We start from the raw sequence: 57,671 nt of genomic DNA on the forward strand, positions 1-57,671 counted from the left end.
GTGTCACTTTCGCTTTGGCAGCAGTGTCTTGCCCGATTGCAGGATGAGTTACCTGCCACAGAATTTAGTATGTGGATACGCCCCCTACAGGCGGAACTGAGTGACAATACTCTGGCGCTTTACGCCCCTAATCGTTTTGTACTGGACTGGGTCCGTGATAAGTACTTAAACAATATCAATGGCTTACTTAATGACTTTTGTGGTTCCGAGGTTCCTTTACTGCGTTTTGAAGTAGGGAGTAAACCGGCGGTAAGAACACACAGCCATCCAGTAACCGCCAGTGTTAGTGCACCTGTCGCTCCGGTTACCCGCAGCGCCCCTGTACGCCCGAGTTGGGACAGTTCGCCCGCTCAACCTGAACATTCTTACCGTTCGAATGTGAACCCGAAGCACACATTTGATAACTTCGTTGAAGGTAAATCCAACCAACTGGCTCGTGCTGCGGCACGTCAGGTTGCTGATAATCCGGGTGGCGCATATAACCCGTTATTCCTCTATGGCGGTACAGGTTTGGGTAAGACTCACCTGTTACATGCAGTAGGGAATGGCATCATGGCGCGTAAAGCCAATGCCAAAGTGGTTTACATGCATTCGGAGCGTTTTGTGCAGGACATGGTTAAGGCCTTGCAGAACAACGCGATAGAAGAATTTAAACGCTATTATCGTTCCGTTGATGCATTATTAATCGATGATATTCAGTTCTTTGCCAATAAAGAGCGTTCCCAGGAAGAGTTTTTCCACACCTTTAATGCCTTGTTGGAAGGTAATCAGCAGATCATTTTGACCTCAGATCGCTATCCAAAAGAGATCAATGGCGTCGAAGATCGTTTGAAATCGCGTTTTGGCTGGGGTTTAACGGTTGCCATTGAGCCGCCGGAACTAGAAACCCGAGTCGCGATCCTGATGAAGAAAGCGGATGAAAATGATATTCGCTTGCCCGGTGAGGTTGCGTTCTTTATTGCCAAGCGTCTGCGTTCCAATGTGCGTGAGCTGGAAGGGGCATTGAACCGTGTGATAGCTAATGCCAACTTTACCGGTCGGGCAATCACCATTGATTTCGTGCGCGAAGCTCTGCGTGACTTGCTGGCATTGCAGGAAAAGCTGGTTACCATCGATAATATTCAAAAGACTGTCGCAGAATATTATAAAATTAAGGTCGCTGACCTGCTCTCCAAACGGCGTTCTCGTTCGGTGGCCCGCCCGCGCCAAATGGCGATGGCGCTGGCAAAAGAGTTAACCAACCACAGCCTGCCTGAAATCGGCGATGCGTTTGGTGGCCGCGACCATACCACGGTGTTGCATGCTTGCCGCAAGATTGAGCAATTGCGTGAAGAAAGCCACGACATCAAAGAAGATTTCTCTAACTTAATCAGAACATTATCCTCCTAGCGCTATGAAATTTATCATTGAACGTGAGCATCTGCTAAAACCGCTGCAACAGGTCAGTAGCCCGCTGGGTGGACGTCCTACGTTGCCAATTTTAGGTAACTTGTTGTTGCAAGTGACCGAAGGCTCTTTGTTGCTGACGGGGACCGATCTGGAAATGGAGATGGTCGCGCGCGTGGCGCTGTCTAATCCCCATACCCAGGGAGCAACCACCGTACCGGCCCGGAAGTTTTTTGATATCTGGCGCGGTTTGCCAGAAGGGGCAGAAATCACGGTGGCGCTGGATGGTGATCGTCTACTGGTGCGCTCTGGCCGTAGCCGCTTCTCGCTGTCTACCCTGCCCGCGGCGGACTTCCCTAATCTGGATGATTGGCAGAGTGAGGTGGAGTTCACCTTACCGCAAGCCACACTGAAACGTCTGATTGAGTCCACTCAGTTCTCGATGGCTCATCAGGATGTGCGCTATTACTTGAACGGTATGCTGTTTGAGACTGAAGGTGAAGAGCTGCGCACTGTGGCGACCGATGGCCACCGTTTGGCGGTATGTTCCATGCCAATCGGGCAGACATTACCTTCACATTCGGTGATCGTGCCGCGTAAAGGTGTGATGGAGCTGGTCAGGTTATTGGATGGGGGTGATACACCACTGCGCCTGCAAATCGGCAGCAACAACATCCGCGCGCATGTGGGGGATTTTATTTTCACCTCTAAGCTGGTTGATGGCCGTTTCCCTGATTATCGCCGGGTATTGCCGAAGAACCCTGACAAAACGCTAGAAGCGGGTTGTGACTTGCTGAAACAGGCTTTTGCCCGAGCAGCAATTTTGTCAAATGAGAAGTTCCGCGGCGTTCGGCTCTATGTCAGTCACAATCAGCTCAAAATCACCGCCAATAACCCTGAACAGGAAGAGGCGGAAGAAATCCTCGATGTTAGCTACGAGGGAACGGAAATGGAGATCGGTTTCAACGTCAGCTATGTACTTGATGTGCTGAATGCACTGAAATGCGAAGATGTGCGCCTGTTATTGACCGATTCGGTCTCCAGTGTGCAGATTGAAGACGGTGCTAGTCAGGCTGCGGCCTATGTTGTCATGCCAATGCGTCTTTGAACTATAGCGGGCTATCTTACTTGCCAGCTTGGGATTGGGCAGTGCTCACCATCCTCACGTACATTAAGTACGCTCCGGTGGTTGTGCGCTGTCCGCACCCAATCTGTCTGCGACAATTACGCCCTCTTTCAGAGGTAATGCGATAACGCCCTTGATGGTTTGATGTTCAATAATGAAGACATTTGCAGCATGGCTCTGACACGGTTGTTAATTAAAGATTTTCGTAATATCGAATCGGCAGACTTGGCGCTGGCAGCGGGGTTTAATTTTTTAGTTGGCCCCAACGGTAGCGGTAAAACCAGTGTGTTAGAAGCGATTTATACCCTTGGCCATGGTAGGGCTTTTCGTAGTTTACAAGCAGGCAGAGTGATCCGTCACGACTGTGCCGAGTTTGTGTTACATGGCCGGGTTGATGTGAATGAACGTGAATCATCTATTGGGCTAAGTAAAAGCCGGCAGGGTGATAGCAAGGTGCGGATCGATGGCACTGACGGCCACAAAGTGGCCGAATTGGCGCAAATGCTGCCCATGCAATTGATCACCCCTGAGGGGTTCACCTTATTGAATGGCGGGCCAAAATTCCGGCGCGCTTTTTTAGACTGGGGTTGCTTTCATAATGAACCCGGTTTTTTTACGGCCTGGAGCAATCTAAAAAGATTACTTAAGCAGCGCAACGCCGCGCTGCGCCAGGTTAGTCGCTATGCGCAAATCCGGCCTTGGGATCAGGAAATTATCCCACTGGCTGAACGCATTAGTGAGTGGCGGGCGGCATACAGTGATGCAATTGCGGCAGATATTTCAGCCACATGCGCCCTGTTCCTGCCAGAGTTTGCCTTGAGTTTCTCTTTCCAGCGCGGCTGGGATAAAGAGAGTGACTATGGTGAGTTGCTGGAACGCCAGTTTGAGCGTGACCGCGCGCTAACTTATACCGCCATCGGGCCACATAAAGCGGATTTCCGCATTCGGGCCGAGGGTACGCCGGTAGAAGATTTGCTATCGCGTGGTCAGTTGAAGTTGCTGATGTGCGCACTGCGGTTAGCGCAGGGTGAGTTTCTCACCCGACAGAGCGGGCGGCGTTGCCTGTATCTGCTTGACGATTTTGCTTCCGAATTGGACACCGGCCGTCGTCGATTATTGGCCGAGCGTCTCAAGGCTACCCAGGCACAGGTTTTTGTCAGCGCAGTGAGTGCTGAGCAAGTTGCCGACATGGTAGGCGAAAAGGGCAAGATGTTCCGCGTGGAACATGGCAAAATAGAGGTTCAACCACAGGATTAAAAATGAGCGAGAAACGTTGATGTCGAATACTTATGACTCCTCAAGTATCAAGGTATTAAAAGGGCTGGATGCGGTTCGTAAGCGTCCGGGCATGTATATCGGTGATACTGATGACGGTACCGGTCTGCACCACATGGTATTCGAGGTTGTGGACAACGCTATCGACGAAGCCCTCGCTGGCCACTGTAAAGAAATTATAGTCACCATCCATTCGGATAACTCTGTTTCTGTGCAGGATGATGGCCGTGGTATCCCAACCGGTATGCACGAAGAGGAAGGGGTATCAGCCGCAGAGGTCATCATGACCGTGTTGCATGCTGGCGGTAAATTTGACGATAACTCTTACAAAGTTTCCGGCGGTTTGCACGGCGTGGGCGTGTCCGTTGTTAACGCCCTGTCTGAAAAGCTGGAACTGGTCATTCGCCGTGATGGCAAAGTTCACGAGCAAACCTACAAAATGGGCGTGCCTCAGGCACCGCTGAAAATGGTGGGTGAAACCGATCTGACCGGGACGACCGTGCGTTTCTGGCCAAGTTTCCAGACCTTCACCAATAACATCGAATTCCAGTATGAAATTCTGGCTAAACGCCTGCGCGAGCTGTCGTTCCTGAACTCCGGTGTATCAATCAAACTGAAAGACAAACGTAACGACAGAGAAGACCACTTCCATTATGAAGGGGGTATTCGGGCGTTTGTTGAGTATCTGAGCAAAAACAAAAACCCGATCCACCCGAAAGTGTTCTATTTCTCCACCATGAAAGATGATATCGGTGTGGAAGTGGCATTGCAGTGGAATGATGGTTTCCAAGAAAATATCTACTGCTTCACCAATAACATTCCGCAGCGCGATGGTGGTACTCACTTGGTGGGCTTCCGCACGGCGATGACCCGTACGCTGAACAGCTATATGGACAAAGAAGGCTACAGCAAGAAAGCGAAAATCAGCGCCACTGGTGATGATGCCCGTGAAGGCCTGATTGCTGTTGTTTCTGTTAAAGTGCCGGACCCTAAATTCTCCTCACAGACTAAAGATAAATTGGTTTCTTCTGAAGTGAAAACTGCGGTCGAAACGCTGATGAACGAGAAGTTGGTTGAGTATTTGCTGGAAAACCCAACCGACGCCAAAATCGTGGTTGGCAAAATTATCGATGCTGCCCGCGCGCGCGAAGCCGCGCGTAAAGCGCGTGAAATGACACGCCGTAAAGGCGCGCTGGACCTGGCAGGTTTGCCAGGCAAACTGGCAGATTGTCAGGAACGTGACCCCGCGTTGTCCGAACTCTACTTAGTGGAAGGGGACTCTGCGGGCGGCTCTGCGAAACAAGGCCGTAACCGTAAGAATCAGGCCATTTTGCCGTTGAAAGGTAAAATCCTGAACGTTGAGAAAGCGCGCTTTGACAAAATGCTTTCTTCGCAGGAAGTCGCAACGCTGATTACTGCATTGGGTTGTGGTATTGGCCGGGATGAATATAACCCTGACAAACTGCGCTACCACAATATCATTATCATGACCGATGCCGACGTGGATGGTTCTCACATCCGCACGTTGCTATTGACCTTCTTCTACCGTCAGATGCCGGAAATTATTGAGCGTGGCCATGTGTTTATCGCTCAGCCGCCACTGTATAAAGTGAAAAAAGGCAAACAAGAGCAATACATCAAAGATGATGATGCGATGGAACAGTATCAGATGACACTGGCACTGGATGGCGCTGCATTGCACGTCAATCCTGAGGCACCACCGCTAGTGGGCGAGCATTTTGAGAAACTGGTTGCTGAGCATTATAGCGTTCAGAAGACCATTGCTCGTATGGAGCGCCGTTATCCGCGTGCTTTGCTGAATAACCTGATTTATCAGCCAACCTTGAAAGAAGAGGATTTGAGCGATAAAGCAGTGGTGACACAGTGGATTGATTCACTGGTGGTGTTACTGAATGAAAAAGAGCAGCACGGCAGCAGCTACAGTTCTGTGGTGCGCGAAAACCGTGAGCGTCAATTGTTCGAGCCAATATTGCGTATCCGTACCCACGGTGTAGATACCGATTATGATCTGGACTTTGATTTTGTCCACGGCGGTGAGTATCGCAAGATCTGCCTACTGGGCGAAAAACTGCGTGGCTTAATTGAAGAAGGCGCATTTGTTGAACGTGGCGAACGCCGAGTTCCGGTTTCAAGCTTTGAAGATGCGCTGGACTGGTTAGTGAAAGAGTCTCGCCGTGGCTTGGCAATTCAGCGCTATAAAGGCTTGGGTGAAATGAACCCAGAGCAGTTGTGGGAAACCACCATGGACCCAACCAGCCGCCGTATGCTGCGAGTGATGGTGAAAGATGCCGTTGCAGCGGATCAGTTATTCACCACCCTGATGGGTGATGCGGTTGAGCCTCGTCGTGCCTTTATCGAAGAGAATGCGTTACGCGCAGCCAATATCGATATTTAATCCGATAAGCGATTGATCGGATAGAAAAGCCCAGGGCAGTAAGCTGCCTCTGGGCTTTTTTTTGCCTATTTGCACCCCATTGAGAATTCATCGGGTTATGACATTCAAAATCAACTCAAGAGCAGCAAACCAGGTTTACGCTATGTCGGATGTGCCAATGGGGCGATGTCAGTTTTGCGTGAAGCTAGCGTGCTGTTTGCCGTGGTGATAGGTTGTGTATTTCTTGGCAAATCGCTGTCCATCAGAAAAGTGGTGGCGTGCACCGTAATTGCTATCGGTTCGATCCTCATTAGGTAACGGTTGGGGGGCATGGAATATCCCAATCAGGTTGCCGCAGGACAGCATAGGATAATCAGGAGAATGAAAGATGTCTTTGAATCCAACCATTGCGCTTATTGGTCCGGGCGCTATTGGCACCACCATCGCAGCAGTACTGCATGAGGTGGGACGTACACCGGTACTTTGCGGTCGAACTGCGCATTCGCAGCTAGAGCTACGCTATGACGGCGGCCAGATTATTGTACCCGGACCAGTGCAGATCCATCCCGCAGCGATTACCCGGCCGGTCGATCTGGTTTTTGTTGCTGTAAAATCGACTCAGGTTGACGCGGCAGCGCCATGGCTGGCGACTTTATGCAATGAGAATACCGTGGTGTGCGCACTGCAAAATGGTGTTGAGCAGATGAGCCAACTTGCGCCTTACGTATGTGGCGCCACCGTTCTGCCTTCAGTAGTGTGGTTCCCCGCACAGCGTGAACCGGATGCTTCTGTATGGCTGCGTGCTAAACCACGTCTTACCTTGCCGGATTCTCCGCCGGCGAATTTGGTGCTCACCGCGCTAAGTGGCACCCGTTGCTTAGTCGAGCTGGCGGCTGATTTCACCTCTATCGCCTGGCGCAAGCTGCTCCAGAACGCGGTGGCGGGGTTGATGGTACTGGCGAATCGCCGTGCTGGCATGTACACACGTCCCGACATCACCGAGTTGGCACTCGCTTATCTGCGGGAATGCCTCACCATCGCGCGAGCTGAAGGCGCAAAACTAAGTGATGACGTGCCGCAGGAGATTGTGGATGGCTTTCATCGCGCCCCGGCTGATTTAGGTACTTCGATCCTTGCCGACCGTCAGGCGAATCGTCCGCTGGAATGGGATATTCGTAACGGCGTGGTGCAACGGTGCGGGCGTGCGCATAATATTCCAACACCGTTCAGTGATGTCATCGTTCCACTTCTTGCGGCAGGCAGCGACGGGCCTGGGTGATCATGCTAATTGAGGATAAAAAACGCATCATTCGTACATCCGGTTTACGCAAAGAAATCTGTCACCCCAATACAAGATATATGGCGGGAAATTGTGCTGATGCCAGTTGCAGTGCCAGTCCAAGTCGGGACTGTATATGCGTCGTTACCTGATTGATTTCTCGCGCGTACGCTTTTATTCCATTGGCTCTCATACCCCATTCACTAGCATTTGAGCGCTGAATCGCGTTAGCATGAGGCATTAGTTAAATAAATGTGAGGACCTATGGCTATTGAACTGATCGCTATCGATATGGACGGCACGTTACTGGATCCGCAGCACGAAATCACTCCACGGGTAAAGCAGGCTATTGATGCTGCCCGGGCTAAAGGGGTCTGTGTGGTATTGGCCACGGGTCGGCCCTATATTGGGGTCCAACGTTATTTACGTGAATTAAATATGCAAAACAGTGGTGATTATTGCATCAGCAATAACGGTGCATTAGTGCAAAAAGCCGCCACGGGTGAGTGTATTTTGCAGGAAACTATCAGTTTTGAGGATTACCTCTATTTCGAGGCTTTATCGCGCAAAATGGATGTTAGCTTCCAGGCTTTTGATTTTGATACCTTATATACCGCGAACAAAGACATCAGCAAATACACCCTACATGAAGTGTTATTGACCGGTATTCCATTGAAATATCGTGCAATCGAAGAGATGGACCCAACATTACGCTTTCCTAAAGTGATGATGATTGACGAGCCAGAAAAACTGGATCGTGCCTTAGCGATGATGCCAGCCGAAGCTTTTGAGCGTTTCACTATCATGAAGAGTGCACCGTTTTATCTGGAAATCCTGAGTAAGCGAGTGGATAAGGGGACTGGGGTGAAAATGCTGGCAGATCACTTAGGCATTGCGCAGGAAAATGTGATGGCTTTGGGTGATCAGGGTAATGATATTGCGATGGTTAACTATGCTGGTGTCGGTGTTGCAATGGGGAATGCTATCCCTGAATTGAAAGAGATAGCGCAGTTTGTCACGTGCACCAACAGTGAAGACGGTGTGGCGGTAGCGATAGAGAAATTTGTACTTTGATATTTAACTGATGCAGTAGCTCATTAATTTGCTGCTCGGATCAGGTTTCGGTTGATATTCAATTTGTTGCTATTGCCGACCGTTATGCCTCAACCAAGCAAGAGGGCTGGCCGGCCCTCCTGCACCTGCGCTTGCGCGAAATATTGTGGCTTCGCCATACCCTCCGGCAGCTTACCGGCTAATCGAACCGGTGCTGACTCGCTCCCAGCTCGACAGCACCTTTCGCCGCGTCCATGCGGCTCATTCGGCCTGTAAACTTTGTCGGCAATATTCCTGATTGCGCTCAAGGTCAACAGAGAAAATCTAAAAGCCTACCCTCTCTTTTATCACCCTAGAATCCCTTTCACTATTTGCACATCCTGAATCCCTAATCCGGTTAAATCCGCCAGAGTGATCTGTTGGTCATTATCTCTAAAAGAGATACCTTGCGCTAAAACTGAACCCACCTCAGTTAAGGTGTGAGTTGCTAATAGCCCTTGCTGGAATGCCTGCGAAATCTCACCAAATTCTGAGCATTGCGCCCATGAGTCCAGCAAGATTTTATCGGCTTTAGCTACCAGTTCAGGGGATAGCTCATGTTTACCTGCACTATCTGCACCGACCGCCGTAATATGGGTTCCTGGCTGAATATCCGCCGCTTGCAAGATAGGTTCTCTGCTCGGTGTGGTGGTGATAATCAACTGGCATTGACGGGCTAACTTTGCGGCATTCAGTGTAGTATTAACCTCGAAACCTTCATCTTCAGCATACTGCCGATACTCCTCTAATGCCGTTTCACTGCGACCCCAAACCCATAGCTGACGGCATGCCACCACACTTTTTAGGTACATCAGATGTAGCCGTGCCTGCATACCGGTACCGATGATACCAATAGCACTGATATGTTTTGGTGCGCAAAGCTCGGCGGCAATTCGCCCGGCCAGCGCAGTACGCAGCGCAGTTAGCCACCCCTCATCGAGCAAGATAGCTTGTGGCTCGCCAGTAAGGGCGGAAAAGGCCATCATCAGCCCTTGATTACTGGCCAATCCTTGCGCGGGATTATCATAGAAACCGCCGGAAACCTTTACCACAAACTGACTGTCACCCTGCAAATACCCACTTTTAATACAGCAATCACCGTTGGCTTGCCCAAACAGCAAATGTTGCACTGGGGGCATTTGCACTTGCTGCTGGCTATATGCAATAAAGCCCTCTTTGAGCAGCAAGGTGATGGCATCTGCATCGAACTTGTCAAGAATTTGTTGCTTACTCAAAATTAGCATTCAGCGATGGCTCCCAGATATTTTTCCAGTACGATATTTTTACCGCACAGTACCACTGCCACTTTCTTACCTTGCCAACGTGGTGCCAGTTTCAACGCTGCCGCTAATGCCACACCAGCAGCACCTTCAATCATCCAACGGTCTGTGTGGGCAATCAAGCGCATGGCATCTTTGATTTCCTGCTCACTCACCAGGACTTTCTGATCGATCAACTGTTGGCAAAGTGCGAAGGTGATGGCTCCGGGTTCAACACCTCCGGCGGTACCGTCAGACAGGGTTTCCTGCTCTGCCACTTCCTGAATTTGGCCATTTTGCAGGCAGGTATACATGCTGGTGGCATTCGCCGGCCAGCAACCAATCACCTGTGTTTTATCCGATAATTTCTTTAAAACTGTCGCAATACCAGAAATCAGGCCACCACCGCCAACGGCAATAAACACAGCATCAAGGTCTGGTTGCTGTTCCACCATCTCCATGCCACAGGTACCTTGCCCGGCAATCACTTGCGGGTCGTTATAAGGAGAGATATAGACTTTGCCCTGCTGCTCTGCGGCGATACTCGCAGCCAGTTCGGCATTTAAAGCATCTCCTGCTACCAGTTCAATATGGCCGCCCAGTGCGCGAATAACTTCCAGCTTGATAGCTGCCGCTTGCTCTGGCGCATATATGGTGGCTTTCACTCCTGCCAGTTTCCCCGCTAGCGCCATAGCTTGCCCGTGGTTACCGGTCGAGGCAGTAATAACGCCGTTCTGGCGCTGTTCATCGGTCAACAAACGCAACTTGTTACTGGCTCCACGAAATTTAAAAGAACCGGTATGTTGCAGATGCTCGCACTTAAGATAGATTTCGCAGCCACTGTGCTGCGATAGCAATGGGCTATATTCCAGCGGCGTCACTCTCACTTGTGGGCGTAATACCTGATGAGCTTCTTTAATGGCATCGAATAATGTATTCATGACGGTTCCTTAAAATCCTTTAGCTGGTTTTTATATTTTTCAAATGGTTATAAACAGTCGCCCGACCAATGCCGAGGATTTTTGCCACGTAACCGGCTGCATTCTTACCGTTGAATGCGCCCTGTTGATAGAGGGTCTCAATGAGCATCCGGCGGCTAGCATTATTCAAAGCTGCTAGCGTGAGCTGCTGCTGCTGTAACCAATGATGGATATAAGTGTTGATGCGTTCCTGCCAATCATCCTGAAACAGCACATCCGGTTGTGGCTGTAGTTGTTGCCCTGACAGGAATAGCTCCAGTGCTGCTTTGGCACTTTCAAATACGGTGATATCCAGATTGATACATAACAATCCAATTGGCTGCCTATTGTCATCACGTAATACCGTGCTGATGGAACGCAGTTGACGGCCATCCCAATTACGCTTTTGGTAAGGCCCGATCACCTGTGAGTGCTGATCAAATCGCAACTCACTGAGATTGGAGTCTTCCCCTAATTCCCGCTGTGAATAGTTGTTGGCGATATAAACCAATTTTTGGCTGGTTAAGTCATGAATGACGACTTCTGCATAGGGAGAGAAAAGGGTGGCGATTGCATCGGCAATGGGCTGGTATCGATTAAGCATAGGTCATTTTATTTGGAATTAAAAATCCATATTAGACTTTTATTTCTAAATGCACAGGGGTTATGCCGTTTTTTTCATTCATTTTGTGATGGATTGCTTATTTTGCGATCCAAATTGTAGTACAAAAATAAAGTATAGCTCTACAATCTGTTTGTGTTGAATGACAAAGTTTGAAAATTGTGCGGCGTTGTGGGGACGGTTAATCAAGAGATGCGTAAAGTAAGGGAATCATTATTGGTTAACCTGAAATAACCGGAGCGAACATGACAAAAGAACAACTCAGTAAAACAGACCGCATTATTTTGGTTATTGGTCAGCAGATTGTTGAAGGCAAATATCCACCGGGCTCACCGTTGCCTGCCGAAGCGGAAATTTGTGAGGAATTTCAAACCTCTCGTAACATGATTCGTGAGGTTTTTCGGGCGCTGATGGCAAAGCGATTGATTGAAGTGAAACGCTTTCGTGGGGCTTTTGTCCGGCCACGTAATCAGTGGAATTATCTCGATACCGATGTACTGCAATGGGCGCTGGCCAGTGATTATGACCCACGGTTAATCAGTGCGATGAGCGAAGTGCGTAATCTGGTCGAGCCAACTATCGCCCGCTGGGCTGCCGAAAGGGCAACCTCGAAAGAGCTGGCGGTGATTGAAACGGCACTCAATGAAATGATCGCCAATCATCAAGATAGAGACGAATTTAACGAAGCGGATATCCGCTATCACGAGGCGGTATTGGCGTCGGTACACAATCCGGTATTACAGCAACTCAGTGTGGCAATCAGCTCTCTGCAACGGGCGGTGTTTGAACGAACCTACATGCCTGATGAAGAAAACATGCCGCGCACATTACAAGAGCATCAGGATCTTTATGACGCTATTCGCCATCAAGATGCTGATGCGGCAGAACGGGCTGCGTTAACCATGATAGCCAGCTCCGCTAAACGGCTAAAGGATATTACATGAGTGAGCAGAGTTATGGATAAAAGCTATATCGCCATTGATTGGGGATCGACCAACCTGCGTGCCTGGCTTTATTTACGTGGTGAATGTGTAGATATGTTGCGCTCAGAAGTCGGGGTCACTCGCTTTAATGGGCAAAGTGCGCAGCAGGTATTTCAGCAGGTTATCGCGCCGTGGCGTGAGCAGCAGCAACAGTATGACTTGCCCGTGCTGATGGCGGGCATGATTGGTAGCAATGCCGGTTGGATTTCAGTGCCTTATCTTGCTTGCCCAACCCGTCTTACGCAGGTATCGCGTCAATTAACTTGTGTGGCGGAGGCTGAGCCAATTCGGGCATGGATTATCCCCGGTTTATGTGTTGATAAGCCAGATAACCGCAACGTGATGCGTGGTGAAGAAACCCAACTGATCGGTGCGTATAGCGAACGGCCTTCATCAGTCTATTTAATGCCGGGAACTCACAGTAAATGGGTGCAAATGCAGGGTGATCAGGTCATGGATTTCCGCACTCTGATGACAGGTGAATTGCACTATTTGCTGCTGAATAATTCATTGGTGGGGGCAGGGCTGGAGGCTCAATTACCGGACAATACTGCGTTTATCGATGGCCTGACGCAAAGCTTTAATGACAGCAATATCATGCGTTGTCTGTTTGAGACGCGTGCTGCCCATGTGTTGGGTCGATTGAAGCGAACATCGGTCGGCGACTGGCTTTCTGGCCTGCTGATTGGCAATGAAATCGTGCAGATGCAGCAGCAATATCCGCTCGCTGCTGGTGAGTGTATTACGGTGATTGGCAATCCTAAACTGGTTGAGCGCTATACCCAAGGGTTAGAGATGGCTGGGATGCTTTATCAGGTGTTGGATGGCGATCAGGCTTTTCAAGCGGGAATCAGGAGTATTGTAAATGAAATGGAATACTAACATGCCATTGATTGGCATTTTGCGCGGCATCACACCGGCGGAAGTTCATGACCATGTGGCCGCTCTGCTTGATGCAGGCTTTGATGCGGTTGAAATTCCGCTGAATTCCCCACAATGGGAAGTGAGTATCGCGCAAACGGTCGCGGAATTTGGTCATCGTGCATTAATTGGTGCGGGCACGGTACTGAAACCCGAGCAACTGGATGTGTTGCATAGCATGGGCAGCAAGCTGGTGGTCACGCCGAACACCCAACCGGCGGTGATCCGTCGGGCTGTTGAGTTAGGCATGACGGTTTGCGCTGGGTGTGCCACCGCATCTGAAGCTTTCACGGCGCTGGATGCAGGCGCGAAAGCCCTGAAAATTTTCCCCTCGGTCTCTTTTGGTCCCGACTATATCAAAGCATTAAAAGCCGTATTGCCCCCTGAGGTGCCGGTGTTTGCCGTTGGTGGGATTACACCTGAGAATTTGTCTATTTATTTGGCTGCGGGTTGTGCTGGTGCTGGTTTGGGCGGTGACCTTTACCGCGCAGGCCAATCGGTATCTCAGACCGCACAACAAGCGGCTGCGTTTATTAAAGCCTTTAAGGATGCTACAAAATGAAAATTACCAAGCTAACCACTTACCGTTTACCCCCACGCTGGATGTTTCTGAAAATCGAAACCGATGAAGGCATTATTGGTTGGGGTGAACCGGTAATTGAAGGGCGTGCTCGTAGCGTTGAAGCTGCGGTACATGAGTTATCGGAATATGTTATCGGGCAAGACCCGGCGCGTATCAACGATATTTGGCAGACATTATATCGCGGCAGTTTCTATCGCGGTGGTCCTATTCTGATGAGTGCTATTGCCGGCATCGATCAGGCGCTATGGGATATTAAAGGTAAAGCGTTGGGAGTTCCGGTTTACCAATTATTGGGTGGATTGGTTCGCGATAAAATTAAAGCTTACAGTTGGGTTGGCGGTGATCGTCCGTCTGATGTGATTAGCGGTATTAATAAACTTACTGAGATTGGTTTTGATACGTTTAAACTCAATGGCTGTGAGGAAATGGGCCTGATTGATAATGCCCGTAAAGTTGATGCCGCAGTAGCGGTCGTAGCACAAATTCGTGAAGCCTTTGGTAACCGTATTGAATTTGGTTTAGATTTTCATGGTCGGGTTAATGCGCCAATGGCAAAAATCCTGATTAAAGAATTGGAACCTTATCGCCCATTGTTTATTGAAGAACCCGTATTAGCTGAACAGGCAGAATATTATCCCCGTCTGGCGGCACAAACCCATATTCCTATCGCAGCAGGCGAGCGGATGTTCTCCCGTTTTGAATTTAAACGGGTATTGGCCGATGGCGGGCTGGCAATTATTCAACCTGACTTATCTCATGCTGGTGGCCTGACTGAGTGCTTTAAAATTGCCGCTATGGCAGAGTCTTATGATGTGGCATTAGCACCACATTGCCCACTTGGGCCAATTGCATTGGCGTCTTGTTTGCACCTTGATTTTGTCGCCCGCAATGCAGTCTTGCAGGAGCAAAGCATGGGGATTCATTACAACCAAGGTGCTGAGCTGCTGGATTATGTGATTAATAAAGACGATTTCAAAATGACCGATGGTCATTTCTATCCACTGACGAAACCCGGCTTAGGGGTAGAAATCAATGAGGAATTAGTGATTGAACGCAGCAAGAATGCCCCTGATTGGAGAAATCCGGTTTGGCGCTATCCTGATGGTGCCGTCGCCGAATGGTAAGTTGCCCTCGTTCGATTAATTAATAAATTATCTAATACAATTATCAGGGAAATAATCCTAACAAAGATAAAGCGTATATCAGCCGTTAAAAAACTATTTTCTTCCGGTTAATAATTCGGGTGGAAAAATAGAAATTATATTAAATAACAATTTATTGCGACCCTACACGCAGGAGTTCCCTTGCGCCCAAAATACGGTAATGCGACAGTGTTATCAGCAATTTGGGCAGGGAGCTTCGGCGTATATTAATCCGATTATAATTGGGATCATTACCATGGAAATGACCTTAGCTACTGCCCCAAGCAAAAGGCGCTATCTGACACTATTTATGATATTTGTCACGGTTGTCATTTGTTATGTTGATAGAGCCAACCTTGCCGTTGCTTCAGCCCATATTCAGGAAGAATTTGGTATCACCAAAACCCAGATGGGTTATATTTTCTCCGCTTTTGCCTGGACCTATACCTTATGCCAGATCCCCGGAGGCTGGTTCCTCGATCGCGTTGGCTCCAAAATGACGTATTTCATTGCTATTTTGGGGTGGTCAGTCGCGACCTTATTACAGGGATTTGCGAACGGGCTGGGCACCCTAATTGGTTTACGTGCGATTACCGGTTTATTTGAAGCGCCTGCTTTCCCAACCAATAACCGCATTGTCACCAGTTGGTTCCCAGAGCAGGAGCGAGCCTCGGCAGTTGGTTTTTATACCTCAGGTCAGTTTGTCGGCCTGGCATTTCTGACTCCATTACTTATTTGGGTACAGGAAGTCCTCAGTTGGCACTGGGTATTTATTATCACTGGGGGGATCGGCGTTATATGGGCATTGATATGGCACTTTGTTTATCAGCCACCACGTAAATCCAAAGGTATTAATCAGGCCGAACTGGATTACATTCAATCGGGTGGCGGTATTGTTGATGGTGATGCGGCGAGCGAGAAAAAAGCCCGAACCCCCATCACCGCTGCTGAGTGGAAACTGGTATTTAACCGCAAACTGGTTGGCGTCTATATTGGGCAGTTTGCCATAACCTCGACGCTGTGGTTCTTCCTGACTTGGTTCCCTAACTATCTGACCCAAGAGAAACATATCAGTGCGTTGACTGCCGGTTTTATGACCACCGTACCGTTTTTGGCGGCTTTCTTTGGTGTATTGCTCTCTGGGCTAGTGGCCGATCGCATGGTGCGCAAAGGCAAGTCCATTGGCTTTGCCCGTAAAACACCAATTATCTGCGGTTTATTGCTTTCTACCTGCATTATGGGGGCTAACTATACCAACGATCCGTTCTGGATTATGGTGTTAATGGGGTTGGCTTTCTTCGGTAACGGCTTCGCTTCTATTACCTGGTCACTGGTTTCATCATTGGCACCAGTGCGGTTGATTGGCCTGACGGGTGGCGTCTTTAACTTTGTCGGTGGGCTGGGGGGGATCACGGTTCCACTGGTGGTCGGTTATCTGGCACAGGATTATGGTTTTGCTCCTTCCCTGATTTATATCGCAGCAGTGGCATTTATGGGTGCACTCTCTTATATCTTCCTGGTCGGAGATGTTGAACGGGTGGGATAAACCCTGACTCTGCATGTCGCTGATAGTGGTGATATGCAGAGCATTTGACCAGAGACAGAGCACCGGGTGGTGATATAATTCGTATAAATGATTTAGCCTTCCGTATCACCGGAGCCAAGATGACCTGTCAGCAAGATGCCCCTTCACAAGAACAGCAACTCACCTTTGATCCTCGCGGTCATCAACTCACTAATATCAATGTCTGGACCCCTGATAGCCAATGGTTGGCCTATGATGTGCGGCCCAATGGTAGCACTTTTAGTGGCTTAACGATTGAGCGGGTTAATTGTATTACTGGTGATATTGAGGTGATTTATCGCGCTCAGCAGGGGGCGCATGTTGGTGTGGTGACGGTCAGCCCAGACTCACCCGCGCGTTATGTGTTTATCCACGGGCCAGAGCACCCGGATAGCCACTGGCACTATGATTTTCATCATCGGCGCGGTGTGATTGTGTCCGAACCGGATAGAGAGCTGGCGGTAACACTGGATGCGATGGATATCACCCCGCCCTATACCCGTGGGGCATTGCGTGGTGGTAGCCATGTCCATGTTTTCAGCCCAGACGGCAGCCGCCTTAGCTTCACCTATAACGACCATGTATTACATGAATTAGACCCGTTATTGGATTGTCGCAACGTGGGTATTGCACTGCCGCTGCATGGCGTGAATCCACCTAAACAGCATCCTCGTGAATATGATGGCAGCCATTTCTGTGTTTTGGTCAGTCACACCACGCCCATACCACAAGCGGGCAGCGACCAGATAAATCGGGCATACGAGGAGGGGTGGATTGGTGCGCAGGGGTATCTTAAAACGGACGGTACCCGTCAGCGTTGGGCATTGGCCTTTATCGGCGACACCCTTTCAGCACAGGGCGAAAAAATCCCAGAAATCTTTATTGCTGATTTGCCCGAACATGACCGAGAGTATGCCCGTGCCGGAACGATGCCACTTGAGGGGACGCAAAGCACGCTACCTGCGCCACCCGCAGGGGTGATTCAGCGGCGGCTAACTTACACCAGCGAGCGGCCTTTCCCTGGTCTTGCTACCAGCCCGCGTCATTGGTTGCGTTCATCGCCGGATGGCAGTGCCATTGCTTGTTTGATGAAAGATGATAGCGGTATCGTACAATTATGGCTGGTTTCCCCCAATGGTGACTCACTACGGCAACTGACATTCAGCGAGGGAGGGATTCAATCAGCATTTAGCTGGCATCCACAGGGCGGTAGTTTGGCTTTTGTCTGTGATAACAGTGTGATGCTCTGTGATAGCACCACCGGTCAACTGCGCCGTTTGACGGCTCGCAGTACGGTTGCGCCACTGGCGGATGCGGTGGTTTTTGCACCAGACGGTAATAAGGTGGCATTTATGCGGGAAATAGATGGGTGGGTGCAAATCTTTACTGTGAATGTAAGCTAGGCCCCTTAGCTAATACGGTCAGGGGCTGGAGAGGCCACGAGCTGTGATTACTGTATCGGTGCACTGACAGTTTGTGTCGGTTGCTGATTTTGTGTTTCCGATTGGCGGATACGCTCGCGCGGTGAGCTGGCCATTTTGTCTTCATTGTCTGAGCGCAGATAATCGTAGGGTAGGAGCAGGGTATCCATCACCGCAGAGAAGGGCAGATCTACTGCCAACAGGGGCCGTAGCGCCCAGCCGGTATTGTCATCTTTAAGCATCGCCACATTGGCTTCAGTGCCGGAGTAGTAGCCCTGACTGCTGCTGGTATGGGTCATAATGCTTGAGCAGCCACTAACGAACAGCAGAGAACAACCGGTAACAAAAGGGATAACTGTATTTCTCATTGTTGTACTCAGCTCTCATGATACCGTGATTAACTGACACGACACTATGTCAGGTTTTGTCGTAAATTGTTACACCCATTTACAGACACTTCCGATGGTCAAAGATTCAATCTTGTGGACTGATTTAACTTAAGTGTAAGTTATAACAGCTGATTTATCGAATATTAGTTTAATAAACATCCTATTGAGATTTTTCGTGTAAATTTTTTTTGATTTTACTCTTGAAAAAAACAAGACCGATACCATCTTATTATCAGGTCAGAGAGAATACGCCGATAGGGTATTCAGACCATTAGTCTGTCCATAGTGGAAGGCTTAATTAAAAATAGGATAACACCCTTGCTAATATATTTAGGAGACAGTTTTTATGCGTAATTCCGAGCTTGCTCCATTGTATCGTTCAGCTATCGGTTTCGACCGGTTATTTAATCTATTAGAATCTGGCCAGAACCAAAGTAATGGCGGTTACCCTCCCTATAACGTCGAGTTGGTAGATGAAAACAACTACCGCATTGCTATTGCTGTGGCAGGCTTTGCAGAGCAGGAGTTGGAAATTGTTACTCAGGATAACATATTGATTGTTCGAGGGTCTCATGCTGGTGAGCCTGTAGCTCGCACCTATTTATATCAAGGTATCGCTGAGCGTAACTTCGAGCGGAAATTCCAGTTGGCTGAGCACATTAAAATTAAAGGTGCCAACTTAGTGAATGGCTTACTGTATATCGATCTTGAGCGATTGGTACCAGAAAGTTTAAAACCGCGCCGTATTGAAATTAAGCAATCAGCTTAATATGTTTTTTCAATAATATGGCTAAGTCACATTATTAATAACTGAGCCAAGTCTGCCGTAATCGGGGACTGACCGGCTTTCTATTATCTCGCTTCTTAGAAGGAGTTATATTTATGCGTAATTATGATTTGTCACCTTTACTTCGTCAGTGGATTGGTTTTGATAAACTGGCCAGCTCAATGCAAGGCAGTCAGGATGCCCAAGGGTTCCCGCCATATAACATTGAGAAAACTGATGATAACCACTATCGCATCTCACTGGCATTAGCCGGATTTAAGCAGAGCGAACTGGATATCGAAGTAGAAGGCCCACGCCTGACGGTACGCGGTAAGCCCGCGCCAGTAGAAAAACAGGTTGAATACCTGCATCAAGGCTTGATACGTAAAGAGTTCTCATTGACCTTTACTCTGGCTGAGCATCTGAATGTAGATAATGCTCAGTTTGAAAATGGCCTGCTGCATATTGATCTGTTGCGCCAAGTGCCAGAAGCGCTGCAACCACAGCGTATTACCATCGGCAATGCTGCACCTGCGGAGCGTCAAGTATTAGATAGCCCGGCGGCAACCGAGCAAACTGAACAGCAGTAATTATGATGACCGGTACCTCTGCGTGAGGTGCCGGTATACCCTTCTTACTTAACGCCGCCGCTTTGTTAGCGGCGTTTTCTAACCGAGAGTTTCCCCGCTCTCCGGTGCATTTTGTGGTGTATCACACATTCAACCGTTCCCCCTTCTGACAGAATCCCTACTAATTATATGTCCGTCATTCTTCAAGCTGCATGTACGTTGGCTGCGTTCAATCACCCGAATCACTTACTCATGTAAGCTCATCGGGGTTCTCTCGCTTGCCGCCTTCCTGCAACTCGAATTATTTAGGATATAAGAATTTAAGGCTATGTATGACATTGGTGATATTTCACATGGCCGACCGGTTTTTAAACTTAGGCAAGGAAGTGATTTATGAGTGCTATCGCCCTTACCGTCAGTATGTTGGCGCTGGTCGCTGTATTGGGGTTATGGATCGGTAATTGGAAGGTCTATGGTGTTGGATTAGGTATTGGCGGGGTGCTGTTTGGCGGCATTATTGTGGGCCATTTTGCACAAACCTATGACGTTGTTCTTAATGGGGACATGCTGCACTTCATTCAGGAGTTTGGTCTGATTCTGTTTGTCTACACTATTGGTATTCAAGTCGGACCGGGGTTCTTCTCTTCACTGCGAGTATCGGGGTTACGACTTAACTGCTTTGCCATTCTGATGGTGATTGTCGGTGGGTTGGTGACTGCCATTATTCACAAACTGTTTGCCGTGCCGCTGCCGATTATTTTGGGGATATTTTCGGGGGCGGTGACTAATACACCGGCACTCGGGGCGGCGCAGCAGATCCTTACTGATTTGGGGTCACCACCTCAGTTGGTTAGCCAAATGGGGATGGGTTATGCCATGGCATACCCATTTGGGATTTGTGGCATTTTGCTGGTGATGTGGCTGATTCGTTTATTCTTTAAAATCAACGTCGATCGTGAGGCCAAAGAGTTTGATAGTAGCCACGGGCAGAATCGTGAATTGTTGCAAACCATGAACGTTGCGGTGCGCAACCCTAATCTGAATGGTTTGTCAGTACAGGATGTGCCGTTGCTCAATAGTGATGAGGTGGTCTGTTCCCGATTGAAACGTGGTGATTTGCTGATGGTACCGTTGCCCGCCACGGTGATTGAACTGGGGGACTATTTGCATTTGGTTGGTCAGCGTGAAGCTTTAGAAAAAGTGCGGCTGGTGGTGGGGGAAGAGGTGGACGTTACGCTTTCCACTGCGGGGACGGCGTTGCAAACCGCCAGGGTGGTAGTCACCAACGAAGCGGTGTTAGGTAAGAAAATCCGTGACCTCAATCTGAAGCAGAAGTATGACGTGGCTATTACGCGCCTTAATCGTGCGGGTATCGAACTGGTGGCCAGTAACAGTGCCAGTCTGCAATTCGGTGACATTCTTAATTTAGTGGGTCGCCCAGAAGCGATTGAGGCGGTATCCGCTGTCGTGGGTAACGCGCAACAGAAGTTGCAACAAGTGCAGATGTTACCGGTATTTATCGGTGTCGGTCTGGGGGTATTGCTGGGGTCGATACCGCTGTTCATTCCTGGGTTCCCGGCAGCATTACGGCTCGGGCTGGCGGGTGGGCCACTGGTGGTGGCGTTGATTCTTGGGCGTATTGGTAGCATCGGTAAGTTGTATTGGTTTATGCCACCGAGTGCCAACCTGGCTTTGCGTGAACTGGGGATTGTGCTGTTCTTGTCAGTGGTCGGGCTGAAGTCCGGCGGTGATTTTATTAATACGCTGGTTAATGGTGATGGGCTGGCATGGATTGGTTATGGCGCGATGATTACCGGCATCCCGTTGCTGACTGTGGGGATTCTGGCACGCATGTTAGCTAAGATGAACTATCTGACGCTGTGCGGCATGTTAGCCGGGTCAATGACCGATCCTCCGGCGTTGGCATTTGCTAATGGCCTGCACCCAACCAGCGGTGCGGCAGCGCTCTCTTATGCCACGGTTTACCCACTGGCGATGTTCTTACGAATAATGTCGCCGCAGATATTGGCCGTGCTGTTTTGGACATTGTAATGGATAGCCGATTATCCTGCGTATAGGGTGTTAATACAGTGAGAACAGGCAGATCGTAAAGACGCCGTCAATCCATCCCGGGAGGCTCGAGCCGCGCCATCCCTGGCGCGGACGCTTTACTCTTCTGCCTATCCTCACCGTATAAAGACTAAGGTGATATTTTCCAAAGGAATAGCAAGTTACGCAATTTGCTGCTTAATAATCACTTCGCTTCTTGAAATGCCAGCTCAATCTCTTCGGCCAGAATTGCGACCCCCTTTTCGATCTGCTCAGGCGCGGGCACATAGTTCATCCGCATGCATTGATGGGTGTGCGGCCAGTCATGTTCCAGACCTGGGAAGAAATAGTGGCCCGGTACCATTAGCACGCCACGTTTTTTCAGGCGCTGATAAAGTAGTTCGGTGCTGATCGGCAGCTCTTTAAACCATAACCAGAGGAAAATGGCACCTTCGGGTTTGTGGATCAGGCAGCGTTCGGGCGGCAGGTATTTACGCAGGATAGCGATAGTTTGCTGCACCCGTTCAAAGTAAAATGGCCGGATCACCTCATTGGATAAGCGCAACAAATCACCACGCTCAATCATTTCGGCAGCGATCGCAGGCCCCATACTGCCGGGCGATAAGCTGATAATGCCATTCATATTGGTGATGGCCGAAATCACTTTCTCATCGGCAATCACAATGCCGCAACGAGAACCGGGTAAACCCAGCTTCGACAGGCTCATGCACAGGATGATATTCGGATTCCACAGTGGGGTCGCATCAGTAAAGATGATACCGGGGAAGGGCACACCATAGGCGTTATCAATCAATAACGGAATATCACGTTGCTGAGCTATTGCATCAAGGCGAATCAGCTCTTCATCGGTAATCACATTACCGGTAGGATTGGTTGGCCGCGATACACATATCAGGCCAATATCATCGGTAATATTGAGGTGATCGAAATCGACGTGATATTTGAATTGGCCTTCTGGCAGCAGCTCAATATTCGGCTTGGCAGACACGAACAGGTCTTCATCCAAACCTGCATCGGCATAGCCTAGATACTCCGGTGCCAGTGGGAACAGCACTCGACGGCGGCTGCCATCAGCATAGCGACCAGCGAATAAATTAAATAAGTAGAAAAATGCGCTCTGACTGCCATTTGTCAGTGCAATATTCTGTGGCTCAATTTGCCAGCCCAACTCCTCGCGCAGCATTTTTGCCAGCGCTTTCAGCAGCAAGTCTTTGCCTTGTGGCCCGTCGTAATTACACAGCGCCTCAGTCAATTGCCCGCGCTCCAGCATCTCCTGACACAGTTGTTGGAAGTAGGCATCCATCTCTGGAATATGTGCCGGATTACCGCCGCCAAGCATGATAGAACCTGGGGTTCTAAGGCCGTCGTTGAGGTCATCCATCAGTCTGGTAATACCCGCGTAGCGGGTAAATTTATCGCCGAAAAGTGAAAACTTCATAAATGAAAATTTATTGTTATCCGTAAGTGAACAAGTACCATACGCGTAGATAAAAGTGGGTGCAATGCGGAAAGATTTCTTCCTGCCGATGGAAAGTGTCGGCAGGGAGTGTTTTTGCGGGATAATATTCTTATTTACTCTTTCTTGTCTCCGACCCAAACCACCAGCACATTATCCCCCTGATACTGGCGACTAAAAGCATAATAATCATCAGTTTGTTGGGATTGTTGTACTCCGGCACCAATCGCCGGATGGCGAGCGCGGAACTGACTGACTTTTTGCCAGTGTGTCAGCAGCGCACCTTTGGCACCGGTGAGTTCATTCCAGTTCATATCTGATCGGGTGCCCTGCAACGGATCTGAACCCGTTGGGCCGAATTGCCGCCCACTTTCATCGCCATAGAAGATTTGCACTGCACCTGGGGCCAGCAGCAGCAGTGAGCCCGCCTGTTGCTGTTTCAGCAATGACTGCCGGGCATCATCTTTGAAGAATAATCGGGTATCGTGTGATGACAGGTAACTCAATACATTGAAACCTTGCAGTTTTTCAGCCATTTGCTGATAGGTGCTGTCAATAGAAGAGAAGCACGCTAGTGCTTGTTTTGCTTGATCCTGAAAATCAAAGTTAATCATCGCATCGAAGCCGTTTTGGTAGTAATCGCTCTTCATCACACCATGGCCCCATGCCTCTCCGGCCATCCAGAACGGTAAGTTATCCAGTGCTTGAGAGGGATGGGCCGCTTTCCATTCAGCCAATGCGGCAGTGGTTTGTTGTTTAAGCTGTTGCCATGCCGGCTTCTCCACATGCTTGGCAGTATCAACCCGAAAACCGTCGATACCGTAATCGCGTACCCATTGGCTTAACCAATGAGTTAGGTAATCACGCGGCGTGGCTCCAGCAATTTCCCGCGCTGCGGTATCAGGTTTATGCCGATAAAACACCGGTAAGCCGCTGGGGTGAGTCGATTCTGTTTTGATGTCCGGTAAGAAAGCTAATGACATGGTTAGGTCGTCATAACCCGGTGAGTCGTAATCGCCAATATCGGTGCGGCTCCACTGCTTACCCCACCAGTTGTCCCAACTGGCTTTATCACCGAAGTTGATGTAATCATTAAAACTATGCCAAGTTTGCCCTTTGCCGGGCGTCCAGTCGGTCCATTTTTTACCCAGTGTTTTTTCCAGTTGGTCGCCTGGCAAATAGAGTGCCCCGAACTGGTAACTTTGCATATCCGCTAAAGTGGCGTATCCCACATGATTCATCACCACATCAAATAGAACACGAATACCACGTTTATGGGCCTGTTCAACCAGTTTATGTAAATCCTGTTCGGTCCCCATATTGGCATCCAGACGGGTCCAATCCAGCCCGTAATAGCCATGATAGGCATAATGCGGGAAGTCGCCTTTAGTACCGCCCCCGACCCAGCCGTGAATTTGCTCCAGTGGCGAACTTATCCACAGGGCATTAACGCCAAGCTGTTGCAGATAATCAAGTTTCTCGGTTAAGCCTGCCAGGTCGCCGCCGTGGAATGTACCAATTTCCTGCATACCATCGCCGTGACGGCCGTAGCTGTGGTCATTGGTGGGATTACCATTTTTAAAACGATCCGTCAGGACAAAATAAACAGTCGCATTTTGCCAGCTAAATGGCGCGGCTTGCTGGGTTTGGGCTGATTCCAATAGCAATAAACCACCACTCTCTGGGGCCGGTTGTAGAGTGATTTTCCCCAGCGAGACTGTTGCCGTTTGGCCGGAATAGAAATCCCGTATCGTTTCGCCTTCAGCAAAGGTTTTGCTCACATCTACGGTAACAGGCAAGCCATTCCAGCGCTGGCAACTGTGGGTTACGACTTTTGCCACTTCCGCCACAGGTTCTGTGAGGCTTAAAGTGAGTGTCGGCGTCCCGCTGCGGATATCAATGCGCGCCTGATACTGGCCATCACGGAACAATCGCCACTGGATATCGGCTTGATTCTGACAGGGTTGCAGCGAAAACGTCTGGTTCAACTTCACCGGCCCGGTGGGCTGCCAGCACTGTTTATTCTGATAAAACTTGAGCGGATATTCCCCTTTAGTCAGAGTGCTATTACTGACAAAAATACCACTGTCCTGCTCGGTGAATACCGGGAAATGCTGGAGTGACCAGTTAGCCATCGCCGCCGGTGAAAGTAGCAGCAGCAAGGATGTTTTGAGATGTTTCATGGCACATCTTCCTATTTTGGGCGCGAGGTTTATGCGAATTGAGGCTGACTTAGTGTGCCGTTTGGTGAGGAAATAGCCTCATCCCTGAGTGGATTTTATGGGGAGGAGACGCGCGGAGGAGTGGGAATTGGCCTGCTAGCAGGCCAATGGGCGTGGTTAGGCTTTCTGCAAAACCTGCGGATTCACGCAGTTTTCCGTCACGGTACCGGTTAGCGCGGCGATCAGGTTATCCACTGCACAGGCAGCCATGTTGTAACGGGTCTCGGTGGTGGCGGAACCAATATGTGGCACGGCAACGACATTGCGCAGTGAGAGTAAGGGCGAATCTATCGGTAGCGGCTCTTGTTCAAACACATCCAACCCAGCGCCATGAATCGTGCCATCTTGTAGCGCGGCAATCAGCGCTGGCTCATCGACAACCGGCCCACGGCCCGCATTAATCAGAATTGCGCTGGATTTCATTTTAGCCAGTTGGTCACGGCCAATCATATGGTAGGTCTGCTCGGTCATCGGCAGCGTAATACAGAGAAAATCAACTTCAGCCAATAAGGTATCGAGAGAACAGCGACGGGCATTAAAGCGTTTTTCGGCTTCTTCATGTGGGCGGCGGCTGGTATACAACACCGGCATACTGAAACCGAAATGTGCCCGCTGGGCCAGTGCCATCCCAATGCGGCCCATACCGAGAATACCGATAGTTTTGTGATGGATATCAACACCATACCAATCATCGCCAATGCTACCTTGCCATTCACCGGCTTTCACCCGTTCAGCCAATTCAACCACTCGACGGGCGCAAGACAGCACCAAGGCCATCATGGTGTCGGCGACGGTTTCTGTCAGCACCGTTGGTGTGTGCATCAAGGCCACACCACGCTGGCTCAGGGCATCAACATCAAAGTTGTCATAACCGACAGAAATGGTTGAGGCAGCGCGCAAACGCGGTGCTAATTGTAGAAAGTCCTGATCGATTTTACCGCCGGAACCGATAAGCCCCTGTGCCTGTTGCAACGCAGACAATAGCTCTGGCTGATTATCAGGCGCTAAGCCATCAAAACTGTTTACGGTAAAATGTTGGGCTAAACGCTGATGCAGATCGCTGGGAATACTTTTGTACAGCACAATAGAAGGCTTCATCGCAAACTCCAATGACGTTACCCTTCATACTTGAAGTCGTAGGGGGTTAGCTTCATTCACTAATCCGAATCACTTGACTGTGTAAGTTCATCGGGGTTTGCATCACTTGATGCCTGCCCGCAACCTCAATTACTTTGGGTGGGTGAAATTTAAAGCCAGCATACCAGTGATCACTATTGTGGGATCAAGCGCTAATCACCTTCGTCATGTTACAACGCATGAAAACCAACCTGCGTTGGCAGGTCGGTGACGTCGAATTATTGTGCTTCGCTGCGGGCGGTATTTTTAGCCGTCAGGGTATGCGAACTGATGGCAGCGCAACGTAGTGCGGTAATAATCGCTAATGCGGATGCGATGGCAAACAGGATAAACAACCAATGGGCGGTATTTTCTGCCCCCGCGACACCCCCTGGGGAATTAAGGCCAGAGAGGTTGGCTACCATGCCAGCCATCGCCGCACCGAGTGCGGTGGCAAACATCTGAACTGTGGTAATCGAGGCTCCGGCAATGTCTTTATCTTCTTCAGCAGCCACTTGCAGAATACGGGTCAGCAAATGTGGCCAGCCAAAACCGATACCAAAACCGACCAGTGTTAATGCAATAGCGATCGGCACCATATGTTGCCAACCACCGAGTGAACCGGCTGGCATCAAGATAGACAGTGCCACTAACCCCACTAGCACAATAATTGGGCCGCTGATAATCGCCCAGCGGACGCCTGATTTCTTCCAACCCGCGCTCATTACTTCAGAAAGGGTCCAGCCAGCCGCCATGGTGGCTGCAATATAACCTGAAATCAACGGTGACTGACCATGGAGGATTTGCAGGAAGTAAGGGACGAATATCTCACAGGTAATGCCGATCGCTAGCAGAGAAATGGTGATATAGAGTGCTGCCAGCGGTGAGTTAAGGCGCAATGCATCTTTTGGCAGTAGCCGAGAGGTGGCACGTGACTCGATGCGCAGTAACAACAGCAACAGTAAGATGGCAAACACCATACCCACCATGTTTATTAGGCCGCTACTGGCAATACTGCTGGCAGAAATAGTCAAAATAATCGCGGTTAATAACATCAATTGCGTGACGGGTAATGCCGACGCTGTCGTGGTATTGGATCGGCCCGCTGGCAGGATTCGCCAGGTAAAAATGGCATAAATAAGGGTGATGGGGAGTAGCGTCCAAAACGCAAAACGCCAGGCATTCATTTCAGCAAAGATGCCACCAATCGCAGGGCCAACCAGGGTAGCAACACCCCACATACCTGAAATCAGCGCCATTGCCCGCGGCCATAACGATTGTGGAAATACCAGATTAATCATGGCGTAAGAAAGGGCAAACAGGAAACCACCCCCTAAGCCTTGCACAGTGCGGCCCAGCAGCATCAGTGGCATATTCGGTGCCATGGCACATAACGCACTGCCGAGCATAAAGATTAGCGAGGCAAACAGGTATGCGCTACGTGGCCCGTAGCCACTGAGTAAGCGCGCAGAAAGGGCAGAGCCGAGGATCGAGGCGGTAACGAATAGCGTGGTATTCCAGGCGTACAAGCTCAGGCCGTCAATATCCAGCACCACGGACGGTAAAATGGTGGTGGCGATGTAGATATTGATGGCATGTAACACCACACCACCTGACAGGGCTATGGCAAAGGCCGCATTTTTACCGGAGAACAGGTCACTCCAACGGCTTGCATCATTTATTATCACGTTTCTATCCTGCCAGAAATCTGGTTGTTGAGTTGAGTTGATTTGGTGGTTACGATAAAATTAAACAAGTAAATTCTTGGAATAACTTAGGGCAGTTACTAATAATAAGTCAAGCATGCGCTTGGAAAATGTTATGCTGGCATTGATTGATCAAAAATAAAAAACCTAGCAATGATACCGGGGAAGATATGAATATCGACCATACCACCAGTCAGCCACAATCGGTGGCGAAACGCCTACTGATGCTGCTTAAAACTCGTGGTCCGATGCAAGCGAGTGATGCCGGGATGATTTTAGGCACGACAGGTGAAGCGGCCCGGCAGCAATTCGTCAAATTGGCTAAGGAGGGGTTGGTGGTCTCCGAGGCGCAAACGCGCGGTGTGGGTCGGCCGATTCAATTATGGCAGCTAACCGAGGTGGGTAACGCGCAGTTCCCTGATACGCACAGCGAACTGACGGTACAACTCTTAGGTTTAATCCGTTCTCAATTGGGTGACAGCGCCCTTGAGTTGCTGATTGATAGCCGCGAACAGGAAACCCGCACTCAATATTGTCAGGCGATGGTGGGGGCAAATAGTGTGACCGAGCGGGTTGAGCGGCTGGTGGCCATCCGCAGCCGTGAAGGTTATATGGCACAAATGCAGCAGGAGGCTGATGGGTCACTCTTGTTGATCGAAAATCACTGCCCGATCTGTGCCGCAGCGGCCAGTTGCCAGGGTTTTTGTCGGGCGGAGTTAGCCGTGTTCCAGCAGGTGTTAGGGGTACCGGTTGAGCGTGTTGAGCATATTCTATCCGGCTCGCGCCGTTGTACTTATCGCATTAGATTGGCGTCATTATGATGACCGATTGGCTGCTGCTGTAATGAAAATGCGGATAAAGCCTGAGGCACTATCCGCAGAGAAAGTATTAAGAATCACAGCGGGCTTAAGGTGATTTCAACCCGGCGGTTTTGTGCTTTACCGGCGGCGGTGCTGTTGCTTGCGACCGGATTGTCCGGGCCTGCACCACTGGTGCGAATACGATTAGCGGCCACGCCCTGCACGATGAGTGCGCTACCCACGCTGTCGGCGCGTTGTTGTGAAAGGGTCATGTTATGAGCTCTGGCACCGGAGCTGTCGGTATAACCCGTCACATTGACGGCGGTTTTATCATACTCTTTCAATACCATCGCCACGCCGGTTAAGGTGTTGGCACCCGCGGGTTTCAGATTGCTGCTGTCAGTATCAAATGTGACATTATTTGGCATATTCAACACGATATTATCGCCCTGACGGGTGACACTAACACCGGTACCGTTCATTTTTTCACGCAGTTTGGCTTCCTGCACATCCATGTAATAACCGGCACCACCACCCAACGCGGCACCTGCTGCTGCGCCAATTAACGCCCCTTTGCCCCGATCGTGTTTCGATGATGACAACATACCAATGCCGGCCCCTAATGCCGCACCAATACCGGCACCGTAACCGGATTTTCCGGCTTGAGACTCGCCAGTATAAGGATTGGTAGTACAAGCGGAAAGCGTAAGCGCCACAGCAACGGCGGCCACCGTGGCCAGAATGCGTTTTTTCATTGAATTTCCCTTAAATGGCACTCTATTTTGGCGAAAAGATAGATAACGTCGCCCAATAGCAGATTAAAAAATCAGTAACCAGCATTAAGTCCTGTTGCTGGTTTTTATCTGCCATCGTTATCCGGTAAAAAGGGGGGGAATACCATTGAGAAAACTCTCATAGTGCTGTGGCGTTAGTCTAAATGCTGTGTTTGTCGGCAGAAAAAGCACAGAAAAGCGCTTTACTCGCTGCCGGGTATTTCAGGAAACCGTAAAAGTGTTAACTATCAAAACTCATCATGCTGGAAGCTGAGTTTTGTGGCTACTCGCGCAGCGGGCTGACTCGGGGTGCGAAAACGTAAAACTTTTACCCCATGTTGTTGTAGATAACGTGCCAGCCCGTGCAGTGCGGCGCTACCGGCCCCGCGAACACTTCCTTCATCATCAGGCAGCAGCACATAGTTGGGATCAGTCACAAAAAATTCGATGTAGTAGTTCTCGTGACTATTTTCAAAAGTCTCATCTCTGCGGGCTGCCAGAATGTTGACAATATCTCCTTGCAGCCGTACCGCCACGTACACATAGTTATTTTCGAAAGAGATCAATTCGCTATACAGGACGAAGTTGTTTATCCGCCCGGCTTCGATAGTGCGGTTATGTTCCGACCAGGGTTCGCTAGTTATGTGGTAATAGATGGGCGCCTCGTTATAAATGTCTGACCATGCGCCTACCGCCGCTAAGGCATCATCCATAAAGGCGGCATCGATATCTGGCCGTATCGGAATGGTGGTATCAAAAATATCGACATCAAAATATAAATCGGGGTGGGTGACCCACTGATCATTCTTAAGCACTCGTACGGTAGGCGGATCGGTGGGGTAATGATAAGAGGCTAAAGAGAGTGAATAGGTGCCTAATGGCAAGCGCTGTGCACCAGAGGGAGGGGCAGTAGCGGTAGGGTTATGTAGCAAATAACGTGCGTAATTTAATCTCGTATAATCAAAAGCCTGAGATAGTTGGCGGATGGTTTCATCTATTCCGAATTGACGAACAACTAACTGGACCTCATTCACCAGGCGACTTTCTGCTGCCGGATCACTGGCCGCATAGCCCGTGGTATCATTAGTATGGATTTGCATTAATACCCGGCGTAGAACATCCAGAGTCCAGTCGCGCAGTGAATCACCGAATAACAGCGTGAAATCGGCTAATACTCTTGCTACCCACAGTTGGCAGTTTAAATTTACGTCTCGGGGATAGCGCTCGGCGAGGATATTATCTATCGAGGTTTTACAAAATTGCGCCGCGGCGGGGAGTGTAAGAGCCTGATTATGTAGTTGGGTGTCGAGCTTGGTTAATGTCAGTGTCGCGCTGTCACTATTTTCTGGGCGTTGTGGCTGTGGCTCAAGTAAGGGTGGCTTGGCTGTAATTACAACCGATTTATCTTTGTTATCATCAGAAAACCAATGTTTTACTTTACCCCACAGCGTATCGCCCTGATTGCAGCGGCTGTGAGTGACGTAATTATAAATCGCCAGCGCGGGAATAAAGGCACAGCCTAATGTTCCGGCGGTATCCCGTTCGCTTCTGTGGTGCACAGGCTGAATATCTTCAGTGCTGGCAACCATCACTATTTGGTCGATGATCAGTGGCTGGCTGGCATTGTTATTAATGGTTAACCTTGCATCAAACTGGGAATTATTGAATGGGAAGGTGCCAAGTTCAATGGTGGGCGATAAGGCAATTTGTTCGGTTCCACGACTTTCCATATAATCTATCGCAATCCTGTTACTGTTCAAATGGAATGTCAGGGATAAACGATTGGCATCTGGGTGGAGATGGAAAACCAATGGTTCGTCACCAACCTGGCCAAAAATGGAAAGTTCTCTGTTAGATAACCATATGACTGGGGCTTGTGGTAAACCCACCATAAAGTCACTGGTATTATTAATATCGAAACTTAATAAAACCTGTTTGTTAGGGTGATTTATATTGTTCCAGTATGAGGCGAAAATTTTGGATAAAGGAAATTGCATTCGCTTTAAAATGATACAACGTTCACTACAGACTTTAAGGGGAGAATTAGCAACTATAACGCTGCTGATTTGATTATCCATATCCAAAGCAGCTAAATCACGCTGCCCGATTGACTCGGCTAAATTAAAGTAAGGCATATTGTAACTATCATTTTTATAGATGGTGGCGAACATGCCATTTGGAATGGAGATTGAGGATATACTGTCATTTCTAATAACCTCATCATCTTGATCGATAAAATCGATTCCTTGCTCATGAGATAAGCACATCGATTCTCCCTGAAAGTCATCTTCATTATATAAACAAACCTTTGTGTTGTTTATTTGAGGGATATATCTGTTATTAGGTGATAAATGATTATGCTTAATGCAGTCGCGGTCCATTTCATGAGACATGGTCATCGGCGATAATATTATTAATGAAAGCAACATAAATTTATTAGTTATGACTTTTAATTTCATGGTTTTACCTCTATTCGTTTTCTCCGAAAAGTGGAAGGGGGGGAATATCAAAACTCATCATGTTTGAAGCCTAGTTTCATTTTTACTCGGGCAGAGGGTTGTGAAATAACGGTAGAACGTAGTGTTTTCACCCCCTTTTCTTTCAGATAACGAGCCAATTCATACACTGCTGCGGTACCTGCCCCGCGAATATTTCCCTCTGCATCTGGCGTTAGCACATTGCGCGGTGCGCTCACCGAAACATCGATATAGAACTCATCGTTAGCGTTCCCCTTCGCGGCCCCCAGCACGCTAACAATCTCGCCCTCAAGCCGCACCACCACAAACAGATAGTCATTACTGGTGTTTTCCAACTCGAGCAACAGCGAGGTACTGGTGGTGCGTGCGGCACTGATGGTGCGATCAAGGTCAGTTAGAGGATTGTCTTGCTGGTCAGTTTCTAATGGTGTGAAAAGATAAGTATTAAACCAATGGTCCATCACTGTGTGCGCACGAGTAATCGTTGATCTATCTGTGGTGCTGGCATCAATGATCTCCACCTCAAAATGTAAGTCGGGTCTGGTCACCCATGCATTACGCTGACGAATGCGGACGGTAGGTGGCTCGGCGGGATAGTGATAAGACTCCAGCGAAAGTGAATATTCCCCTAACGGAAGACTTTGTGCAGCGGCAGGTGATTGTGTGGCGTTGGGATTATGTTCGACATAATTGGCATAATTTAATTGGGCATAGCGAAATGCGCGGGTGATCTGCCGGATGGTTTCAGCCAAGCCCAATTGTTGGATAATCGCACGGACACCACTGACCAGATGACCCTCAGTGGCCTGATCGTTACCTGCATAGCCCGTCGTATATTGTTCATCAATCCGCGTGACGACATCCTGTAGTTGCTCTGGTGTCCAGTCCCGCACAGAATGACCGAATAACAGGGTAAAATCTGCCAAGACTTTTGATACCCAATGAGGGCAGTTTTCATCTGGGCTGCGGGGATAGCGCGCGGCGAGGAGATTCTCTAGCGAGGTTTTACAAAATCTTGCGCTGGCCGGTAATGTCAGGGCTTGATGATGTAATTGCGTATGAACTTTACTTAATATAAATGCGAGCGGGCTGGCTTGGTTATTGTTGTTTTCGCGGCGGGAGGATTGTGGCTCAAGTAAAGGAGTGTTGCCGGTAATCAAGACTACCTTGTCTTGATTATCATCGGAAAACCAATGTGATATCTGACGCCATAATTTATCCGCCTGATCACAATGGCTATGGGTAACATAATTATAAATCGCCAATGCGGGGATGAAGGTGCAGCCTAGCGTGCCTGCGGCATCCCGTACCTTTCTACTGCATCCACTATATTCAATGTTATCCGTTACGGCAGTATCAACTTGATATTTATCTTCAGAATATAAACAAACTTCTCTGATTTTAATGCCATCGGCAATGGCTAATTGGGAGGATGTTATTAAGAAAATTAAGGCTAATTGGATATTTAGCAATGTCCCTATCATATTAAATCCCTCACTTAATTCCCACAGGAAAATAGGCTCAGGAATAGAGTAATGCAATTATGGATTTGAACCGGTTATTAAAATTTGTCAGATGCAGGGAGAGTTAAAGCAGGGATGAGTTAAATGGGCGCTGCCAATGCAGGGTCAGGATAGTGTTTTTGGTCTCTGCATTATAGGTTTTCCCTACTACGGTAAAACCTTGTTTACGATAGAAGTGATAGGCACGCTGATTTCGTTGGTAGACCTCTAGAGTTAGCGCGCAGTAGCACTGTTGAACGTAATCCATCAACGCTTGCCCAATCCCCTTACCGTGCAAGGATTGGGTGACGAACAGCGCGCCGACCAGTTGTTCTTCGAGAATACTAATAAAGCCTGCAATGGGGTTAGCATCACCGGTAGTTTCCGCTGACAAATATAGCCAAGTGCGTGCCGCCGGGAGATAGGTATTCCGTACCAACGGGGCGCTCTCGTGCCAGTATTGTTCGGCCACAAAAGGATGCGCAGCAATGGTACTGGTCAGCCACAATTGCATCAGGTCATCGAGATCGCTTGGTTGGTAAGGTCGAATCATTTTACGGCGTTATCCGGGTGACAAAAACAGCTTGCCAGATGGTCGTTCACTAAACCGCTGGCCTGCATAAATGCGTAGCAAATGGTGGAACCGATAAATTTAAAACCTTTTTTTTTCAATGCTTTTGACATTGCATCTGATACGGGTGTGGTTGCGGGTGACTCCGCCAGACACCACCAATGGTTAATTTTTGGCTCGCCATCAACAAAACTCCAGATAAAGCGCGAAAAATCCTCACCGTTGGCTTCCATGGCCAGATAAGCCTGTGCATTGGTGATAATGGCCTGAATCTTACCGCGATGACGGATAATACCGCTGTCCAGCACCAGTTTTTCTACATCGTCTGGCCCCATTTTCGCCACACGCACCGGATCAAAATTATGGAAGCACTTGCGGTAGTGTTCACGTTTTTTCAGCACGGTTATCCATGACAGTCCGGCTTGTTGCCCTTCGAGGCAGAGCATTTCGAACAGCGCCTGACTGTCGGTCCGTGGGATACCCCATTCAGTGTCGTGATAAGCGAGATAGAGAGGATCAGAGGTGACCCAACCGCAGCGTTGTAGACTCATAACTCGTCTTCCTTTTTATTATCTGACTTAGCAGAGGATGATCGCTGTTCATTAGCTGATTAGCAACCTATCGACGGACTCTTTACCTTTGTTGGCGCAGAGCAGAATAATCAGTTGGAATACAGTGAAAGGCTCATTTTATCGACAAATCCATCTTGATTGTTGCATCTTGCCGGATTCTGGCTGTATATCTTACGGTCAACGGGTATACTGACTCATTCCATTTTAATCCACTTGTATCGCGTGCGAATCCAACATGCAAAAGTTTGATACCAAGACCTTTCAGGGCCTGATCCTGACGTTACAGGACTATTGGGCGCGCCAAGGCTGCACCATTGTTCAACCACTGGACATGGAAGTCGGCGCGGGTACCTCCCACCCAATGACCTGCCTGCGTGCACTTGGCCCAGAGCCAATCGCTGCCGCTTATGTACAACCTTCACGCCGCCCGACCGATGGTCGCTACGGTGAGAACCCAAATCGCCTGCAACACTATTATCAGTTCCAGGTGATCATTAAGCCTTCACCAGACAACATTCAGGAGCTGTATTTAGGCTCGCTGAGAGAACTGGGTCTGGACCCGACTATCCACGATATCCGCTTTGTCGAAGACAACTGGGAGAACCCGACCTTGGGTGCCTGGGGTCTGGGCTGGGAAGTGTGGTTGAACGGGATGGAAGTGACGCAGTTCACTTACTTCCAGCAAGTGGGCGGTTTGGAATGTAAACCGGTCACTGGCGAGATAACCTATGGTCTGGAACGTTTAGCGATGTACATTCAGGGTGTAGACAGCGTTTATGACCTGATTTGGTGCGACGGTCCGCTGGGCAAAACCACTTATGGCGATATTTATCATCAGAATGAAGTGGAGCAATCCACCTATAACTTCGAATACGCCGATGTGGATTTCCTGTTCTCCTGCTTTGAGCAGTATGAGAAAGAAGCTCAGTCGCTGCTGGCACTGGAAAACCCGCTGCCGCTGCCCGCTTATGAGCGCATTCTGAAAGCTGGCCATACGTTTAACCTGCTGGACGCCCGTAAAGCCATCTCGGTGACCGAGCGCCAACGCTATATTCTGCGCATTCGTACGCTGACCAAAGCTGTCGCCGAGGCTTATTATGCTTCCCGCGAGGCGTTGGGCTTCCCTATGTGCAAAAAGAATCAGAACTAAGAGGCTGTCATGACTCAACAGACTTTCCTGGTGGAAATCGGCACGGAAGAGTTGCCGCCGAAGGCTCTTCGTTCTCTGGCCGAATCTTTTGCTGCCAACTTTACTGCTGAACTGGATAACGCCAACCTGCCTCATGGTGAGGTGGTTTGGTATGCTGCGCCGCGCCGTCTGGCGGTAAAAGTGGCCGATTTAAGCGCGGCTCAGGCGGATCGTGAAGTTGAAAAACGCGGCCCTGCCATTGCGCAAGCTTTTGATGCTGAAGGTAAACCGAGCAAAGCCGCCGAAGGCTGGGCACGGGGTTGTGGTATTACTGTCGATCAGGCTGAACGCCTGGTTACTGACAAAGGCGAATGGCTGCTGTACCGCGCCCATGTCAAAGGCCAATCAGCACAATTACTGCTGGCAGATATGGTGAATAGCGCGCTGAGTAAGCTGCCTATTCCAAAACTGATGCGCTGGGGTGATAAAGAAACCCAATTCGTTCGCCCGGTTCATACTGTAACCCTGCTGTTAGGCAGCGAATTGATTCCAGGCACTGTGTTAGGTATCGATTCAGACCGCATTATTCGTGGTCACCGCTTTATGGGTGAGGCTGAGTTCACTATTGATAACGCTGACCAATACCCGCAGATTTTGCTGGAGCGCGGTAAAGTCATCGCTGATTATGAATCACGTAAAGCTATAATCAAGCGTGATGCAGAACTGGCAGCGCAGAAGATTGGCGGTATTGCTGATCTGAGTGAAAGCTTGCTGGAAGAAGTGACATCACTGGTTGAATGGCCGGTGGTGCTAACCGCCAAGTTTGAAGAGAAATTCCTAGCAGTACCTGCGGAAGCACTGGTCTACACCATGAAAGGTGACCAGAAGTACTTCCCGGTTTACGATGCTGCCGGTAGCCTACTGCCAAACTTCATTTTTGTTGCCAATATCGAATCTAAAGATCCTCAACAGATTATTTCCGGTAACGAGAAAGTGGTTCGTCCGCGCTTGGCTGATGCGGAGTTTTTCTTTAAGACTGACCGTAAAAAACGTCTGGAAGACAATTTGCCGCGTCTGGAAACCGTGCTGTTCCAACAGCAATTGGGGACGTTGCGTGACAAGACCGACCGTATTCAAGCATTGGCGGGCTGGGTTGCCGCACAGATTGGCGCGGACGTTAACCATGCTACCCGTGCAGGTCTGCTGTCCAAATGTGACCTGATGACCAACATGGTGTTTGAATTCACCGATACTCAAGGTGTGATGGGGATGCACTATGCCCGTCACGATGGTGAAGCTGAAGATGTTGCTGTAGCGCTGAATGAGCAATACCAGCCACGGTTTGCCGGTGATGATTTGCCATCTAACCCAGTTGCTTGTGCATTAGCGATTGCCGATAAGATGGACACATTGGCCGGTATTTTCGGCATTGGTCAACATCCGAAAGGTGATAAAGACCCGTTTGCGCTGCGCCGTGCGGCGTTGGGAGTACTGCGCATTATCGTCGAGAAGAACTTGCCACTTGATCTGCAAACGCTGACTGAAGAGGCGGTGCGCCTGTATGGCAGCAAGCTGACCAATGGCAACGTGGTCGATGAAGTGATTGAGTTCATGCTGGGCCGTTTCCGTGCCTGGTATCAGGATGAAGGTCACAGCGTTGACACTATTCAGGCGGTACTGGCTCGTCGTCCAACCAAACCGGCTGATTTTGATGCGCGGGTGAAGGCGGTGACCTATTTCCGTACCCTGGATGCCGCAGCGACATTGGCTGCTGCTAACAAGCGTGTATCGAATATTCTGGCGAAATCCACTGATACCCTGAATGACCATGTGCATGCCTCGGTGTTAAAAGAGCCGGCAGAGCTGAAACTGGCAACACATTTAGTGGTGTTGCGTGACAAACTGGAGCCAGTCTTTGCTGCGGGTCACTATCAGGAAGCGCTGGTGGAACTGGCAGCTCTGCGAGAAACGGTCGATGAGTTCTTCGACAGTGTTATGGTTATGGCAGAGGACGATGCAGTGCGGATCAACCGTCTGACATTGCTGAGTAAATTACGCGAGCTATTCTTGCAGGTTGCTGATATTTCGTTATTACAGTAATTCTGTACTTGGCTGGTCACAGGGGAGCGTATATCGCTCCCCTTAGCTATTCTTATTACTCACGTTAGATGATAAGAATGGGATTTTGTGAAAATAAGTACTTACTACAGGAGTAGTTTCACATGACTTTTGCACTGAATACAGCCCGATATTCACGTTGGTTAGCGCCATTACTGGCGTTACTGGTGGTGTTCCAATTGACCGCCTGCGGGGATAAAGAGCCAGAACAACGTAAGGCTTTTATTGATTATCTGCAAAATACAGTGATGCGTAGCGGGATGAAACTGCCAACACTGAGCGAAGATCAAAAACAGAAATTTGGCCCTTATGTCAGTGATTATGCGATTTTAGTCACTTTTTCACAGCAGCTTACCAAATCTGTTGATGCCAGCTTGAGCCCGGCGATTGCTCAAATCAATGAGATTCGCGTGGCGCAGGATTATCTCGCCAAGCGTGATGCATTACAGCAGTCCGCAGGTGCATTGAACTTGTTAGTGCAACAGATTCGTACGGCAAAAACACAAGCCGATAGTGCGGTTGCTGCATTGAAACAGCCTGATGATTTGAAAGTGGTATTTAATAAAGCTTTCGATAATATTGTGACTCAGACAGCCAATGTGTTGATCCCAGCAGTGCCGGTGATTTCTGCTTTTGTGCAGGATCTGGCACAAGTTGGTGATTTCTTGCAGCAGCAGGGAACGCAGGTCACTTTCAATAATGGCGGCGTTCAATTCCAGACCCCACAGCAAGCAGCGCTATATAACACGATGATGGCTAATTTAGTCGCCAAGTATCCGGCGATGATGACGGCACAGAAGAGTGTTGCGAGTGTCATGCAGTGATGGTTTTGGTTGATTTGATTTGATTTGATTTGATTTGATTTGGTGATCGGTTCGGTTGTTAGGACTGATCGAGTTATTCTTTCGGTTAGTATTTGATAAGTGAATAAGTTCGGTTGTTAAAGTAACTGAATTTACTTAACCTGCGATGAACCAACCGGCAAAGGGGCCATAAGCGTGGCCCCTTGTGCAATCCCGCGCTTGCGCGAAATATTGCCCTGCGGATAAACCGTCCGCGTCTTTCGGGCTGACGAGCCAGCGCGTTCGCTCCTGCTCAAGCGCGCTTTTCGCGGGCTTCCATGCCCGCTCACTCTACCCTCACTCCTTGCCGGCAATATTCCTGATTGCGCTCAACGTCAAAACCATCGCTTTAGGTTTTGATTTTCTCTTTTGACTTTAAAAGCACATTTGAGCGAGGGAACCTGCGCAGCAGGCAAGCGATACGTGCGCAAGCGCGGATTGTTAAGGCCCACGCTTATGGGCCTTAACTCGGTTGAGGCGACTGAGCTAAAATGACCTCTGAGCGTTTATCAACCGAAACCTGATCCGAACCTAAGCACTAAACCCATATCAACCGAAACCCGCTCCAATAATGTGCCCCCTTCCCCCTGTTGTTTTATTACACATTTCTACCGAGAGTTGAGTCTGAGAGGTTATTAGCAGGGTGAATGTCTCATCTCCTCTCTACGAGCAAAAATAACTTGTGATTAACATCACATTTTCAAAACAAACTAACCCACGCAAAATGTGATTTATATCACTCTTATCGAGCTTTTTAGCTTAAAAATTCGTCGTCGTGGTTTTCTTACAGTCATTTAGTGTGATCTGCGTCAACAAACACACCCCTATAATAGGGGGTTTGGTGTGACTTATGTCACATAAATGCAGTGAGCTACGCGTGAATAAAGGAGCATGCTAGAGTTTGTTTTGCATACAGCGTGTTTGTATTCGATAGCACCGGCGGGTTTTGCAGAACTGCCTCAACAAAACAATTATATCGCGCTCTTATTGTTAGCGCGTACCAATAGGGGTGTTTTATGTTTTCACCAGACGCAAAGGTCAGAATTCAAAATTTTGGCCGATTCCTCAGTAACATGGTTATGCCCAATATCGGGGCGTTTATTGCCTGGGGTATTATCACCGCACTGTTTATTCCAACCGGCTGGCTGCCAAATGAAACACTAGCCAAACTGGTTGGCCCAATGATCACCTACCTGTTACCACTGCTGATCGGTTTTACCGGTGGCCGTTTGGTGGGGGGTGATCGCGGTGGTGTGGTGGGTGCTATCACCACCATGGGGGTTATCGTTGGTGCGGATATGCCGATGTTCCTCGGTGCGATGATTGTGGGTCCGCTGGGTGGCTGGGCAATCAAACACTTTGACCGTTGGGTTGAAGGTAAAATCAAAAGCGGCTTTGAGATGCTGGTTAACAACTTCTCAGCCGGTATCATCGGGATGTTGTTGGCGATTCTCGCCTTTATGGCGATTGGTCCACTGGTAGAAGTGTTGTCCCACGTGTTGGCTAAAGGCGTGCATATCATGGTGCAGCTTAACCTGCTGCCATTAACGTCTATCTTCGTCGAACCAGCTAAAATCCTGTTCCTGAATAACGCGATTAACCACGGTATCTTCTCACCTCTGGGTATCCAGCAGGCGACTGAAACCGGTAAGTCTATCTTCTTCCTGATCGAAGCGAACCCAGGCCCAGGTATGGGTGTGTTGATGGCTTACATGTTCTTCGGTAGAGGTAACGCTAAGCAGTCTGCTGGTGGCGCGGCTATCATCCACTTCTTCGGTGGTATCCACGAAATCTATTTCCCATACGTGCTGATGAACCCGCGCTTATTGCTGGCGGTTATTCTGGGCGGTATGACTGGTGTGTTCACTCTGACTGTGCTGAACGGCGGCCTGGTATCACCTGCGTCTCCTGGTTCTATCCTGGCAGTATTGGCGATGACACCTAAAGGTGCTTATTTTGCCAACATTGCTGCAGTTGCTGCTGCGTTTGCCGTCTCCTTCGTGGTATCCGCTATCTTGCTGAAAACCTCTAAAGTCAAAGACGACGAGGAAGACAGCCTGGAAGATGCAACTCGCCGTATACAAGATATGAAAGCGCAATCTAAAGGCGCACAAGCGGCGAATGCTGCCGCTGCCGCAGGCGACCTGACCACAGTACGTAAAATCATCGTAGCTTGTGATGCTGGTATGGGTTCTAGTGCGATGGGGGCCGGTGTGCTGCGTAAGAAAGTACAAGATGCGGGCTTGAGACATATCTCGGTGACTAACTGTGCTATCAACAACTTACCAGAAGATGTGGACTTGGTTATCACCCACCGTGATTTGACTGAGCGAGCCATGCGCCATGCGCCACAGGCACAACATATCTCGTTGACCAACTTCCTTGATAGCCAGTTGTACACCAACCTGACAGCACGTTTGGTGGAGGCGGCTAACACGACAGCAAGCACTCAGAAAGTGATTGAAACGCTGGACGATAGCTTTGAAGCCTCTGAAGCCAACTTGTTCAAGCTGGGCGCGGAGAATATTTTCCTCAATCAACACGCAGCCACCAAAGAGCAAGCTATTCGCTTCGCTGGTGAGCAGTTGGTGAAGGGCGGTTATGTTGAGCCGGAATATGTTGAAGCGATGCTGGAACGTGAAAAACTGACCTCCACCTATCTGGGCGAATCTATCGCGGTACCACACGGTACCATTGAAGCGAAAGACCGTGTGTTGAAAACCGGTGTAGTATTCTGCCAATACCCTGACGGCGTGCGCTTTGGTGACGAAGAAGATGAAGTGGCGCGTTTGGTGATTGGTATCGCGGCCCGTAATAATGAGCATATTCATGTTATTACCAGCCTGACGAATGCGCTGGATGATGAGTCGGTGATTGAGCGCTTAAGTAAAACTACCAGCGTGCAGGAAGTATTGGACTTATTGGGTGGCAAAAAGTAACCCAGCAATAACTGAATAGGGCCGTTGGGAGAAACGGCCCTTCTACAGCAAAAGGTAACGAATATGAAAGCATTACATTTTGGCGCAGGTAATATTGGCCGGGGCTTCATTGGTAAACTTCTTGCTGATGCCGGTGCGCAACTGACCTTCGCAGATGTTAACCAGCCGCTGCTGGACGAACTGAATAAACGTAAAAGTTATCAGGTCAATGTGGTTGGTGAGCAGGCGCGGGTTGAAGAAGTCAAAAACGTGAGTGCAGTAAACAGTAGTAGCCCAGACGTGGTGGCGCTGATTGCTGATGCCGATATTGTCACCACCGCTGTTGGACCGCAGATTCTGGCACGTATTGCCGGCACCGTGGCACAAGGCTTAGTCGCTCGTCATCAACAAGGTAATACTCGTCCGCTGAATATTATCGCCTGTGAGAATATGGTGCGCGGTACCAGCCAGTTAAAACAGCATGTCTTCGCTGCGTTACCGGAAAGTGAACAAGCGTGGGTTGAGCAACATGTCGGTTTCGTAGATTCCGCGGTAGACCGTATTGTGCCGCCATCAGAAGCGGGCAGTACAGATATTCTGGCAGTGACGGTAGAGACCTTCAGTGAGTGGATTGTTGATGGTACCCAGTTCAAAGGGCAGCCACCGGAAATCGCAGGTATGGAGTTGACCGACAACCTAATGGCGTTTGTGGAGCGTAAACTCTTCACCCTGAACACCGGTCATGCGATAACGGCCTATCTGGGGCAACTGGCCGGCCATCAAACCATCCGTGATGCCATTCTGGACCCAGCAGTACGCCAGACAGTGAAAGGCGCGATGGAAGAGAGCGGTGCAGTGCTGATTAAACGCTATGCTTTTGATCCACAAAAACATGCCGCTTATATCAATAAAATCATCTCCCGTTTTGAGAACCCTTACCTGCATGACGATGTTGAACGTGTTGGCCGTCAGCCACTGCGTAAACTGAGTGCCGGTGATCGATTGATCAAACCGCTATTGGGTACACTTGAGTATCAACTGCCACACACCAATCTGGTAACCGGTATTGCGGCGGCCATGAGTTATCGCAGTGAGCAAGACTCACAAGCTCAGGAATTGGTTGAATTACTGGCGAAATTGGGGCCGAAAGCTGCTTTGGCGCAAATTTCAGGCTTACCCGCTGATGGCGAGGTTGTCGAACAGGCGGTGAGTGTGTATAACGCCATGCAGGACAAGCTGACGCACTAATTTTGTGATGAACAAAATGAGTTTGCGTTAGGTGATATACCCTAAATAATTCGAGTTGCGGGAAGGCGACAAGCGAGATACAAATCGGTCGGGAACCGATTTGTACAGCATTTATGCTAGCCCGTAGGGTGAGCCTCCAGGATGAGGCTCATTAATCCCGATGAGCTTACGCAGTCAAGTGATTCGGGTTATTGAACGTAGCCAACGCACATGCGGCTTGAAGTATGACGGGGATAAATACCGTGTCAGATTGCGCGGTATTTATCTTTTCGTAGCCCGATATTCTGAAACCACCTCAGTGACAAGCGATGATTGAAAAAACACAGGCATTTGAGAATCGGGTACTTGAGCATCTGAACGCAGGCAAGACCGTTCGGAGTTTCCTGATGGCTGCTGTCGAATTATTGGCAGAAGCGCTGAATATTCTCGTGGTGCAGGTTTTTCGTAAAGATGACTATGCGGTGAAATATGCCGTGGAGCCATTGCTGGTTGGCGATGGGCCGCTTGGTGAGCTATCTGTGCGACTAAAGTTGGTTTATGCCTTGGGTGTGATCACCCGTCATGAATACGAAGATGCTGAGCTATTGATGGCGCTTCGTGAGGAGTTAAACCATGATGGCACCGAGTATCGCTTTACTGATGACGAAATCCTCGGGCCATTTGGTGAATTACATTGTGTGGCTGAATTGCCGCCAGTGCCCACTTTCCTGCGCCCGGATGAAGCAGACGCGTCGCTGATTGCCATGCAACGCCAGCGTTATCAGCAAATGGTGCGTTCCACCATGGTGCTCTCGATTACAGAATTGCTCTCCCGCATCAGCTTAAAACAGGTTTCCAAGCTGTCACCACTCGGCCATGCCTGAGTTACGGCAACACACTGAGCCATTCGTCAACTAACAGCCACAATGCTGTTATTGCCATCAAGCCCCCCATCACTCCATTGAATAATCGTAGTTTCCAGTTAACCCGTAACGCATGGCGTAACTGATCCCCCATCACCGCCCAAACGGCCACACAAGGCAGATTTAACAGAGCAAAACCACTAACAATCAGTAGGGTATGGCTCAGCGTAGCACCTTCACGTGGTGTAAATAAGATGGCGACATTCATAGCCATCAGCCAAGCCTTTGGATTAATGGCCTGGAATAAAGCCCCCTGGATAAACCCCATTGGTTGCTGGCCATCTCTTGACTTCGGGCTACCGGAATTAAAAATTTTCCACGATAACCAGAATAAATATGCACATCCCAGCGTCACCAGTGGCAAGCGAATTACCCCCAGCCAACTGAGAATTAATGCCAACAATGTGGTCATTAATGCGCATTGCAACGCGCAGCCAAAGGTAATCCCCAACATCATTGGGAAGGTACGACGTAAGCCAAAATTGACACCAGATGCAGCTAATAACAGGTTATTTGGGCCTGGAGTGATCGACATAACGGTAACGTAACTGATGAAAGCACTGTCTAGCATGGGATATCCTCCCCTTTCGTACTTGAAGCTGCACGGGTGAGTAAGCTTGTTGCCTACCTGCAACTCCAATTACTGTGGGTATTATATTATTGATGTTATCGAGAGATTCAGCATAAACAGCAATCCGCTATGGCGTCAGAAGCAGAAGTTATCTATTGTTGTGGGTACAGTTTGTATAAGATTTAACTGTACCCATTGAACCTGCGGAGAACTGTCACCATGCCCGTTGTTATGAATGAAATTCGCTACTTGCAAGTGGCTGACAATCTGGCGCAGGCCATTAAGAAAGGCAGTTTGCTGGCGGGTAGCCGCCTGCCATCAGTGCGCGGTTACGCCAAAAACCATCAGGTGAGTATCAATACGGTGGTGGCAGCTTACCGTACGCTGGAGGATCGAGGCTTGATTGAAGCGCGTCCGCAGTCAGGGTTTTATGTTTGTAGTCCGTCAACGGCGGTGGTGCCAACAGCGACAGTCGGCAAACCGGTAAATGAGGTGCTGGATTTAATTGATACGGTATTTGCCGCACAACAAAACCCCCGCTTTACCAATATCTCGCTCGCCTGTCCACAAACGGCGGATTTTTACCCCAGTGCCAAGTTGGGCCGCATCATGGCATCACTATTGCGTCGTGAGCCGCAGTTAATCAGTCAGTACGCGTTGCCACCAGGATGCCAGCGCCTGCGTCAGCAAATCGCCCGCCGCGCCATGACCCTAGGGATGCTGGCTAATCCGGCAGATATCACTATTACGCATGGTTGTATGGAGGCGTTGCAGTTAGCGTTGCGGGTCACCACCAAGCCGGGTGATTGTGTCGGGCTGGAATCGCCAACCTATTTCTATCTGATGCCATTACTTGCCAGCCTTGGCCTGAAAGCCGTGGAGATTCCAACCGATCCACAGCAAGGTTTATCGTTGGATGTGTTGGAGTTACTGCTTCAGGAGGGGCGGTTGAATGCATTGATCGCCATGCCAACGGTGCAGAACCCGTTAGGTTTTACGATGCCACTGGCGGCGAAAAAGCGCCTGGCACAGTTGATGAACGATCATCAGGTGCCGCTGATAGAAGATGGCTTATATGCAGAAATACAATTCGGTTCTACTTTGTCCCCAGCGGTAAAAGCCTTTGACCGCGACGGTTGGGTGCTGTTCTGTTCCAGCTTCACCAAAACACTGGCCCCGGACTTCCGTATCGGCTGGATTGATGGTGGCCGCTTCGCTGAGGCATTACATAAGCTCAAAGCGGTGTCGTCGATGGCGGAACCGGCGTTATTATCAGAAACACTGGCACTGTTTCTGGAGTCTGGCGGTTACGACCACCACCTGCGCGGGCTACGGCGCCGTTATGCGCAACAAGTACAGCAGGCGCAGCAACTCATTGCACAATACTTCCCTCGTGGGACCAAAGTGACCCAACCAGCAGGGGGTTTTGTTTTCTGGGTCGAGTTCCCTGCCTGTGTCGATACCGTGGCGCTATTTCATCAATTGCTACAAGAACAGATATGCCTGACCCCCGGTACGCTTTACTCGCCGAGTGGCCGCTATCGTAATGCTTTTCGCCTCTCGTGCTGTTATCCGTTCAACCACCACTATACCCAAGCTTTGGTCAGGCTCGGGGAGGTTGCTTGTGAAATTAGCAGCCTACCGGCCGGCATGCAGTGGCAACCAATACAGGAGGCTGCTGCTGAAAAGCACGCATCCTGATACACTCTCTATCTTGATGCACAATCAGTGCTATCCTATCCCCAACTTTAGCGAAATATCGTGCCCATCAGTGGCATGTACGGGCCAATACTATGAAAGAACATGCAGAAATCAAACGTCTAAGCGATATGCTGGATGCGTTGAACCACAAAGACCCTACCGTGATCCAACAGGGTAATATGGATTTGATCGCGCAGCATATGAAAGAAAAAGAGAAACTGGCGGCTGAAATTCAGCGCCTGAAAGAAGTGCGGGTTAAAAACCTGAGTGCTGAAGCACAAAAGCTAGCTCAACTGCCGTTCAGCCGTGCTATTACTAAAAAAGAGCAGGCGGATATGGGCACGCTGAAGAAAGCGGTACGCGGTATTGTGGTGGTACACCCAATGACGGCATTAGGCCGTGAGATGGGCTTGAAAGAAGTGACCGGCTACGCGAAAAAAACGTTCTAATTGCGACTTTCGAAATAACCGGGTGTGTGGCATGGCCGCTACCCGGTTTGTTGTGGGTTTTCATCTCTCTTGACATATGCTAAGCATATGCTAGTGTCTTTAGTGACACGATTATCAGGAGTAAAAATATGAGAACAGTCTCTATTTTCAAAAATGGCCAAAATCGGGCAATACGTTTACCAAAAGATATGGACTTTGCGGGTGTCACCGAACTGGAAATACTCAAAGATGGCGATAATATCATTTTAAGACCTATCCGCCCTACATGGGTATCATTCATGGATGAAGATAAAGCGGATAACGATTTTCTTACGGAAAGACAAGACGTTATCGAAGAGGGACGCTTCGAATTATGATGAAAAGAATATATATGCTCGATACGAATATTTGCTCTTTTATTATGCGGGAACGCCCTGCTGAATTAATTATAAAATTACAACAGTGTATTGAGCATCAGAATAAAATAGTCGTTTCAGCCATTACATACTCAGAAATGCGGTTTGGTGCAATTGGTAAGAAAGCATCACCGAAACATAACTATTTAGTAGATGAATTTGTGAAACGATTAGATGCTATCTTGTCGTGGGATGCAGCGGCTGTAGATGCTACCACTAATATTAAAGTTGAGCTGGCAAAGCAGGGTACGCCAATTGGCGGAAATGATGCAGCAATAGCCGGACACGCAATTTCGGCTGGAGCAATATTAGTGACTAATAACATTAGAGAGTTTGAAAGAGTTAAAAAGCTGCGAATTGAGGATTGGAGTAAATAATCATCATTTCTAATAAAATTTACAAATACAACCCAATCATATATTCAAGGTGGTGATTAAAATTACCTATTTAATTACTGCTCTTTCATATAACTTGCCGTCCTTGGCAAGATCGTGTGTTGTATTATTTGATAATTAATACATCAAGAACCTAATAACCGCCGATTGAAATCCTCGATCTTTCCTTGCGAAAGACGCGTTAGCATAGTTTTACTCCAACTGGTGGATAATCCTGATACAGCCAGCAAGCGGTGATACTGTTCTTTATCGAAAGGCATATGCCAGGCGATGGCAATCGCTTCTGCCACCGAGATATCACTGGTGCGCGCCAACAGCTCTAATGCATGGCCCTCACTAACAATACCGGTGGAAATTACGCGATACAGCCAGCCGCAATAACCGGTCTGCTGCATCAGTGCCGACATCTCCTCGATAGCGAAATGGAAGTTGAGCTTGTAACAAGGTGAACGCGGTTGAGTCACCTGAATGATTGCCCCTCCCCAGCGGTAGATATCCCCCATATAGACATTTTGTTCCGTCATGCCGAGGGTTGAGATATTTTCGCCATAGGCTGGTGCTGCGAAAATATCTTCCTGTGCAGGGAATCGCTCTATCCAGTGGGAGTAGTGTTCTCGTGGATAATGGCATAAGGCGCGGTCCGGCCCACCGTGAAAGCGGGTCTCGGCTTGTTCATCCCCTTCCAATCCCAGCGTCGTGAGCATGATGCCACCCTGAACCTGACGTTTACCAATCGCGCTCGGGGAACTGCCGTTATAAGGCTCGATTTTACCGATATAAACCTGAGGATACTTCATCTGCTCTCCTTGTCTGCGTTGGGAAGGGAGAATCAGAATACCCTGCCTGACCGCAGGGTTCCAAGGTAAAAGAGGTTATCGATAGGATTGAGCGAAACGACGAGATAGGCAGGAGTAACCGCATTGGCTACTCCTGCCGGGTAACGCGGTTTAGCGGATAATCAGAAGGTTTCCCAATTATCGTGCTGAGTGGTGCGACTGCTTTCTGTGCCAGAGCGAGGTGTTGGGGTACTTTTAGGTGCCACGGATGCACCGACGTTTTTCTGTGCCGATTCTGCCTCTGCATCGGATAGGCGGAACACGGCGACGGCCTGTGCCAGTAAAATGGCTTGTTCAGCCAGTGAGTCGGCGGCGGCGGCAGACTCTTCCACCAGGGCCGCATTCTGCTGAGTGGTGCTGTCCATTTCAGAGATAGCCTGGCTAACCTGCGTGATACCACGGCTCTGCTCATCGGATGCTGAGGCAATTTCCGCCATAATATCGCGCACATGGGTCACTGAGCGGACAATATTCTCCATCGTTTGCCCGGCATTTTGCACCAACGTGGTTCCGGCATTTACCTGAGTCACTGACTCGCCAATCAAGCCTTCAATTTCTTTCGCCGCTTGTGCACTGCGTTGTGCCAAATTGCGAACTTCGCTGGCGACAACGGCAAAACCACGGCCTTGCTCGCCGGCGCGGGCGGCTTCAACCGCAGCATTCAAGGCCAAGATATTGGTCTGGAAAGCAATACTGTTAATGACTGAAGTAATCTCAGAGATACGTTTGGAGCTACCGGAGATATCGTTCATGGTGCGCACCACATCGTTAACCAGCTTACCGCCCTGTTGTGCGGTTTGTGATGCCTCGGTTGCCAGTTGATTAGCATGGTGGGCATTATCGGCATTCTGCTTAACCGTGGCATTCAACTGCTCCATGCTGGCAGCGGTTTCCTCTACAGCCGCAGCCTGCTGTTCGGTGCGGGAAGATAAATCGGTATTACCGGCAGCAATTTCGCCGGAGGCATGAGACACCTGACTGACACCAATGCGGATCTCATCAATCATGGCGCGCAGGTTTTCATTCATCCGGGCGACGGCATTCATCAACAGGCCCAACTCATCGGTACGGTTTGATGTTGTCGCCGCAGTTAAATCACCGGTAGCAATGCGCTCTGCCATCGCCAGTGTGGTGCGCAGTGGTACCGTGATCTGGCGGGTCATGCGCCATGAAATCAATAGACCAAACAGCAGTGCGGCAATGGCAGCAATAGTTAACTGCAATTGCGCATTATTGATTTCTGCGTGGGTCCCTTGCAGCTCTTGGGTGAACAGATGGGTGGCCAGTTTATTCAATTCGTTGGCATTCGACTCCATCACTTTACCGGTCTCCAGCTCTTGCTGATAAGCCGGTAAATAGGCCAGTACGTTATCTTTATAGGTACTCAGGCTGGAGATAACCGGAGCCAGCAGCTTTTGCTGTTCGGCCGATAGCACCGGCATAAAAGCATTTGCGGCACTATTAGCGATATTGATTGAGGTAATCAGCGAGGACTCTGCATCCTGGTTGCGATCCAGCAATAAGCCGCGTGCGTTGTAGCGTACGGTCATCAACTTCTGGTTCATCTCTGCTAGCAGGATTTGGGTATTGGTATCTGCCCCTTCATTAAGTAGGCTTTGTTGCAGCTCGTTGAGGTTCTTCTGGGTTTCAGAAATATTCCAGCTTTTGCGCACATCATCTTTATGGGCTACGGCATTGACGAAGTTACTCTGCTGCTGCAGATACTCCTCTACCACATCGGAAATACTGCTAATGGTTTTGCGGTTATCTGCCGACCAACTAAGACTTTCGCTCTGGGTCAGAAGATTTTTTATATTATTGATATGTTGAGAATTTTCTTTGATGTATTGCAGAGAGTAGGTACGTTCATATAATGCGCGATTATATTTTGCCTGATTGGATTCATCGTTAACTTTGTAACTCAGGTCAACTTTATAAGCATGATCTTCAATCACGGAGAAATGATAAGCGGTGGTACCGGCGATGATCCCGACCAGCAACAACATCAGGAAAAAGCTTAATCCCAGCTTTTTACCGACTTTCATATTTTCAAAGCTGCCAAAAACGTTGCTAAATACTGCCATGTTCTTCTCCGTTATGCGGTGTCTCTGATGCAAATCAATCAGCGTAGGTGAGTTTGGGGAGGTCTAGTTATTAGAAGATTTTGGGGAGTTGGTGGTATGTGGGGTAGCCTTGGCAAGAGTACTTATCCCAAACGATATACCCGTCATACTTCAAGTTGCATGTGCGTTGGCTGCCTTCCTGCAACTCGAATTATTTAGGGTATAGTTCATGAGCTTTATATCCATGAATACCAACGCCCTTCTTGGACAATCTATCGGCAGAAATTGGCTAAACTTTAGCAATAAAAATGCCAGCAAGATGACCTTGCTGGCATGTATCCTTCGGACTTGAAGCTACAGGGTTGTTAGCTGCAACTCCACGTTCTTTGGATATGCAACATACGGTTTATGCGGCTTATTTGGCTTGAGTGAAACGCGCTGCTGCTTCGTCCCAGTTAACCACGTTCCAGAATGCTTTGATGTAGTCTGGGCGGCGGTTTTGGAATTTCAGATAGTAAGCGTGTTCCCACACATCCAGGCCAATAATTGGGAAGCCTGATGCGCCAGAAACTGCTTCGCCCATCAGTGGGCTATCTTGGTTAGCAGTAGATACAACCGCCAGCTTGCCGTCGTCTTTCAGAACCAGCCAAGCCCAGCCAGAACCGAAACGGGTTGCCGCAGCAGCTTCAAATTTCTCTTTGAAGCTATCTACGCTGCCGAAATCGCGCTCAATAGCGGCTTTCAGATCACCCTTCAGGGTTGTGTCCAGTTTCAGCCCTTTCCAGAACAGGCTGTGGTTAGCGTGGCCGCCGGCGTTGTTACGCATAAAAGTGCGTTTTTCAGCAGGAACTTTGTCCAGATCTTTGATCAGGTCTTCAACGCTGAATTTAGCCAGCTCAGGGAAGCTCTCCAACACCGTGTTTGCATTGTTAACATAGGTCTGGTGGTGTTTGGTGTGATGGATTTCCATCGTCTGCTTATCGAAGTGGGGTTCCAGGGCGTCATAAGCATAAGGCAGGGATGGCAGTGAGTAACTCATAATCATCGTCTCCGTAGTGTAGGGCGGTGCAAAAAAAGTAAGCGCCGCGTAAGCATTCGGATCATTATAGTTAATTAAATGATATTGAAAATGATTATCAATGCCGTACTAATTGTATGGTCTTTCTATTCGCTAATCCGCTGCGGATGGGTGTAAACCGTTGCTCTACCGGGTTTACTGAAGCCAACCAGCGTCAGATTACAGCGCTCGGCAACTTCAACCGCTAAGGTTGTTGCAGCAGAAACAGCAAATAAAATCTCTGCACCGCACATTGCGGTTTTCTGCACCATCTCATAGCTAGCACGGCTGGAAACCAGCACAGCACCTTGCTGCCACGGCTGTTTGGCCCGTATCCCCAGCAGCTTATCCAGTGCGACATGGCGGCCCACATCTTCACAACCACCCAACAATTCACCTTTCGGATTAATCCAGGCCGCAGCATGAGTGCAACCCGTCAACTGACCCACAGTTTGTACCTGCTTGAGTTGTGCCAGTGCGTTATCGAGTTGATTCAAATTAAAGGTCTGAGTGAAAGGCAGAGGGGTGATGGGGCGAAAAATATCATCAAGCTGTTCAATACCACAGACCCCACATCCGGTGCGGCCGGCCATAGCCCGGCGGCGCTCTTTTAAACCGGAAAAGCGACGGCTGGATAACTCAATGTTAACTTCTATGCCATTACAGCCTGGTGTCACATCAATGGCGTAGATATCTTGTGGGGCGCTAATAATGCCTTCTGACAACGAAAAACCTAGCGCGAATGCTGCCAGATCTTTCGGGGTTGCCATCATCACCACATGGGAAATGCCGTTGTAGACCAGCGCTACCGGCACTTCCTCCGCCAGCCAATCCAATTGCGGCTCGGTCATTTGATGGCGCTGTAGCACGTTAAGTTGTTTTGCACCGCAGATTCCGGTGGAGAGGTCAATTGTTGAAGGTTTGATCTGGCTCACTATGCGGCCCTGAAAGTTATAACCCATAATCACAATGTGGTAACATTCACATTAAGAATGGTATGGGTATAATTCTATTTCCAGAAGAATGTATCCCACACCGATAAAGGTGATATCGCGTAAGCGATTTTAGCGCTTCCGGTTTCGTTGAGGGAAGTGTGAACTGAAATAATGTGACAATGAACGAAGGAGAGACCCATGCAGGTCAGCAGAAGGCAGTTCTTTAAGATCTGCGCTGGCGGTATGGCAGGAACCACGGTCGCGGCACTCGGCTTTACGCCGTCAGTGGCGCTGGCGGAAACGCGCAATTACAAATTGCTGCGCGCCCGTGAGACGCGGAATACCTGTACATATTGCTCCGTTGGTTGCGGGCTTTTGATGTATAGCCTCGGTGACGGCGCAAAAAACGCCAAAGAGAGTATTTTCCATATCGAAGGGGACCCGGACCATCCGGTAAACCGTGGCGCGCTGTGCCCGAAAGGTGCAGGGCTGGTGGATTTTATCCATAGCGAAAGCCGCCTGAAATATCCTGAATACCGTGCTCCGGGTTCAGATAAATGGCAGCGAATCACTTGGAATGATGCATTTGACCGCATTGCCAAGCTGATGAAAGAAGACCGGGACGCTAACTTCATTAAGACCAACGACGCCGGTGTTACCGTCAACCGTTGGCTGAGTACCGGTATGCTGTGTGCCTCGGCATCCAGTAACGAAACGGGTTATCTGACCCAGAAATTTAGTCGCGCTCTCGGCATGCTTGCCGTAGACAACCAAGCACGTGTCTGACACGGACCAACGGTAGCAAGTCTTGCTCCAACATTTGGTCGCGGTGCGATGACCAACCACTGGGTTGACATCAAGAACGCAGACTTAATTATCGTCATGGGCGGTAATGCGGCAGAAGCGCATCCGGTGGGGTTCCGCTGGGCGATGGAAGCCAAAATCCACAACAATGCCAAGTTGCTGGTGATAGACCCACGCTTTACTCGTACTGCATCGGTGGCGGACTTCTATACGCCAATCCGCTCCGGTAGCGATATCGCGTTCCTGTCCGGCGTGTTGTTGTATCTGATGACCAACAACAAAATTAACCGCGAATACGTCGAAGCTTATACCAACGCCAGCTTGCTGGTGCGGGAAGACTTTACCTTTGATGACGGCCTGTTCAGTGGCTATGACGCCGAAAATCGCAAATACGACAAAACCACCTGGAATTACCAGTTGGATGAAAACGGCTTTGCCAAACGCGATGTCACGCTGCAAGACCCGCGCTGTGTGTGGAACTTGCTGAAAGAACACGTCAGCCGTTACACGCCAGAGGTGGTCTCCAATATTTGCGGTACGCCAAAAGAAGATTTCTTGCAGGTTTGCGAATATCTCGCCGAAACCAGTGTGTCCAATAAAACCGCCACATTCCTGTATGCGCTGGGCTGGACACAACACTCGGTTGGCGCGCAGAACATCCGTACCATGGCGATGATCCAGTTGTTACTGGGCAATATGGGCATGGCGGGGGGCGGTATTAACGCCTTGCGCGGTCACTCTAATATTCAGGGTTTAACTGACCTGGGTTTGCTGTCACAAAGCTTGCCGGGCTACCTGAATCTGCCGTCAGAAAAACAGCCGGATATTGACACTTATCTGAAGGCCAACACGCCGAAAACCCTGTTGCCGGGCCAGGTTAACTACTGGAGCAATTACCCGAAATTCTTCGTCAGTTTGATGAAAAGTTTCTACGGTGATAAAGCCCAGAAAGAGAACGGCTGGGGCTACGACTGGTTGCCGAAGTGGGATAAAGGCTATGACGTATTACAATATTTCGAGATGATGTCGCAGGGTAAAGTGAATGGCTATATTTGCCAGGGCTTTAACCCGGTCGCGTCGTTCCCGAACAAAAACAAAGTAGTAGCATCACTGTCGAAACTGAAATTCCTGGTAACTATTGACCCGCTCAATACTGAAACCGCGAATTTCTGGCAAAACCACGGTGAATTTAACGATGTCAGTCCATCGAAAATTCAAACCGAGGTGTTCCGCTTGCCATCCAGTTGTTTTGCTGAAGAAAACGGTTCAATTGTTAACTCCAGCCGCTGGCTGCAATGGCACTGGAAAGGTGCTGATTCACCGGGCGAAGCATTGAACGATGGTGCCATTTTGGCAGGTATCTTTAGTCGTCTGCGTGACATGTACCATCGGGACGGTGGTGCAGTGCCAGAACAGGTGCTCAATATGACCTGGGATTATCTGACGCCAGACAATCCAGAGCCAGAAGAAGTGGCACAGGAAAGCAATGGTAAAGCACTGGCTGATATCACCGATGCTGACGGCAAAGTGCTGGTCAAAAAAGGCGAGCAGCTCAGTACCTTCGCTCATCTGCGTGATGATGGTACTACCGCCAGTGGATGCTGGATCTTTGCCGGTAGTTGGACACCGGCCGGTAACCAGATGGCACGCCGTGATAACGCTGACCCATCCGGCCTTGGCAATACACTGGGCTGGGCGTGGGCATGGCCGCTTAACCGCCGCATTCTATACAACCGTGCCTCTGCTGACCCACAAGGTAAACCGTGGGATCCGAAACGCCAGTTGCTGGAGTGGGATGGCACCAAATGGGGTGGCGTTGATATCCCAGATTACAGTGCCGCGGCACCGGGTAGCGATGTCGGGCCGTTTATCATGCAGCCAGAGGGCATGGGCCGCCTGTTTGCCATCGACAAAATGGCAGAAGGACCGTTCCCGGAACATTATGAGCCATTTGAAACGCCGTTGGGCACCAACCCGCTGCACCCGAATGTGATATCCAACCCGGCCGCGCGCGTGTTTAAAGACGATTTGGCCGCAATGGGTTCTCATGAGCAGTTCCCGTATGTCGGTACCACTTATCGTCTGACCGAGCATTTCCACTACTGGACTAAGCATGTGCTGCTCAATGCTATCGCACAGCCAGAACAGTTTGTGGAAATTGGCGAAAAACTGGCAGCGAAAAAGGGCATTAAGCAGGGCGATACCGTGAAAGTCAGTTCCAACCGTGGCTATATCAAAGCCAAGGCGGTGGTGACCAAACGTATTCGTACGCTGAATGTTCATGGGCAGGAAGTTGACACTATTGGTATCCCGATCCACTGGGGATACGAAGGGGTGGCGAAAAAAGGCTTCCTGGCCAATACCCTGACACCGTTTGTCGGTGATGCCAATACGCAAACGCCAGAGTTCAAGGCGTTTCTGGTCAACGTGGAAAAGGTGTAACGGAGAGAACCTATGTCACTGCAAACCCAAGACATTATACGGCGCTCCGGCACCAACTCCCTTACGCCGCCGCCACAGGATCGTAACCACCAGCAAGAGGTGGCCAAGCTTATCGACGTCACCACCTGTATCGGTTGTAAAGCCTGTCAGGTGGCGTGTTCGGAGTGGAATGATATCCGTGATGAAGTCGGTCATAACGTCGGGGTGTACGATAACCCCGCAGATCTGACCGCTAAATCATGGACGGTGATGCGTTTTTCTGAAGTTGAAGATGAAGAGAGCGGCAAGCTGGAGTGGCTGATCCGTAAGGATGGCTGCATGCATTGTGCTGACCCCGGCTGCCTGAAGGCATGTCCGTCGGAAGGGGCAATCATTCAGTATGCCAATGGTATCGTCGATTTCCAGTCAGAACACTGTATCGGCTGTGGTTACTGCATCGCCGGTTGCCCGTTCGATGTGCCGCGCATGAACAAAGATGACAACCGGGTGTATAAATGTACCTTGTGCGTCGATCGCGTTGGTGTTGGCCAGGAACCTGCCTGTGTGAAAACCTGCCCGACCGGAGCGATTCACTTTGGCACCAAAGAGTCGATGAAAGAAGTCGCTGCGGGCCGGGTTGCTGAGTTGAAAACTCGTGGCTTTGATAACGCAGGGTTATATGACCCCGCTGGCGTGGGGGGTACCCATGTGATGTATGTACTGCATCATGCGGATAAACCGCAGCTCTATCATGGTCTGCCGGAGAACCCGACCATCAGTCCGACAGTCACCTTCTGGAAGGGGATCTGGAAACCACTGGCAGCGGTGGGCTTCGCTGCAACCTTTGCGGCCAGTATCTTCCATTATGTGGGTGTCGGCCCGAACCGGGTTGAAGAAGAGGAGGACGAAGACGATAAGCCGGATTCAACACCTGCTGACACGTCATTGCCGCCACCGGAGCAGACCACCGCTGAGCACTCAGACGACGGGGAGACGCCCAAATGAAAAAAGAAAAACGCATCCAGCGCTACAGCGCGCCGGAGCGCATCAACCACTGGATAGTGGCCTTCTGCTTTATACTGGCCGCTATCAGTGGTTTGGGGTTCTTCTTCCCGTCATTTAACTGGCTGATGAATATTTTTGGTACGCCGCAGTTGGCACGCATCCTTCACCCCTTTGCCGGGGTGATTATGTTCGCCGCCTTCCTGATCATGTTTTTCCGTTACTGGAAACATAATCTGATCAATAAGGAAGACCTGGAATGGGCTAAAAATATCCATAAAATCGCCATGAATGAGGAAGTCGGTGACACGGGGCGCTATAATTTCGGTCAGAAGTGCGTATTCTGGGCTGCTATTATCAGTCTGGTGTTGTTGTTGGCCAGTGGTGTTGTTATCTGGCGGCCTTATTTTGCGCCTTCCTTCCCGATCCCGCTGATTCGCCTGGCACTGCTGGTGCATTCGCTGGCGGCGGTCGGGTTAATTATCGTGATTATGGTGCACGTTTATGCTGCCCTGTGGGTGAAGGGCACCATTACCGCGATGGTAGAAGGCTGGGTACCGGCGGCGTGGGCGAAAAAGCACCATCCGCGCTGGTACCGTGAGGTTAACGCCAAAAGTCAGCGTCAGAAAAAACAGGAAGAGAAACCCTGATGAGTATTCGCATTGTCCCTAAAGATCAACTAGGAAAACAAAGCGAAAAAGGCACAACGGCGGGGAATATCCCGCCGTTACTTTTCGCGAATTTAAAAAGCCTGTATACCCGGCGCACTGAACGTTTACAGCAACTTGCGCTGGATAACCCGTTGTCCGATTATCTGGATTTTGCGGCTAAAATTACCCAAGCGCAGCAAAAAGCGCTGCATGACCATCCGCTGGTGTTGGATATGCAG

48 protein-coding genes (1 of these 48 running past the window's edge) are annotated in these 57,671 nt (G+C 49.5%); 30 read left to right on the forward strand and 18 right to left on the reverse strand.

Annotated elements, in window-relative coordinates:
* The 6 genes from dnaA to yidA all read left to right on the forward strand — a co-directional run.
* Positions 1-1,389, forward strand: a 1,389-nt coding sequence (dnaA, locus tag ACWJJO_RS00005) for a chromosomal replication initiator protein DnaA (RefSeq protein WP_372568425.1), incomplete at its 5' end; no start/stop codon positions are given.
* Between the two features lie 4 nt (positions 1,390-1,393).
* Positions 1,394-2,494 (forward strand): DNA polymerase III subunit beta, encoded by a 1,101-nt coding sequence (gene dnaN / locus ACWJJO_RS00010; RefSeq protein ID WP_005186756.1) that lies wholly within the window; start codon positions 1,394-1,396, stop codon positions 2,492-2,494.
* 189 nt (positions 2,495-2,683) lie between these two features.
* Complete coding sequence (gene recF / locus ACWJJO_RS00015) at positions 2,684-3,769, forward strand: DNA replication/repair protein RecF (protein ID WP_372560198.1); 1,086 nt, start codon at positions 2,684-2,686, stop codon at positions 3,767-3,769.
* Between the two features lie 19 nt (positions 3,770-3,788).
* Positions 3,789-6,203: a DNA topoisomerase (ATP-hydrolyzing) subunit B gene (gene gyrB, locus ACWJJO_RS00020; RefSeq protein WP_083161534.1), complete on the forward strand. Its 2,415-nt coding sequence runs from the start codon at positions 3,789-3,791 to the stop codon at positions 6,201-6,203.
* 367 nt (positions 6,204-6,570) lie between these two features.
* The gene (locus ACWJJO_RS00025; protein WP_372568427.1) at positions 6,571-7,461 is read left to right on the forward strand and encodes an oxidoreductase; all 891 of its coding nucleotides are present in this window, start codon (positions 6,571-6,573) and stop codon (positions 7,459-7,461) included.
* Between the two features lie 264 nt (positions 7,462-7,725).
* Positions 7,726-8,535 (forward strand): sugar-phosphatase, encoded by an 810-nt coding sequence (gene yidA, locus ACWJJO_RS00030; RefSeq protein ID WP_420072749.1) that lies wholly within the window; start codon positions 7,726-7,728, stop codon positions 8,533-8,535.
* A 326-nt stretch (positions 8,536-8,861) separates the two neighbouring features.
* Here yidA and ACWJJO_RS00035 read toward each other — a convergent pair whose 3' ends face one another.
* Genes ACWJJO_RS00035 through ACWJJO_RS00045 form a run of 3 tightly spaced genes read right to left on the reverse strand, consistent with a single transcriptional unit; the run spans position 8,862 to position 11,375 of the window.
* The gene (locus ACWJJO_RS00035; RefSeq protein WP_372568428.1) at positions 8,862-9,797 is read right to left on the reverse strand and encodes an ornithine cyclodeaminase family protein; all 936 of its coding nucleotides are present in this window, start codon (positions 9,795-9,797) and stop codon (positions 8,862-8,864) included.
* Complete coding sequence (locus ACWJJO_RS00040; RefSeq protein ID WP_083161524.1) at positions 9,791-10,753, reverse strand: threonine/serine dehydratase; 963 nt, start codon at positions 10,751-10,753, stop codon at positions 9,791-9,793. Before ACWJJO_RS00040 ends, ACWJJO_RS00035 begins: the two co-directional genes overlap by 7 nt.
* Before the next feature lie 19 nt (positions 10,754-10,772).
* The gene (locus ACWJJO_RS00045; protein WP_083161522.1) at positions 10,773-11,375 is read right to left on the reverse strand and encodes a helix-turn-helix transcriptional regulator; all 603 of its coding nucleotides are present in this window, start codon (positions 11,373-11,375) and stop codon (positions 10,773-10,775) included.
* A 263-nt stretch (positions 11,376-11,638) separates the two neighbouring features.
* On the opposite strand from ACWJJO_RS00045, the gene dgoR reads away from it, so the two are divergent.
* The 6 genes from dgoR (at position 11,639) to ACWJJO_RS00075 (ending at position 17,989) form a co-directional block, all read left to right on the forward strand.
* A complete protein-coding gene (gene dgoR / locus ACWJJO_RS00050; RefSeq protein WP_083161520.1) occupies positions 11,639-12,337 on the forward strand; it encodes a D-galactonate utilization transcriptional regulator DgoR in 699 nt (232 codons plus the stop codon).
* Between the two features lie 12 nt (positions 12,338-12,349).
* On the forward strand, positions 12,350-13,258 hold the full coding sequence (locus tag ACWJJO_RS00055) for a 2-dehydro-3-deoxygalactonokinase (RefSeq protein WP_481090493.1): 909 nt from the start codon (positions 12,350-12,352) through the stop codon (positions 13,256-13,258).
* Positions 13,242-13,859, forward strand: coding sequence for a 2-dehydro-3-deoxy-6-phosphogalactonate aldolase (locus ACWJJO_RS00060; RefSeq protein WP_481090494.1), 618 nt, complete (start codon positions 13,242-13,244; stop codon positions 13,857-13,859). Before ACWJJO_RS00055 ends, ACWJJO_RS00060 begins: the two co-directional genes overlap by 17 nt.
* Positions 13,856-15,004, forward strand: a complete 1,149-nt coding sequence (dgoD, locus tag ACWJJO_RS00065; RefSeq protein WP_083161516.1) for a galactonate dehydratase — start codon at positions 13,856-13,858, stop codon at positions 15,002-15,004. The genes ACWJJO_RS00060 and dgoD overlap by 4 nt, the downstream gene beginning before the upstream one ends.
* A gap of 274 nt (positions 15,005-15,278) precedes the next feature.
* Positions 15,279-16,568, forward strand: coding sequence for an MFS transporter (locus ACWJJO_RS00070; RefSeq protein WP_102970574.1), 1,290 nt, complete (start codon positions 15,279-15,281; stop codon positions 16,566-16,568).
* A 119-nt stretch (positions 16,569-16,687) separates the two neighbouring features.
* Positions 16,688-17,989: a YidR family protein gene (locus tag ACWJJO_RS00075; protein WP_481090495.1), complete on the forward strand. Its 1,302-nt coding sequence runs from the start codon at positions 16,688-16,690 to the stop codon at positions 17,987-17,989.
* Positions 17,990-18,036: 47 nt separating this feature from the next.
* On the opposite strand, the gene ACWJJO_RS00080 is transcribed toward ACWJJO_RS00075, so the two are convergent.
* Positions 18,037-18,375 (reverse strand): YceK/YidQ family lipoprotein, encoded by a 339-nt coding sequence (locus ACWJJO_RS00080; RefSeq protein ID WP_083161512.1) that lies wholly within the window; start codon positions 18,373-18,375, stop codon positions 18,037-18,039.
* A gap of 367 nt (positions 18,376-18,742) precedes the next feature.
* Between ACWJJO_RS00080 and ibpA the strand changes: the two genes are divergently transcribed.
* From ibpA to ACWJJO_RS00095, 3 genes are all read left to right on the forward strand, one after another.
* The gene (gene ibpA, locus ACWJJO_RS00085; RefSeq protein ID WP_083161510.1) at positions 18,743-19,165 is read left to right on the forward strand and encodes a small heat shock chaperone IbpA; all 423 of its coding nucleotides are present in this window, start codon (positions 18,743-18,745) and stop codon (positions 19,163-19,165) included.
* 113 nt (positions 19,166-19,278) lie between these two features.
* The gene (gene ibpB / locus ACWJJO_RS00090) at positions 19,279-19,752 is read left to right on the forward strand and encodes a small heat shock chaperone IbpB (RefSeq protein WP_083161508.1); all 474 of its coding nucleotides are present in this window, start codon (positions 19,279-19,281) and stop codon (positions 19,750-19,752) included.
* A 372-nt stretch (positions 19,753-20,124) separates the two neighbouring features.
* The gene (locus ACWJJO_RS00095) at positions 20,125-21,783 is read left to right on the forward strand and encodes a putative transporter (protein ID WP_083161504.1); all 1,659 of its coding nucleotides are present in this window, start codon (positions 20,125-20,127) and stop codon (positions 21,781-21,783) included.
* Between the two features lie 202 nt (positions 21,784-21,985).
* Here ACWJJO_RS00095 and ACWJJO_RS00100 read toward each other — a convergent pair whose 3' ends face one another.
* The 4 genes from ACWJJO_RS00100 to ACWJJO_RS00115 all read right to left on the reverse strand — a co-directional run bounded on the left by ACWJJO_RS00100 (position 21,986) and on the right by ACWJJO_RS00115 (position 28,277).
* A complete protein-coding gene (locus ACWJJO_RS00100) occupies positions 21,986-23,239 on the reverse strand; it encodes a valine--pyruvate transaminase (protein WP_083161502.1) in 1,254 nt (417 codons plus the stop codon).
* Positions 23,240-23,373: 134 nt separating this feature from the next.
* The gene (locus ACWJJO_RS00105) at positions 23,374-25,440 is read right to left on the reverse strand and encodes an alpha-amylase (RefSeq protein WP_481090496.1); all 2,067 of its coding nucleotides are present in this window, start codon (positions 25,438-25,440) and stop codon (positions 23,374-23,376) included.
* A 156-nt stretch (positions 25,441-25,596) separates the two neighbouring features.
* A complete protein-coding gene (ghrB, locus tag ACWJJO_RS00110; protein ID WP_083161498.1) occupies positions 25,597-26,577 on the reverse strand; it encodes a glyoxylate/hydroxypyruvate reductase GhrB in 981 nt (326 codons plus the stop codon).
* Between the two features lie 257 nt (positions 26,578-26,834).
* The gene (locus ACWJJO_RS00115) at positions 26,835-28,277 is read right to left on the reverse strand and encodes an MFS transporter (RefSeq protein ID WP_481091548.1); all 1,443 of its coding nucleotides are present in this window, start codon (positions 28,275-28,277) and stop codon (positions 26,835-26,837) included.
* Between the two features lie 194 nt (positions 28,278-28,471).
* Between ACWJJO_RS00115 and ACWJJO_RS00120 the strand changes: the two genes are divergently transcribed.
* Entirely contained in the window at positions 28,472-29,122 is a 651-nt protein-coding gene (locus ACWJJO_RS00120) for a helix-turn-helix transcriptional regulator (protein WP_372568435.1), read from the forward strand.
* Positions 29,123-29,196: 74 nt separating this feature from the next.
* Here ACWJJO_RS00120 and ACWJJO_RS00125 read toward each other — a convergent pair whose 3' ends face one another.
* The 5 genes from ACWJJO_RS00125 to ACWJJO_RS00145 all read right to left on the reverse strand — a co-directional run bounded on the left by ACWJJO_RS00125 (position 29,197) and on the right by ACWJJO_RS00145 (position 34,975).
* The gene (locus ACWJJO_RS00125) at positions 29,197-29,856 is read right to left on the reverse strand and encodes an OmpA family lipoprotein (RefSeq protein ID WP_083161492.1); all 660 of its coding nucleotides are present in this window, start codon (positions 29,854-29,856) and stop codon (positions 29,197-29,199) included.
* A 266-nt stretch (positions 29,857-30,122) separates the two neighbouring features.
* Positions 30,123-32,141 carry an exotoxin A binding domain-containing protein gene (locus ACWJJO_RS00130; protein WP_481090497.1) on the reverse strand — a complete coding sequence of 673 codons (2,019 nt, stop codon included), beginning with the start codon at positions 32,139-32,141 and terminating at the stop codon, positions 30,123-30,125.
* Positions 32,142-32,380: 239 nt separating this feature from the next.
* Positions 32,381-33,835 (reverse strand): GNAT family N-acetyltransferase, encoded by a 1,455-nt coding sequence (locus tag ACWJJO_RS00135; protein WP_372568437.1) that lies wholly within the window; start codon positions 33,833-33,835, stop codon positions 32,381-32,383.
* Between the two features lie 103 nt (positions 33,836-33,938).
* Positions 33,939-34,406 carry an N-acetyltransferase gene (locus tag ACWJJO_RS00140; protein WP_083161486.1) on the reverse strand — a complete coding sequence of 156 codons (468 nt, stop codon included), beginning with the start codon at positions 34,404-34,406 and terminating at the stop codon, positions 33,939-33,941.
* Entirely contained in the window at positions 34,403-34,975 is a 573-nt protein-coding gene (locus tag ACWJJO_RS00145; protein ID WP_083161484.1) for a DNA-3-methyladenine glycosylase I, read from the reverse strand. The genes ACWJJO_RS00140 and ACWJJO_RS00145 overlap by 4 nt, the downstream gene beginning before the upstream one ends.
* Positions 34,976-35,231: 256 nt before the next feature.
* On the opposite strand from ACWJJO_RS00145, the gene glyQ reads away from it, so the two are divergent.
* The 6 genes from glyQ (at position 35,232) to ACWJJO_RS00175 (ending at position 44,114) form a co-directional block, all read left to right on the forward strand.
* Entirely contained in the window at positions 35,232-36,146 is a 915-nt protein-coding gene (gene glyQ, locus ACWJJO_RS00150) for a glycine--tRNA ligase subunit alpha (RefSeq protein WP_005186828.1), read from the forward strand.
* A 9-nt stretch (positions 36,147-36,155) separates the two neighbouring features.
* A complete protein-coding gene (gene glyS, locus ACWJJO_RS00155) occupies positions 36,156-38,225 on the forward strand; it encodes a glycine--tRNA ligase subunit beta (protein WP_372568439.1) in 2,070 nt (689 codons plus the stop codon).
* A gap of 122 nt (positions 38,226-38,347) precedes the next feature.
* The gene (locus ACWJJO_RS00160; protein WP_481090498.1) at positions 38,348-39,067 is read left to right on the forward strand and encodes a DUF3053 domain-containing protein; all 720 of its coding nucleotides are present in this window, start codon (positions 38,348-38,350) and stop codon (positions 39,065-39,067) included.
* A 1,034-nt stretch (positions 39,068-40,101) separates the two neighbouring features.
* Positions 40,102-42,024, forward strand: a complete 1,923-nt coding sequence (locus tag ACWJJO_RS00165) for a PTS mannitol transporter subunit IICBA (RefSeq protein WP_372560220.1) — start codon at positions 40,102-40,104, stop codon at positions 42,022-42,024.
* A 63-nt stretch (positions 42,025-42,087) separates the two neighbouring features.
* Complete coding sequence (locus ACWJJO_RS00170; RefSeq protein ID WP_420072742.1) at positions 42,088-43,251, forward strand: mannitol-1-phosphate 5-dehydrogenase; 1,164 nt, start codon at positions 42,088-42,090, stop codon at positions 43,249-43,251.
* A gap of 308 nt (positions 43,252-43,559) precedes the next feature.
* The gene (locus ACWJJO_RS00175) at positions 43,560-44,114 is read left to right on the forward strand and encodes an MltR family transcriptional regulator (protein WP_005186837.1); all 555 of its coding nucleotides are present in this window, start codon (positions 43,560-43,562) and stop codon (positions 44,112-44,114) included.
* A 1-nt stretch (position 44,115) separates the two neighbouring features.
* Here ACWJJO_RS00175 and ACWJJO_RS00180 read toward each other — a convergent pair whose 3' ends face one another.
* A complete protein-coding gene (locus tag ACWJJO_RS00180; protein WP_083161473.1) occupies positions 44,116-44,724 on the reverse strand; it encodes a LysE family translocator in 609 nt (202 codons plus the stop codon).
* A 219-nt stretch (positions 44,725-44,943) separates the two neighbouring features.
* Between ACWJJO_RS00180 and ACWJJO_RS00185 the strand changes: the two genes are divergently transcribed.
* From ACWJJO_RS00185 to ACWJJO_RS00200, 4 genes are all read left to right on the forward strand, one after another.
* A complete protein-coding gene (locus tag ACWJJO_RS00185) occupies positions 44,944-46,425 on the forward strand; it encodes an aminotransferase-like domain-containing protein (RefSeq protein WP_372568441.1) in 1,482 nt (493 codons plus the stop codon).
* A gap of 92 nt (positions 46,426-46,517) precedes the next feature.
* Positions 46,518-46,874, forward strand: a complete 357-nt coding sequence (locus ACWJJO_RS00190; protein WP_481090499.1) for a YibL family ribosome-associated protein — start codon at positions 46,518-46,520, stop codon at positions 46,872-46,874.
* Positions 46,875-47,002: 128 nt separating this feature from the next.
* The gene (vapB, locus tag ACWJJO_RS00195) at positions 47,003-47,230 is read left to right on the forward strand and encodes a type II toxin-antitoxin system VapB family antitoxin (protein ID WP_050086923.1); all 228 of its coding nucleotides are present in this window, start codon (positions 47,003-47,005) and stop codon (positions 47,228-47,230) included.
* The gene (locus tag ACWJJO_RS00200) at positions 47,227-47,646 is read left to right on the forward strand and encodes a type II toxin-antitoxin system VapC family toxin (RefSeq protein WP_050086921.1); all 420 of its coding nucleotides are present in this window, start codon (positions 47,227-47,229) and stop codon (positions 47,644-47,646) included. The genes vapB and ACWJJO_RS00200 overlap by 4 nt, the downstream gene beginning before the upstream one ends.
* Before the next feature lie 143 nt (positions 47,647-47,789).
* On the opposite strand, the gene yiiM is transcribed toward ACWJJO_RS00200, so the two are convergent.
* The 4 genes from yiiM to fdhD form a co-directional block, all read right to left on the reverse strand.
* The gene (yiiM, locus tag ACWJJO_RS00205; protein ID WP_083161469.1) at positions 47,790-48,461 is read right to left on the reverse strand and encodes a 6-hydroxyaminopurine reductase; all 672 of its coding nucleotides are present in this window, start codon (positions 48,459-48,461) and stop codon (positions 47,790-47,792) included.
* A gap of 161 nt (positions 48,462-48,622) precedes the next feature.
* Positions 48,623-50,584: a methyl-accepting chemotaxis protein gene (locus tag ACWJJO_RS00210; RefSeq protein WP_083161467.1), complete on the reverse strand. Its 1,962-nt coding sequence runs from the start codon at positions 50,582-50,584 to the stop codon at positions 48,623-48,625.
* Positions 50,585-50,978: 394 nt separating this feature from the next.
* Positions 50,979-51,602 carry a superoxide dismutase [Mn] gene (sodA, locus tag ACWJJO_RS00215; protein ID WP_050311298.1) on the reverse strand — a complete coding sequence of 208 codons (624 nt, stop codon included), beginning with the start codon at positions 51,600-51,602 and terminating at the stop codon, positions 50,979-50,981.
* A gap of 125 nt (positions 51,603-51,727) precedes the next feature.
* A complete protein-coding gene (fdhD, locus tag ACWJJO_RS00220; RefSeq protein WP_481090500.1) occupies positions 51,728-52,582 on the reverse strand; it encodes a formate dehydrogenase accessory sulfurtransferase FdhD in 855 nt (284 codons plus the stop codon).
* A gap of 171 nt (positions 52,583-52,753) precedes the next feature.
* On the opposite strand from fdhD, the gene fdnG reads away from it, so the two are divergent.
* The 4 genes in view from fdnG to fdhE are tightly spaced (at most 12 nt apart) and all read left to right on the forward strand, a layout consistent with a single transcriptional unit that may run on beyond the window.
* Positions 52,754-55,801, forward strand: a complete 3,048-nt coding sequence (gene fdnG / locus ACWJJO_RS00225) for a formate dehydrogenase-N subunit alpha (RefSeq protein ID WP_102970500.1) — start codon at positions 52,754-52,756, stop codon at positions 55,799-55,801.
* Positions 55,802-55,813: 12 nt separating this feature from the next.
* Positions 55,814-56,785: a formate dehydrogenase subunit beta gene (gene fdxH / locus ACWJJO_RS00230; RefSeq protein WP_420072741.1), complete on the forward strand. Its 972-nt coding sequence runs from the start codon at positions 55,814-55,816 to the stop codon at positions 56,783-56,785.
* Complete coding sequence (fdoI, locus tag ACWJJO_RS00235) at positions 56,782-57,432, forward strand: formate dehydrogenase cytochrome b556 subunit (RefSeq protein ID WP_083161461.1); 651 nt, start codon at positions 56,782-56,784, stop codon at positions 57,430-57,432. Before fdxH ends, fdoI begins: the two co-directional genes overlap by 4 nt.
* On the forward strand, positions 57,432-57,671 hold the 5' portion of the coding sequence (fdhE, locus tag ACWJJO_RS00240; protein ID WP_083161459.1) for a formate dehydrogenase accessory protein FdhE. It continues 690 nt past the right edge of the window; only the first 240 of its 930 coding nucleotides appear in the window; its start codon is at positions 57,432-57,434; the stop codon falls past the right edge of the window. Before fdoI ends, fdhE begins: the two co-directional genes overlap by 1 nt.

It is taken from the genome of Yersinia antarctica, assembly GCF_056636475.1.

What these genes read in the sequence shown, in the direction of transcription:
- fdoI (WP_083161461.1), top strand. Translation starts at nt 56,782, where the DNA reads ATGAAAAAAGAAAAACGCATCCAGCGCTACAGCGCGCCGGAGCGCATC.
- ACWJJO_RS00210 (WP_083161467.1), bottom strand. Translation starts at nt 50,584, where the DNA reads ATGGCAGTATTTAGCAACGTTTTTGGCAGCTTTGAAAATATGAAAGTC.
- ACWJJO_RS00165 (WP_372560220.1), top strand. Translation starts at nt 40,102, where the DNA reads ATGTTTTCACCAGACGCAAAGGTCAGAATTCAAAATTTTGGCCGATTC.
- recF (WP_372560198.1), top strand. Translation starts at nt 2,684, where the DNA reads ATGGCTCTGACACGGTTGTTAATTAAAGATTTTCGTAATATCGAATCG.
- fdhD (WP_481090500.1), bottom strand. Translation starts at nt 52,582, where the DNA reads ATGGGTTATAACTTTCAGGGCCGCATAGTGAGCCAGATCAAACCTTCA.
- ACWJJO_RS00120 (WP_372568435.1), top strand. Translation starts at nt 28,472, where the DNA reads ATGAATATCGACCATACCACCAGTCAGCCACAATCGGTGGCGAAACGC.
- ACWJJO_RS00035 (WP_372568428.1), bottom strand. Translation starts at nt 9,797, where the DNA reads ATGCTAATTTTGAGTAAGCAACAAATTCTTGACAAGTTCGATGCAGAT.
- ACWJJO_RS00200 (WP_050086921.1), top strand. Translation starts at nt 47,227, where the DNA reads ATGATGAAAAGAATATATATGCTCGATACGAATATTTGCTCTTTTATT.
- ACWJJO_RS00075 (WP_481090495.1), top strand. Translation starts at nt 16,688, where the DNA reads ATGACCTGTCAGCAAGATGCCCCTTCACAAGAACAGCAACTCACCTTT.
- ACWJJO_RS00180 (WP_083161473.1), bottom strand. Translation starts at nt 44,724, where the DNA reads ATGCTAGACAGTGCTTTCATCAGTTACGTTACCGTTATGTCGATCACT.
- ACWJJO_RS00070 (WP_102970574.1), top strand. Translation starts at nt 15,279, where the DNA reads ATGGAAATGACCTTAGCTACTGCCCCAAGCAAAAGGCGCTATCTGACA.
- dgoR (WP_083161520.1), top strand. Translation starts at nt 11,639, where the DNA reads ATGACAAAAGAACAACTCAGTAAAACAGACCGCATTATTTTGGTTATT.
- ACWJJO_RS00145 (WP_083161484.1), bottom strand. Translation starts at nt 34,975, where the DNA reads ATGAGTCTACAACGCTGCGGTTGGGTCACCTCTGATCCTCTCTATCTC.
- ACWJJO_RS00100 (WP_083161502.1), bottom strand. Translation starts at nt 23,239, where the DNA reads ATGAAGTTTTCACTTTTCGGCGATAAATTTACCCGCTACGCGGGTATT.
- ACWJJO_RS00045 (WP_083161522.1), bottom strand. Translation starts at nt 11,375, where the DNA reads ATGCTTAATCGATACCAGCCCATTGCCGATGCAATCGCCACCCTTTTC.
- ACWJJO_RS00140 (WP_083161486.1), bottom strand. Translation starts at nt 34,406, where the DNA reads ATGATTCGACCTTACCAACCAAGCGATCTCGATGACCTGATGCAATTG.
- yidA (WP_420072749.1), top strand. Translation starts at nt 7,726, where the DNA reads ATGGCTATTGAACTGATCGCTATCGATATGGACGGCACGTTACTGGAT.
- glyS (WP_372568439.1), top strand. Translation starts at nt 36,156, where the DNA reads ATGACTCAACAGACTTTCCTGGTGGAAATCGGCACGGAAGAGTTGCCG.
- ACWJJO_RS00040 (WP_083161524.1), bottom strand. Translation starts at nt 10,753, where the DNA reads ATGAATACATTATTCGATGCCATTAAAGAAGCTCATCAGGTATTACGC.
- ACWJJO_RS00160 (WP_481090498.1), top strand. Translation starts at nt 38,348, where the DNA reads ATGACTTTTGCACTGAATACAGCCCGATATTCACGTTGGTTAGCGCCA.
- ACWJJO_RS00185 (WP_372568441.1), top strand. Translation starts at nt 44,944, where the DNA reads ATGCCCGTTGTTATGAATGAAATTCGCTACTTGCAAGTGGCTGACAAT.
- ACWJJO_RS00080 (WP_083161512.1), bottom strand. Translation starts at nt 18,375, where the DNA reads ATGAGAAATACAGTTATCCCTTTTGTTACCGGTTGTTCTCTGCTGTTC.
- glyQ (WP_005186828.1), top strand. Translation starts at nt 35,232, where the DNA reads ATGCAAAAGTTTGATACCAAGACCTTTCAGGGCCTGATCCTGACGTTA.
- ACWJJO_RS00175 (WP_005186837.1), top strand. Translation starts at nt 43,560, where the DNA reads ATGATTGAAAAAACACAGGCATTTGAGAATCGGGTACTTGAGCATCTG.
- ACWJJO_RS00105 (WP_481090496.1), bottom strand. Translation starts at nt 25,440, where the DNA reads ATGAAACATCTCAAAACATCCTTGCTGCTGCTACTTTCACCGGCGGCG.
- ACWJJO_RS00190 (WP_481090499.1), top strand. Translation starts at nt 46,518, where the DNA reads ATGAAAGAACATGCAGAAATCAAACGTCTAAGCGATATGCTGGATGCG.
- dnaN (WP_005186756.1), top strand. Translation starts at nt 1,394, where the DNA reads ATGAAATTTATCATTGAACGTGAGCATCTGCTAAAACCGCTGCAACAG.
- ACWJJO_RS00130 (WP_481090497.1), bottom strand. Translation starts at nt 32,141, where the DNA reads ATGTGCTTATCTCATGAGCAAGGAATCGATTTTATCGATCAAGATGAT.
- ghrB (WP_083161498.1), bottom strand. Translation starts at nt 26,577, where the DNA reads ATGAAGCCTTCTATTGTGCTGTACAAAAGTATTCCCAGCGATCTGCAT.
- ACWJJO_RS00025 (WP_372568427.1), top strand. Translation starts at nt 6,571, where the DNA reads ATGTCTTTGAATCCAACCATTGCGCTTATTGGTCCGGGCGCTATTGGC.
- yiiM (WP_083161469.1), bottom strand. Translation starts at nt 48,461, where the DNA reads ATGAAGTATCCTCAGGTTTATATCGGTAAAATCGAGCCTTATAACGGC.
- ibpB (WP_083161508.1), top strand. Translation starts at nt 19,279, where the DNA reads ATGCGTAATTATGATTTGTCACCTTTACTTCGTCAGTGGATTGGTTTT.
- sodA (WP_050311298.1), bottom strand. Translation starts at nt 51,602, where the DNA reads ATGAGTTACTCACTGCCATCCCTGCCTTATGCTTATGACGCCCTGGAA.
- ibpA (WP_083161510.1), top strand. Translation starts at nt 18,743, where the DNA reads ATGCGTAATTCCGAGCTTGCTCCATTGTATCGTTCAGCTATCGGTTTC.
- ACWJJO_RS00060 (WP_481090494.1), top strand. Translation starts at nt 13,242, where the DNA reads ATGAAATGGAATACTAACATGCCATTGATTGGCATTTTGCGCGGCATC.
- ACWJJO_RS00055 (WP_481090493.1), top strand. Translation starts at nt 12,350, where the DNA reads ATGGATAAAAGCTATATCGCCATTGATTGGGGATCGACCAACCTGCGT.
- vapB (WP_050086923.1), top strand. Translation starts at nt 47,003, where the DNA reads ATGAGAACAGTCTCTATTTTCAAAAATGGCCAAAATCGGGCAATACGT.
- fdxH (WP_420072741.1), top strand. Translation starts at nt 55,814, where the DNA reads ATGTCACTGCAAACCCAAGACATTATACGGCGCTCCGGCACCAACTCC.
- gyrB (WP_083161534.1), top strand. Translation starts at nt 3,789, where the DNA reads ATGTCGAATACTTATGACTCCTCAAGTATCAAGGTATTAAAAGGGCTG.
- ACWJJO_RS00135 (WP_372568437.1), bottom strand. Translation starts at nt 33,835, where the DNA reads ATGATAGGGACATTGCTAAATATCCAATTAGCCTTAATTTTCTTAATA.
- ACWJJO_RS00170 (WP_420072742.1), top strand. Translation starts at nt 42,088, where the DNA reads ATGAAAGCATTACATTTTGGCGCAGGTAATATTGGCCGGGGCTTCATT.
- dgoD (WP_083161516.1), top strand. Translation starts at nt 13,856, where the DNA reads ATGAAAATTACCAAGCTAACCACTTACCGTTTACCCCCACGCTGGATG.
- ACWJJO_RS00095 (WP_083161504.1), top strand. Translation starts at nt 20,125, where the DNA reads ATGAGTGCTATCGCCCTTACCGTCAGTATGTTGGCGCTGGTCGCTGTA.
- ACWJJO_RS00125 (WP_083161492.1), bottom strand. Translation starts at nt 29,856, where the DNA reads ATGAAAAAACGCATTCTGGCCACGGTGGCCGCCGTTGCTGTGGCGCTT.